Here is a 49,526-nt window from a genome sequence, read left to right as displayed (position 1 = left end):
ACCGACGAAGAGCGTCAAGGCAATTGCACCGGCACCGGCCGCGCCGTATCCTGCGATCGTCCTTCGTCGCATTAGTCTTCCGGTCCGCGTGCGCCGATGCCAAGGATCGGCACCTCGACCGTCACCTCGCCCCCGTCGACAAAAAGTAGGGTCAGCGGAAAGGTTTCACCTTCCGTCATGGGTTGTTGTAGCCGCATCAACATCGCGTGGAGGCCGCCCGGCTCAAGCGCGACGCTCTCGCCCGGGGCGATCGCGATCTCACCTGCCGGGCTCATGGAACTCACACCTTCGGCATTGGTCTTCGTCTCGTGGATCTCGGGCATCATCGCGAGGGGTGTTGAAAGACCAATCAGCGTCACCGGCTCGTCGCCAGTGTTGCGGATCGTCATGTAGGCGGCCCCGGGGCGGTTCATCCCTATGGAGGCGCGGGACCACGCGCTTTCGACGACGACATCCACGGGTCCGGCCAGTGCGGGCACTGAGAGCCCTCCAAAGGTCAAGAGCGCGGCCAGTGTGCCCGTCATAATAATCTTTTTCATCGTTTTGGTCCTGCCTTTTCCATTCAGCTTTGCACGGCGGCAACTTCCGCGGCCACTAATCGCCGCAGTTCTGCCTCCCCGAACAGATCGAGCGACTTGCCGTTTACAAAGAAAGTAGGAGTCTGGCGAACTCCCACGGTTTCGACGTCCGCACGATCCTGATTCAGGATCGCAACGACATCCGGTGCCAGCATTTGCGTGCGCGCGGCCTCTGCATCGAGTCCGGCAGTGGCGGCGATCTGGAGGATCAGACCGGGCTCAGGCGCGCCGTGCGACGCCCATCTCGGCTGATCCCGCAGAACGGCTTCGAGCACCGGCTCGTAAACGCCTTGCATGCGTGCTGCCTCGAGCACGCGGATTGCTTCCTCGGATGCCTCGCCATGAAACGCGGTGTAGCGGATAACGACGCGGACGGCATCTCCATGCTGTGCCATGATGTCCTTCACGATCGGATGGAAGGCGCGGCAAGCCTCGCAGGCCGGGTCAAAGAATTCGACAATCGTGACGGGCGCGTCGGCAGGTCCGAGGATGGGCGAGTAAGAGCGGATCATTGCGTCCGCGAGTTCCGGCGCAACGGGATCTGCTTCGGCCATCGGGCCGGAGCGGGATGCATACCAGGTGGCTCCGCTGAAACCGGCAACGCCGAGGGCGAGAACGGACAGGATTAAGCCGCGTCGATTCATGTTTGTGTTTCCTTCAATGAAAGTGCCGACAGGAACCCGATCAGCGCGAAGGCGGCCAGCGCCATCAGCGGGATCGGAATGCCGAAGGCCAATTGGTTATCATCGGTGCAAGAGGGGCCGGTGGCCGTGCAGGGCTGGATGCGTTCGGGGATCAGGCCCGCGTAGAGGCCCATGTGCCACAGGGCGACCACGCCACCACCAAGCGCCAGAGCGATGCCATAGCGCCCGACGCTGCCGTCTCGCCACCAAAGGCCGAGGCCGAGAATGATCGCGAGCGGGAACATGAAGGCGCGCTGGAACCAGCACAGCACGCAGGGTGTCTGCCCCATCACTTCGCCGATGAAAAGTACAGCAAGCGAGGCGACGAGGGCAACGATCCATGCCAGCCCGAGGGCGGTTTCTGCGGGTATGCGGTTCATGTCGGTCAGATCCTCTCTTCCATATCGGCGAGAATCTCTTCAGCGGACGTGCCATAGGGCCATGAGTCTGCAAAGCCTGCCTCGGGGTCGAATAGAAACAGATGTGACGTGTGGCCCATTGTGTAGCCATCCGGCGCTGTGGCCTCTTCGATGCGTTCAAAGAAGATCGGAAACGTTTCGGATGTAGCGGCGATCTGTTCGGGCGTACCTGTCAGCCCGATGATGTTCGCATCGAACTGCGGAACGAATTCGGCGAGTGCCATGGGCGTGTCCCGTTCGGGGTCGATGGTTATGAAAATCGGCTGGACCCTCGCGGCATTGTCGCCCAGACCGTCCATCACCGCCGCGACCTCAGACAGTGTCGTCGGGCAGACATCGGGGCAGTTGCTGAAGCCGAAAAATACCAACATCCAACGCCCCGAAAAGTCTTCTTCTGTGCGGACCATACCTTGGTGGTCCGTCAATTCGAATGCGGCGAGAAACGCCGGATCGGTGTCGGTTCGGGCGCGGTCAGCGCGATAGTCCGACCAGAGCAAAAGCCATACGAAGGCAAGCGCCGCGGCGCCTGCTAAAACCCAAAGAAACTTCTGTGCCGATGTAAGGGACAAACCTGCGCGCCTGATTTTGATTCTTGATTATTGTCGCGTTTACATCCTCTAGCTACTAGAGGTTCAAGCGCGAAATCACGTTGTGGCTTAAACTCACGCGTCTGTGAATCCGGCACTTGTCTATTGGGGCGGCAAAACCTACAAAGACTGTAACTTTTTCATGGAGGCGAAGATGCTCACGATCGGCACTCTGTCAAAGAAGACGGGCACAAAGGTGCAGACCATTCGGTACTACGAGCAGATCGGGCTCATGCCCGAACCTGGCCGGACTGAAGGCGGACAGAGGCGCTATGACAATGCACAGCTCGACCGACTGTCCTTTATCCGCCATTCGCGACAACTCGGCTTCTCACTTGATGCGATCCGCGAGCTGCTCGACCTCAGCGACCAGCCCAATCGGCCCTGCGAAGAAGCCGACGCGATTGCGCGTCGCCAGCTTAAGCAGGTGGAGCAGCGCATGGCCCGTCTGAAGGCGCTGCGCACCGAACTGAAACGCATGGTTCACGAATGCAGCGGTGGACGTACCGCCGATTGCAAGGTGCTTGAGGTGTTGCGGGATCATTCCGAATGTTTGACCGAACACGACGAGATCGGTGCCTGAGATGCCTGCCGCGCTTGCCTATCCGCTTGCGGCCTTGGCCGAGATCGCCGGGTGTTTCGCGATCTGGAGTTGGTGGCGCCTCGGCGCATCCGCGGCCTGGCTCGTACCCGGTATTGTAGCCTTGGTGGTATTCGGGTGGCTTCTGGCGCAAGTCGAAACGGTTGCTGCGGGCCGCGCCTTTGCCGCCTACGGCGGAGTTTACATTGCGGCTTCTGTACTGTGGATGTGGCTTGCAGAGGGTCACAGACCGGACAGGTGGGATGCGCTTGGCACAGCCGTTTGCTTGCTCGGCGCAGCTATAATACTGGCCGCGCCACGAACCAATTGAACTTTATGGTTTGAACTTGAAACCGTCTCAAATCGCGATCTCATCGCCCCATAAAAAGGGCTATGCTCTACTTTGGTTGAGACGCCTGACTGACAGCTCCCGGCGGTCGTAAATGGAACTGACCATTATTAATCAATCCGGAACTCTGATCTGCCCGAGAGGTTGAAGGATTATAGTCGACCAAGCGGAATGGGAAGTATGACTGCAGGAAAAGGAGCAAGCGAAAGACGCACCCTTTGGATTGTTCTCGGTCTAAACGTGGGTCTTGCCATGGCCTTTTTTGCGATCGGGGCCTTCGGGGATTCCAGTGCCCTGATCGCAAACGGGCTCGACAACCTTTCAGACAGCTTGGTCTACGCAATCAGTCTGTTTGCATTGTCGCGGTCTGCGAAATGGAAACGTGGTGCGGCGAATGTCTCGGGCTGCTTGCTGATCGTGTTCGCCATCGGGATCCTTTATGATGCTTGGCGCCGCTATGTCGGTGGGTCGGATCCCCTTGGCACCGTTATGATCGTCATGGCGCTGAGCGCGGCGGCCATCAACTCAGTTTGTGTCTGGTTGCTCGCTCGGCTCAAAGATCCGGACGTCAACATCCGCGCGGCCAATACTTTCAGCTGGAACGACTTTGCGGCAAACCTCGGAATCGTGGTCGCAGGTGGCCTCGTTGCCTGGCTGGGAACGAACTGGCCCGACCTAGTCGTCGGTGTGATTATCGCCGGGATCGCGGCCTGGGACGGCGTCAATATCCTACGCGACGCACACGGTGAACACCACAAAGCAGTTCACACGGACAAGTAGTTGCGAGAGATCGTTTCTAAAAGAAGGGGTTGAAGCTACAGTAACTATAGAGACTAGTCTGTTCCAAGACGATTCGAGGAGCGACTCCGTTGCAGATAACCAACCCCCTACTTGCACCCACAAAACTACTGGATTTTGATGCCGCGCCTCTTGCGCATCTAATAGAGAGCCGCAGCTGGCGCGACTTATCCGAATACGATCGGATCGGAGCTGCCTATGATTTCGTTCGAAATGAAATCTCGTTCGGATACAATCGAGCTGACGACATCCCCGCATCCGAGGTACTTTCCGACGGCTACGGGCAGTGCAATACGAAAGGCACGCTCTTAATGGCGCTGCTGCGTGGTGTTGGCGTTCGTTGCCGGTTGCATGGGTTTACGATCCACAAAGGCTTGCAGCGCGGTGTTGTCCCAGAGTTGGTGTATCCGCTTGCTCCAGAGGAAATTCTCCATTCGTGGGTAGAGATCGAATTTCAAGGGGCCTGGATCAACCTTGAAGGCTTCATCCTGGATGACGCTTTCTTCGAAGTCCTGCAAAGATCGTTCTCGGACACGGACAGTCTCTGCGGTTATGGCGCGGGCACGGATTGCCTTGGCGCGCCTCCCGTCGCCTGGAACGGAGAAGATACCTACATTCAGAAAACCGGCATCGTGCAAGATTTCGGCGTGTACGATACGCCCGACGCCTTCTATTTGTCCCATGAGCAATCCTTTGGAAGGCTGCGTGGTGCCCTTTACCGTCATATAATACGCCACTGGATGAATGCGCGCGTACGTGGTTTCCGCAGCGGCCGCCTGAAGACTGACCGACGCGCGACACACGCGCATGAGGAGCCTGCCAATGCCGCATGATCACGGGCACGCGAATATCGATCCGAATTCTGGGGATCGACGGGTTGCGATCGCGATCTGGGCGAATGGGCTACTTACTGTTGCGCAAATCGTCGGGGGCATATTGTCGGGCAGTCTAGCACTTATCGCCGATGCGCTGCACAACTTTTCCGATATGGCCTCGCTTGTCATTGCCTTCGCCGCGCGCAAGATCGCGCGCCGCCCGGCCGATGAGCGCATGACTTTCGGCTATGGCCGGGTCGAAATCGTCGCTGCCCTGATCAACTACACCACCCTGATCGTGATCGGCTTCTACCTGATCTACGAAGGTAGCATGCGCATGATTGATCCACCCGAAGTCATGGGGTGGACCGTCGTCATTCTCGGTGGAATTGCGCTTGTGGTCGACACGCTGACCGCAATGCTGACCTATTCGATGCAGAAGGGGAGCGTGAACATCCGCGCGCTGTTTCTCCACAACCTTTCGGACGCGTTGGCTTCAGTGGCCGTCATAGTCGGCGGGACGCTCATTATACTTTATGATATGCGTTGGGTGGATCCGGCCATCACCATCGGCATCGCGCTCTACATCCTGTATCTGTCCTTCACCGAAATAGGGGGCCCAATTCGAACCCTGATGCTTGGGAGCCCACCAGATATTGATGGAAATGACGTGGTCAGAGCGATCCAGAGTGTCGATGGCGTTGTGAACGTGCATCATGTCCACCTGTGGCAAATGCAGGAGAGCACTGCGGCATTGGACTGCCATATTGTTGTCGAACGCGACCGGATGGGTGAGGCCGACAAAATTAAAGAAAACGTCAAATCGGTGCTGCATGAACGTTTCTCAATCGAGCATTCCACGCTTGAATTCGAAGCGACCGACAATGCGCATCAGGAGGCGCAGGTGTTCGGACACCGCTCATGACGATTGCCCAAGGCATACTAGTGGTCGCAGGCCTGCTGTCCGGTCTGGTTTTGATTGGTGCGCTCTTTTGGTCGATCGCCCGCCCGTCCAAGCGCATCTGGCCTCCAAACAGATATGTCGCGTAGCCCTTAAATGGGCTCTGCCTCACCTTGTGTGGCGGAAGGGTAGCATTCTCGCCCGCAACAATTAGGGACCAGCCCGGCCTTACATTGCGCGTTTGAGGGTTTTCAGGCGGTTGATCTGACCTTCCGCCTGGCCGTTGCTCCAAGACATCTCGATTGCGTTTTTGACGGCATTGTAGTCCCGGTTCAAGGTACGGGCAAAGCACACGATGGGCGCCAGGTCGGTTTCGATCGCGTCGTCGATCCATGCAGGGAGCGGGTCTGCTTGGCGGCCACGCATGATGCCGTTGAACCGCATGGTGAGGCTGCGCATCGTTGTGAAGGCGGGAGAGCCGGCCTTGAGAGTGTCGACTTTCCGCGCCTGATCCGAGGTGAGCTTTCCGCGGGGTTTGATACAAAGCGCGGCCGCGATGACCGGGGAGATCGCGTGCGCGGTTTCCGGGTCCCTATCCGGCTTCAAGATCTGGTGCTCCGAGGAGGGGGCCTTCGTTTGCTGTTCGGCTCGGCGCCAGCCCGCCAGCAGCCGCTGTAAATGCGTCAGGCTCCCGTCGTAACCACGCTCTTGGCTGAGACGGAAAAGGGCGCTTCCAGTTCGAATGCCGTCCTTCCAACTTTGGCTCAGGAACTCTTCAAAGTACCACGGCGAAGTCGGTTTCAAAGCTGCCCGCCTGCGGTTGGGCGGCGTCTCAAACTGCAGCAATTTCGCGATGCTGCGACGCGGGAACCCTGTTCGCTGCCCGATCTCGCTGCAGGGTAAGCCCCTGATTTCGGAGCGCATGGATGGTGGTGAAAATCTCGTCCCGAGACGTCCTGTGCGCGAGGCGGGACTTCAGAAGGCTTCCGGCTGCGGTGATCTTGTCGGCGTCGGACAGCAGCGCCCTGCCGGTCACACGGCCGTGAAGGTTCATCTCCTCTTCGATGGCCTTTCGTAGGTTCTGCACGATATAGAATCGATCAGCGACCTGTTCCGCCTGCAGCACACCTTGCCGGACAGCCTGGGCGTAGAGACCGCAGCGATCTCTGCTGATCACTTCCACCTCGGGATGTCGCTTCAGCCAGTTGGTGCAGGTGACGACATCTCGATCCTCTAGAACGTCGATGACCACGCGACGCTCCAGATCGACAATGATCGTGCCGTAGGTCTGCGACTTCCTTCAGCTCCAGTCGTCGATCCCGATGACCGTCGGAAGGGGCTGCGTCAAAGCCCGTGACAGGCCGGCCCGGAAACAAGCGACGGAGGAGATCAGCGCGGGTGTCGGCAAGCTCGTTCAGCGCGAGGCTGCCGCCCGCGATTTCCGCGAGGACCGCCAGAAGGCCCGTCCCAGCCGATGGCTCCAGCACCAGATCGCGCGCGGTGATCTGTGCTGCAGCCATTGCGGCCAGCCCCATAGGCAGCGGCGTCGAGAACTGCTGGAACCGCTCCATCTCCTCGGACCGCCGCGTATGGGTCGGCAAAAGGCCGGACACCTTGGCAAGGATCGGCAGCAGCGCTGCGGGCGAGCCCGCCCGCGCCAACAGCGCGCGGCCGAATTTCCGCAAGAATAGGACCAGCGCCACCTCGCAAACCTCATAGGCCAGCTTCCAGTCCCAGGCGCCGGTCGCGTCAGAGCCGCCAAAGGCGCGCTCCATCTCAAGGCGCAGGCGCAGCGCGTCGATCTGGAAACCTTGCGCCAGATCAGTCTGCAGCGCTTTGGCCACGCTCAAGATCGCAGCGGCCGTATCGAGGGACGGGATGGGGACAACAGGCGCAAGTGCGCGCTCGGTCGCAAAATGGGCGAGATGGGTCATCGGGAAACTCCGGAATGAGGAACAGGGTCAGGCCCGGACACCCTCTTTCGGGCACCCTCAGGCCTGACCTTCCCCGGCCCTCCTCTTCCTCTCAAACCCCATGATTTCCGCAGGTGGCTTGCTTTTGTTCTTGTTATGTTCTATCTTGAAACCAAGCTAAGAAGGGAGGTCACTGATGGAAAGCACCACTTACGCCCTGCCCGCAACTCCGAAGCAGATCGCCTATGCGCGATCACTGGCACTACGCAATCAGACCCTATTGCCGTGGGATGTTCAGCAGGATCGCCGATCGCTCAGCGCCTGGATTGAGGCGCAGGCCAAGCTGAACCCTGCCGCGCAGGACGACCGCCCAACCTCAAAGCAAGTCGCCTTCGCCGAGCGTCTCGCGCGCATCAAACGGCGCTCCGTGCCGGATGAGTGCTTTCGCGACAAGGGGCTCATGTCGAAGTGGATCGACGGGAACAGGTGAACGGAGCCACCTGGTATCAAGGCACCCGCATTTCGTTGCAGTCTCCGCGCGATTGCAACGTAACAGTAACCCGCACATCGGTTCGGTTGCGACGACCGACCGGTTAACGGCACATCCGAAAAAATCCTGCTTCGATGAATTGCTGTGCCTCCGTATGACCTGGGCACATGGTTCGAACCAACTTCGGAGTGCGGTCCGGTTTGATCACGCCTCTCCGAGCGGCAAGTGCACGACGGCTTCCAGTCCGTGGTCTGGCAAGTTGCGTAGCAAGACGGAACCACCATGTGCCTGAATGATGGTCCGGGCAATCGCGAGTCCCAGGCCGACGCCTCCTGTGTCGCGGCTTCGCGAACTTTCAAACCGCATGAAGGGTTCAAACACAGCCTCAAGCTGATCATCGGGTAATCCTGGACCCTTGTCAGCGATGGATATGATAACCGTCCCCGGTTCCTGCGTCAGGGTCACCTTGGCGACGCCACCGTAGCGGACCGCGTTATCGATCAGATTGCGCAGGGCGCGGTTAAGAGCGTGGGGACGGATGGTCGCGAACAGCGGATCGATGGGTGCGAGGGTTGCGCGGTCGCCCCCAACATCGTTCACCAGATCCGTCAGCATCGAGGTGAGGTCGACCGTGGCAGTGGGCTCTGCCTTGGCGACACCGCGCGCGAACTCCAGCGTGGCCTCGACCATCGCCTGCATTTCCTCGACCAATGCCTTCAGCCGGTTACTGTCTTCGGTTTCGTCCAGCATTTCAATCCTGAGCCGCATCGCGGTCAGGGGAGAACGCAGGTCATGGCTCAGGGCCGCAAGCATATGGGTACGCTCGTTCACGAAACGGGTCAGGCGGTCTTTCATCCGGTTGAAGGCCTGCGTGGTATCACGCACCTCGGCCGGGCCCGTTATCGGCAGCGGGTCCGTTTCAAGCCCTCGGCCCAGCCGGTCGGCGCCAACTGAAAGGACGCGCATCGGGCCAACCACCCGACGCGCAGTCCACCATGCAACCAAAGCGACGGCTACCGCCATCAGCAACAGTGGCAACAAGGCTTGCGGTGAAAGCTGCAGGCCAGGCCGATGAAACATCGTCCGCACGTTCAACCATTCGCCCCCCGCCAGACGGATCGACAGTGTCATCTCGACAGGGTCGGTTCGTCCCGCCATCATTGCTTCGTGCATCGGGCGCATTGCTTCAGGCATGCCGTCGGGCGTGGGAAATGGATCAACGGCAAGGGCATGGACATCGGCCCGGACTTCCCGCTCCGGTTCGCCGAGGATCTGCCGGATTTGGCGCAGAACGACATCCGCATCGCTGCTAGTGTGCGGCGCCTCCGGTTCGGCCCCCAGTTCGAACCGGACCAGTGGTGAATCTGCGGCCCGCAAGATGGAAGGGCGCAGATCGGCGGGGGCGTCGTCCAGCAACAATACCACATTCGCCGCACGTCCTGCCGCCTCCAACCCCAGCGCCGCGCGCACGGCCCGGTTGCGCTCGTCCGTTAGCAACAAAAGGCCCAGTCCCTGCGTGACGGCCAATGCCAGCAACAGCATGGCGAGCAACTGACCCCCCAGAGAATGCGGGAAGATCTGGCGTAGAAAGGAAAGCCGCTGTTTCATGGAAGCGCCCTCACATCGGCGGCCAGACTGTAGCCACCCCCCCATACGGTCGCGATCAATGCGGGCTTGGCGGGGTCGGCCTCGATCTTGCGACGCAGGCGACTGATCTGGTTGTCGATGGTTCGATCAAACACTTGCGACGCGCGACCCGAGGTCAGGTCGAGCAGTTGTTCCCGGCTTAGCACAAAGCGCGGGCGTTCCAGAAACGCCGTGAGCAAGCGGAACTCGGCGGTGGTGAGCGCCACTTCGGTGCCGTCGGCTTCCGAAAGGGTCCGGCGGTCGGTATCCAGCACCCACCGATCGAATGCCAGCCGGCGGCCGGCCAGACTGCCGCCCACGACTTCGGCCCGGTCGGACCGGCGCAGGATTGCCTTGATCCGGGCCAGCAACTCGCGCGGGTTGAACGGCTTTGGCAGATAGTCATCGGCGCCGACCTCCAGCCCCACGATGCGGTCAGTTTCATCACCCAAGGCGGTCAGCATCAGGATCGGGATACCGCCCTGCGCGCGCAGGCGGCGACAAACCGACAGACCATCTTCGCCCGGCATCATCACATCGAGCACGATCAGGTCGAACTGTCCGACTTTCATCGCCGCGTCCATAGCCACGGCGTCTGCGGCCGAAGTCGCCCGCATGCCATTCTTTTCAAGATACCTCACCAGCGCATCGCGAATCTCGCGGTGGTCATCGACAATCAGAATGTTGGGCGGATGGGGCGTCATAATGTCTCCTGATGACATCCTTAGCCGAAGCTGCTGACAGAGCGCACAGAAGATTGTCGCGAATCCTCTTTGCGCTGCTGTTTGCGACAGTTTGATACAAAAGACCGTCCCGGCTGACAAACTTATGGGACACCTGCGCCCCAAATTGGGTTCATCACAATCCAATAGAGGAAAAACAGAATGAAACGTTCAACCAAATTCGCCTTCGCCGCTGTTGCTGCCCTCGGCCTTGGCGCCGTCGCGGTGCCGGTAATTGCCCAGCAGACCCAAATGCAGCACGGCGGAATGGGCATGATGGGCGGCCATGACAACTCGATGGGGCGCGCAATGGGCATGATGATGGGTGGGTCCGGGAGCTACGCGATGGCCACGTTTGACACCGACAGCGATGGCACGCTCAGCCCCGAAGAAATGACAGCGGGCATTCAGGCCGAACTCTCGACCTATGATACCGACGCCAACGGCACACTTTCGCTGGAGGAGTTTGCGGTGATGCACGCGGCTCATACCCGACCGATGACTGTGCGCGCCTTCCAGATGCATGATGCGGACGGCGACGCGCAGGTGACGGACACTGAAATGGCGGCAATGGCTGCGATGATGCAAGACCACATGAGTGGACGGCAGGGCGACATGCCGGGCGCGGGACACGGCATGATGGGCAATAACTGACACACTATTTTCCCCGCCAGTCGCGCGACGCCGCGTGTGGCGGGGCAACCCCAACACAGATCAGGAAGGAACGATGATGAACGGATATGGTATGGGTTTGGGAATGGGCTTTGGCTGGCTCTGGATGATCGTCATCCTTGTGCTGGCCGGTCTCGCAATTGCGGCGTTGATCAAATACCTGCGCAAATAGTGGCTACACTACCTTGCAAAGCCCAAGGCATTTTCGATTTGGGAACGTTGGGCGCCCGGATAAAGTTGAGATAAGTGCGACAATTAATCGGAGGTAAGAAATGAACTACGTACGTTTCTTTGCAATGATCGCGACTTCGACGGTCGTGATGTTTGGATTGATGTATCTCAACACCTACGCGCTCGACCACATCTTCTTCTCGCAAACGCGCATGTGGATGGCGATCTATATGGGTGCGGTGATGGCGATCATCATGCTCGCTTTCATGCTGGGTATGTATTCCAACAAGAGGGTCAATCTTGCGATTTTCGCAGGCGCCGTAGTAACCTTCGCCTTGTCACTCTGGCTCGTTCGAAGCCAGGAGACGATCGACGACATCGCTTGGATGCGGGCGATGATCCCGCACCATTCCATCGCCATCCTGACCAGCGAGCGGGCCGATATCTCGGACCCGAGGGTCCAGGCACTGGCAGATGCAATCATCGAAGCGCAGCTCAGCGAAATCGCTGAAATGAAGCGATATATCGCTGACATCGAGGCGAACGGCGAGGCACCTGCAGGCACACCGCGCGCCGAACTAGAATGACGCCGAAGCCGGATGGAAAGTAGATGTCGCTGCTGGAATCAAAGTCATGAATCGAAAGGAACGACAATGGACTACACGATCAACCGCCTGATAGCGGACGCTGAATTTGACGCAGTCGACGCGCGCACTCGCGCGGCATTAACCGACAAGGGATTCGGCATCCTGACCGAGATCGACGTCAAGGCGACGATGAAAAAGAAGCTGGATGTCGAGATGCCTGCCTATCGCATCCTCGGTGCCTGCAATCCAAAAATGGCCCACGAGGCCATTGGAATTGAACCGCGTGTCGGCGCGATGCTGCCCTGCAACGTCATCCTGCGCGAGGTCGAGGGCGGTGTGGAGGTCAGCGCCATTGACCCGGTGGCGTCTATGCAAGCGATAGACAATACCGAACTGCATGCCGTTGCCGGTCAGGTGCGCGATCTCCTGAAGAAGGCGGTCGAGGCGATCTGAGATGCGCTTGCGCACCGGCATCCTGGCGACGATTGCATTCCTCGGGCTGGTCGCTCTCGGGGTGTGGTGGTTTGCGCCGTCGCTGCTGGTTGATGCCCAGCAGCTTCTGGACCGCAAAACGCTTGAGACATTGGTGGCGCGCGCGGGCCTCTGGGGCCCTCTATTGATCATCAGCCTCATGACCGTTGCGGTGGTCGCCAGTCCCATTCCGAGCGCACCGATAGCCCTGGCCGCAGGTGCTGCCTATGGGCATGTCTGGGGCACCGTTCAGGTGGTGATCGGAGCCGAACTGGGGGCGCTGATTGCCTTCGGTCTGGCACGGGTTCTGGGGCATGATGTCTTGCGGCGAGTGTTCGGTGATCGAGTTGATGCCGGACTGCTCGGATCGCAGAACGCGCTGACAGGAACCGTATTTGCCAGCCGCCTGATGCCCTTCGTGTCCTTCGACGTTATCAGCTACGCAGCGGGGCTCAGCCGCCTGCACGCCTGGCGTTTCGCACTGGCGACGCTGGCGGGCATCATTCCGGCGAGTTTTGTCCTCGCGCATTTTGGCGGTGAAGCTGTCAGCGGCGATATTGGTCGGACCACATGGGCGGTGCTGGGGCTCGGTCTGATCACCGGATTGCCCCTTCTCTGGATCGCAACCAGGCAACACTCTGGAAAGAAAACCTGATGGCAGAAGGCTATAAAGAGAACAGCATCACTCTGCCGGGCGCGGTTGCCATGGGCACAGGTGTGATGATCGGTGCGGGCATCTTCGCGCTGACCGGACAGATTGCTGAGCTTGCAGGGCCATTTTTTCCTCTCTCGTTCGTCGCCGGTGCGATCGTGACCGCGTTCAGTGCCTACACTTACATCAAGATGTCGAACGCCTTTCCGTCGGCGGGCGGCATCGGGATGATTCTGAAGAAAGCCTACGGCCCGACAACGGTCGCAGCCGGGGCAGCACTCCTGATGGCACTGTCGATGGTCATCGCCGAAAGTCTCGTCGCACGGACCTTCGGCACCTACACGCTGCGGGCCTTTGGCGGCGACCCGGAAAGTGTCCTCGTCCCGATCATTGGCGTCGGGTTGATCATCGTTGCATATATTATCAATGTATCAGGCAGCCGCTCGGTCGGACTTCTGTCCATCATCATGGCTGTCATCAAAGTCGGCGGCATTGCGCTTTTCGGAGTCGCAGGCCTCTGGGCGAGCGGCTTCAACTTCGAGGCAACCGGTCAGGATACGGGTGCTAGCGGCTTTGTGGCCTCTGTTGCCCTGTCGATCCTCGCGTTCAAGGGCTTTACTACCATCACCAACAGCGGGGCCGAGATCACCGAACCGCACCGCAACGTTGGCCGGGCCATCGTTCTATCCATCGCAATCTGCGTGATCGTCTATCTGCTTGTCGCCTTCGCAGTCGGCTCCAGCCTGACACTCGACCGCATCGTAGCGGCCAAGGACTATGCCTTGGCAGAGGCGGCCAGGCCGGCACTCGGGCAGACCGGCTTCTATCTGACGGCGGCGCTGGCGCTTGTCGCCACCGCCTCGGGCTTGATCGCGAGCGTCTTTGCCGTCACGCGGATGCTGGCCATGCTGACCGAGATGAAGATGATCCCGCACAGCCATTTCGGGATGCCCGGCACGATCAAGGATCACACTCTGGTCTATACCGTCGTGATTGCAGGTGTCCTGACGGTTTTCTTCGACCTTAGCCGCATCGCCTCGCTTGGGGCTTTCTTCTATCTCGTGATGGACATGATCATTCACGCGGGCGTTTACCGAAACCTATGCCACGAGATCGGGGCACGCGGCTGGGTGATGTTGACCGCGATCGCACTGGACGCCGTGGTCCTGACCGCCTTCGCGGCGATGAAATGGCAATCCGACCCGCTGATCGTCATACTTGGCGTCATCGGCATGGCACTGGTGTTCGCGTTCGTGGGCGTCTTTCTCGCTCGCAATCCCATAGGCGAGACCGATCACGATCAGCATAAAAAATAGCTTGATGTTCCAGTGACTGGATGCCTCACGCTGAAACAAATCAAAAGAAAGTCGGCACGATATGGACCACGATCATCAGCACGCAAAGTCAAACATTCCCGAAGGCGCTGAAACGGCAAAGGATCCGGTCTGCGGGATGACGGTCGCGGTCGGGTCCGATACGCGGCACGCAGAGTTCGAGGACAAGACCTTCCATTTCTGCTCTGAAAAATGCCAGACGAAGTTTGAAGGCGATCCGTGGTTCTACGCCTCGGGCCGCGCCGAAGGGCGCAAGAAGGCCGCACCCGCCAACGTGCAATACACCTGCCCGATGCATCCCGAGATCGTCCGCGACGCGCCGGGGCCTTGCCCGATCTGCGGCATGGCGCTGGAGCCGATGCTGCCTTCGGACGAGCCCAGCGAGGAACTAACCGACTTCACGCGCCGGATGTGGATCTCGGCGACCGCAGCGGTCCCGCTCATCGTGCTGACGATGGGCGAGCTCGTTGGCTTGCCTGTGCGGGACTGGATCGGCCATCAGACCGCCAGCTATCTGGAGTTCGTGATCGCAACGCCCATCGTGCTTTGGGCGGCCTTGCCATTCTTCAAACGCGGCTGGGATTCGATGATCAACCGCGCGCCCAATATGTGGACGCTGATCAGCCTCGGCGTGGCGGCGGCCTATCTTTACTCCATCGTGGCGACGTTCCTGCCGGGCGTCTTCCCCGAAGTCTACCGGATGGGCCAAGGTGTCGGCACATATTTCGAGGCGGCGGTCGTGATCATCGCGCTGGTGTTCGTAGGCCAGGTGCTGGAACTGCGAGCGCGGGAACGCACCGGTGACGCGATCCGCGCACTTCTCGACCTCGCCCCAAAGACCGCACGGCGTATTCTGCCAGACGGCACTGAATACGACGCACCATTGGAAAACATCATGGAGGGCGACCGGCTTCGGGTGCGGCCGGGTGATGCGGTTCCGGTCGATGGCGTGGTGGTCGACGGGCGATCCTCATTGGACGAAAGCATGCTGACCGGCGAGTCAATGCCTGTTGAAAAGGGTCCGGGCGATGCGGTGACCGGGGCCACGATCAACAAGAACGGCTCTTTGGTGATCGAGGCGGGCAAGGTCGGCGCTGATACAGAGCTGGCGCAGATCGTGGCCATGGTATCGAACGCGCGCCGCTCGCGTGCGCCGATTCAAGGCATGGCCGACCGTGTCTCGGCGATCTTCGTGCCGACCGTGGTCGGGGTGGCGATCTTCGCTTTTGTGATGTGGATGAACTTCGGGCCCGAACCGGTGCTGGTCTTTGCTATCGCCTCTGCCGTCTCGGTTCTGATCATTGCCTGCCCCTGCGCACTTGGCCTCGCCACCCCGATCTCGATCACCACAGCGGCCGGGCGCGGAGCACAGGCGGGTGTGCTGATCAAGGATGCCGAGGCGCTGGAACGCATGGCAGGCGTCGATACGCTGATCGTCGACAAGACGGGCACCCTGACCATGGGCAAGCCAAAGCTGACCGATACCGTTACCCTTGGCGATGTCACTGAGACTGATATTCTTTCGCTGGCCGCTGCGCTTGAACGTGGCTCGGAACATCCTCTGGCCGAAGCCATTGTCGAAGGGGCCGAAGCGCAAGGCGCTGCACGGCAGGAGGCTGCGGATTTTGAGGCTGTTACCGGCAAGGGCGTGCGCGGCAACGTCGGCGGGCACGCCGTCGCCCTCGGCAATACCGCTATGATGCAAGAGATGGGCCTTGAGACGACACAGGCCGAGGAAAAGGCTGATGCGCTGCGTGCGGAGGGCAAGACGGCGATGTTCGTCGCGGTTGATGGCGCCCTTGCGGGCATCGTGGCGGTAGCCGATCCAATCAAGGACTCAACCGCACAGGCGATCAAGGAACTACACTCCCAAGGGCTGCGTGTGATCATGGCAACCGGCGACAATGAGCGCACAGCGCAAGCGGTAGCAGCGACCTTGGGCATCGACGAAGTGCGCGCGGGCGTCCTGCCGGAAGACAAGAAAAAGTTGATCGACCAGTTGCGCAAGGATGGCCACAAGATCGCGATGGCGGGCGACGGGGTGAATGACGCCCCCGCCTTGGCAGCCGCGGACGTTGGCATCGCCATGGGCACGGGTGCCGATGTCGCGATGGAAAGCGCAGGCATCACCTTGCTCGGTGGAGACCTCATGGGCATCGTCCGGGCACGCAAACTGGCCCGCGCTACACTGCGCAACATCAATCAGAACCTGTTCTTCGCCTTCGCCTACAACGCCGTCGGCGTGCCGATCGCGGCAGGGCTGCTATATCCCGTCACAGGCTTGTTGCTGTCGCCGATGATCGCGGCGGCGGCGATGAGCCTGTCTTCGGTCTCGGTTATTACGAATGCGCTGCGGTTGCGGCGCGTTGATCTATAGACAAACCAAAAAAGGAGATATGCATGATAACGTTCCACATTCCCGACATGAGCTGCGGCCATTGCAAGGCGACGGTCGAAAAAACGATCCACGCCCTCGACCCGGCGGCACGCATCGAGTTCGATATGGCGGCGCGACGCATATCGGTCGAGAGCAGCACTGACGCGGCGCGTGTCAAGACGTCGCTGGCAGAGGCCGGATATCCTGCGGCTTCGGTCTGAGCCGCCCCATGGTGCGTCGTTCGGTCATCTGCCGTCGGACGCGCTACGCTCCGCTTGGACCTGGCGCTCGCGCTCGGGCCAGTGCGATTTGATATAAGCCAGGATGTCCGCGATTTCTTGGGTGCTGAGCACGTCTCCGAAACCCGGCATGGCACTATTGAAGGTCACACCCATCTGCGCCAGCGCCTCCGCGCCACCAAGGGCGATGTAGGCGGTCAGATCGGCGTCGGAATGATGCCAGGTATGGCCGGTGGCGTCATGGGGCGGCGCGGGGAGACGCCCGTCAGACCCCGCGCTTTGCCAGTCCGGCTGACCCTCCAGATTTCGGCCGTGGCAGACGGCGCAGTTCGTGTCGTAAAGGACGCGGCCGCGCGCCACCGCGGCACCGTCGCGCGCAAACAGATGGATCGCGACCCAGGCAGTCCCCAAAAGGACGATCCCTGCCAGAATGAGGATGCCGGGCCTCAAGCCGGTTCGCCGAATGCGCGAACATGGGCTGAACCGGAATTCCGCCCCATCAGTTGATCCCGTTGGCGCGCTGCAACTCGCGCACATAAGCAACGATTGCACCCAGTTCACCATCCGTAAGCCGTTCTTCTACCGGTGGCATGTCGCCGAACGGCCAGTGATGTGCTCGTACCCCGTTCCGCGCCGCCAGAACGAACGCCATGTCCCCGTGGTGGCCAGGCTCATAGATCTGATGAACCAGCGGCGGTGCGACGCCGTCTTGCCCGGCGGCATTCGTGCCATGGCAGGACGCGCAGACCGCGTTGAAATAAGTTTCGCCTTGCTGCGCCATGGCCGAAAGCCCCTCGGGCACGACGACATCCGCCAAAGGCGCTCCTGCGATCTGCGCGCCGTCCGGGGCAGAGGCGGAAACTGGTTCTTCGGTGGTCTGGCCTTGTGTCCAATACCAGCCGGCCACGGCCATGATGACAACAACGAGTGCGCCGATAAGTCCCTTGTTCATGATACGATCTCCAATCTGTCTTCGCCGACCCTTGCGGCGGGAGTGCGGCACTCTTGCCTCCGGCACTTGGCCATCGGGATAAAACGCGCCTGTGAAATTGTTTCGCCACCGGGGGACATTCTCCTCCGATAGCGGGCGTCTCAGGCTGAGACGGCGAACTCTGTCATCATGCCGGTGAACAGATGTGGCATGTGATGACAATGCAGCATCCAGCGTGCTGCCTCGCCCGCATCAAGTGCGACCGTCACCATCGTCATCGGTGGCACATAGACCGTATCGCGGATCGCACCGTCCAGGCTGCGTCCGTTGACGTTCACCACCTGGAACACATGCCCGTGCAGGTGCATCGGATGCCCCATCATCGACATGTTGTGGAACGTCAGATGCACCCGTTCGCCCGTTTTGGCGGTGATCGGCGTGTGGCTGCCCCAAGTCTGCCCGTTGATGGTCCAGAGGTAAGGCTGCATCGCGCCGCCGAGCATGATCATGTGCGAACGGTCCACCGGGCGCGGTGCCAGCGAAGGCGCGCCTTGCGCCCGTGCTGCTCGCAGCAGCCCCTCTTGCGCGAGATCGATATCAAACGCGCTGCTTTCCGTTTCGGCCAGATCGTCGATCCGGCGCACTTCGGCACCTGCAGTGGCGAGAATGATGCCGGTACGCTCCCTCGCTCCTTCGCGCAGGGCGAGGATCGGGAAGGCACCCGCGTCCGGCAAGTCGATTTCCAGATCAAGACGCTGCGCCATGGCAAGACCGAAGCGTGTGCCCGCCACCGGCTCAACACCGTGACCGTCCACCGCCACCAGACGCGCAGAGACCCCGCCTGTGTCGATCCAGAAGGACGTTGCTGCAGCGGCATTGATCACCCGCAACAGAACACGACCCCCACGTTCGACCGCAATCACCTCTGGGTCGGCGAGCGTGCGGTCATTGGCGAGATAGGCGTCGAAGTCAAAGTCGTTGAGGTCCATGACCATTCCGCCTGCGCCCATCCCGCCCATGGTCATTCCGGGCATGGACATGCCGGAATGATCCTTGCCCGACATCCCGCTCAGGTTCTGTGCCGGTGCGTCCATGCTGCTCATGTCATGATGGGCAGCGCCTTGCGTGATCTCGGCCAACACCTCGGCTGCGGGGCGGAACGCGAAGTCGTGCAGGAACATCACGACCTCCTGCCTATCAGCAGTCAGATCCTCGGGCCGCCGCACGATCAGCGGGGCGGCGAGCAGACTCATCTCCTGCACCGGCACATGACTGTGCATCCAGTGCGTGCCGGGCATCGGCGCATAGTCGTAGCTGCGCGTCTCGCCGGGCTGCAAAAGCGTCATCGGCAGGTTCGGCACGCCGTCCTGTGCGTTGGGCGGGATCTGACCGTGCCAGTGGATGATCGTCTCCTCGTCCAGAGCATTGGTCAGATCCACGCGGAATCTTTGACCGGGGTCGAGGAACAGTCCTTGCCTGCCCATTCCATCGGTCAGGCCCATGACGGTGGCGGCGCGACCACGGACGTCGATCACCCGCGTCTGTGCAGTCAAGGTAAGGGGTGTGGTTTGCGCGAAGGCCAAACGCGGTAAGGCGGTGGTGGCAGCCAAGGCTGCGGATGCAGCCAGAAAGCCGCGGCGTGTCAGTTCATGTCTCATTCTGAATAAATCCATCATGCCCCCAAAGGGGCGCATCGGTCAGAAGCCGCAGCACGGCTCCGCGTGTCAACCGTTCATATGGATTTGGGAGGGCGGTCGGCCGGATCGCTGGGGCGCCCGCGTAAAACGAGGGACACCGCAGCCCGATGCGAAATCGGGCGAAATGCGATAGGCACCGCGTCCGATGACGTAAACCAGATTGCAATTGACCCGAGGCAGGCGACTGCACAGGCTCCGGGCATTGCATGATCCGGACCGCCGCAATGCTCCATTGCATCGGAGTGACCACTCACCACAGTTTGTTCATTGTGACAAGACACCGACGTTCTCTGCATCTCGCCAGCCATTGCCGCATGCGGAAGTACGCCGAAAAATGCGACGGCAATCGCAAGCAAGAGAGAAAAGAGATGTCTCGGCATTAACCAATTCTGCATAAAGTCAGCGACTTTCTAGGGCTTGCCGGGGTTTTCCGCAAGACACGATGCCGTTTACAATAATTTGGTGCTGATCCCGTTCAGGCGGTTTGATAGAGCGAATATTCAAACACGCCTTGAGATACGGAGAGATTGTATCTTCCGCCGCATGATTGGCCCAGTTACCCAAGCCGTCGCCCAGCCTCAGTAAAGGTGTATTCGTTAACGATGATCTCCTCCTCGATGACTTCGTCGGAGTTGAGGTCGTCATATTCAACCTGAAGCTGGCGGTAAAGCCACCGGGCAAGGTCGCGCAGCGCCTTGGTCACGATCTCCTCCTCGTCATCCGTTGGTGGCTGCCAGGTTGTGCTATCGCGTGTGACATCCACGGACATGGTATACTCGTGGGCGTGGCGGCCCCGGTGGCTGGCTTCGGCGCAGAGCTGATAGAAGTTCCGCCGCCGGATAGTCTGCAGCCGGTCGGCGATGCCGTGCAGGGTCGCGTCCTGTGGAGCGTAGTTGCGGATGCGTTTCTAGCTGAGGCCTGTGCCGGATCATCAGACTTGCAATTCGGTAGCATTGCAAGCATGGACTATCCGCCATGCTGTGGCGTATCGTAGTCGATAGCGATGCAAATCTATAGCATTGCATATTTTATCTTAATGCCATACTGTGGCATGGCGGAATGACCGCAAATGCAAGATCACAGGTTGGTAGATGTCAGTTACTCGAGCGAAGCAAAGACAGGCCCAAGAGAGGATCAACCAGGCTGCCAGCCTAGCGAAGTCTCTTGCAAAGCCGATCGGCGGCTGGATCGCCACCTTCCAGGAAGCGATCGGAATGAATGCCCCGGCCCTTGCTGAACGCCTCGGGATTTCACGAAACAACATCTATGCCGCGATCCAGAACGAACAGGCCGGAACCATCTCCGTGAACCAACTGGAGAAGATCGCCGAAGCCATGGGCGGCCGCCTTGTCTATACAATCATCCCGCGCGAAGGCCCCGTTGAACAGATCGTTCTGGCCCAAGCCCGTGCGAAGGCACGACGCATTATCCAGCGCACCCGGGCGCATATGGCTCTCGAGGAGCAGACAGAAGGTTTGCGCAGCGAAGCCGAGATGATCGAGGAACTCGCCGCCGACATCATCCGTGAAGGTCGACGGGATTTCTGGCAATGACGCTCGAGCTTCACGAACCTTGCGGCGCCACCCCCCTGACGCCCGACGAGTTGCTTGGCCTCAAGGCCAAGCACATTGCGACGCGCGGCGAGCTGAACGAACTCGAAGGGGAGAACATCATCTCAGGCCTTACCTGGCTCGACCGGCGCCCAAAATCGTTTGACGTCCTGACAGATGCCGCGGTGCGCGAAATCCACAAACGCCTGTTCGGGGAAGTCTGGGACTGGGCAGGCGTTTTCCGTCTGACCGACAAGAACATCGGGGTACCGGTCTGGCACATCTCAACAGAGCTGCGCACCTGCCTCGATGATGCGCGGTACTGGCGCGACCACAAAAGCTTCGAGCCGCTGGAAGCCACGGCGCGCCTGCATCATCGTCTTGTCTGGATCCATCCCTTTGCGAACGGCAATGGACGTTGGGCGCGGATCATGGCGGACGCCTACTTGGCGAAGATCGATCCGGATATCTTCCTCGACTGGTCTGGTGGTGGAACGCTGAACGCCGAAAGTGCGCACCGGTCAGCCTACATCACAGCACTCAGAGCCGCCGATCAGCACGACTTCGAGCCATTGGTGGCACTCGTGCGGTCACTCGCAAGGTAGCCGTCCCCCCCGACAGGCAAGATGGCGTGGCGGTTCACCCGAACCGCCGTCCTCCTTTGGTGAAGGTATATTCGTTGACGATGATCCCCTCCTCGATGGCGTCGTCCGAGGTGAGGTGGTCATACTCGGCGTGAAGCTGGCGGTAGAGCCAGCGGGCAAGGTCGCGCAGCGCCTCGGTCACGATCTCTTCGGCATCCTCGGTGGGGGGCTGCCATGTCGCGCTGTCGCGTGTGACGTCCACGGACATGCTATATTCGTGAGAGTATCGGCCCCGATGGCTCGCCTCGGCGACAAGCTGGTAGAAGTTTCGGCGCTGCACGGCCAACAGCCGGTCGGCGATGCCATGCAGGGTCGAATCCGTCGGGGCATAGTCGCGGATGCGCTTGTTCGCGCCCTTGGCATGGCGGAAATACCCTTCAAAGCACGCGCCATCGCCCTGACTCCAGAAGCCGGAGAACCAGATGCAGGGTTTCTGGCGCGTGCCGCCGCCCATCAACCGAACGGGCGTGGTTTTCAGGCGGATGCCGAGAATTTCGCAGACGCGCTCGAAATCATCATAGACCGCATCCCACCAATCGTCATGCGGCCCGAGTTCACGATACCAACTGCGGGCCAAGTCTTTGGCCGCGTCGGACAGTTCCGGGAACTGGTAGACCGTGGTGCAAATGATCTCAGGCATCGACCTCCTCCCCGATTAGCGCTGCGGCAAGCCATTCATTGGTATTGGTCCAGCCGATTGTCGTGCGTGCACCAAGATCGATGACATGTGCGCCACCGCCGAACGCATCCAATCGGGGTCGTGAACAGGTGTTGGCATACTCAAATCCCCAGAGACCGGTCAGATCGAGGTCTTCGGCAAGCCGCAGCACGAAGGCGATAACGCCTTCGACGTCGCCGCTGTCGTCGTCGTGGATCCAGAGAACGCTGCTCTCAGGCCCGTCTTGTCGTGACAGCTCAAAGCCACTGAACCGAGGATCGTCGGTTAAATCATCCTCGTCGCGCAATTGGACAAAGAGTTCGATCGCACGGATGGCGTTTGCAGATGTGCCCACATCGATGAGGCACGAGAAGTGGGTGAAATAGTCAGCCATAGGGGTCTCCAGATGGAAAGAAGCCCGGCCGAAGGGCCGGGCAAGGTTTGGGGGATGGACTGTATTGGTGCGGTTGGACCCAACGATCAGCCGGACCGGGGTTCCGCAGGTGTTTGCCGCGCCGCATGCTGGCGGAGCATGTCGCGGTAGAAGCGCTTGCGCGCCTCTCGAAAGCTGCGCACCGCCAAGGTGTCCGGATGAAGGGCGCGGATCGCCGCGCGGACGACGGCGCAGGCGGAAGCCGTCGTTGGCACGTCGAGGCGCAGATAGGCGGGGTCGCTCATTTCAGGTGCCCTCCGCCACGACTGAGGTTCTATGCGGATCAACCTGCGCCTCAATCTTCTCAGCCCGGCCCATCCAGGGCTCGGGTCGGATCGTCTTTACCCAGTCTGCAAAGCTGGGGATGAAGCCGAGGTCTTCCTTCACGTGCTGTTCGCCCACCCAACGGGTCGGGATCACGCGCCCTGTCGAAAGGGTCAGCGTCGGGCCAAAAATCGTCTCGGCCATGAAGATGCCCTCGGCATGGTGGCGCAGCGCCCGATGCCGGAAGTCTGCTGTGATCTGCTTGCTGGCATCGAACCAGGTGTGCACGGCCAAGGTATCGTCGACTGTGCCGCCCCATTTCTTCACCGAGGAAAGGGCGTGATGATAGGGATGTGCCATGCTCGCCCCCTCAAAATTCATGATTGTAGAGTTCGGACGAGGTGAAGCGCTCGTTGAACTCCAGATGGATGCAGCGCGCCGCGGCGTCGAAACAGAACTCGCCATAGGCGCCGTCGTTGTTTTCCCATCCTCCGTGGGTGTCGCTGAGAAAATCGTAGGCCATCTGCTCGACGACATCTTCGAGCGAAAGCTGCCGCATCTCGACCTCGGGAGCATCCCATGTCAGCGCGGCGTAGGCGATCTGGGTCCTTGGGAAGTCGACGGCCGTCTCGCCGACCCAGGCCGAAATGCTCTCGATCTGGCCACTGTCCCCGTAACCGTCGAAGACCACAGTGACATGGGTGATGCCCGCCGCGGCAAGACCGTCAAAAAGCCGCTCTTTGTTCGCCGGACGCAGGGCCGTGACCCGAGCATCGCGTTCTGCCTGTCGCGCCAGCATCGCGGCGAAATCGATCCTGGACGGTGCCATCGGCGCGGCGAGGGTAGGTTCAGTCTGGGACATGGGTTTTCTCCTTGATAGGTGGAAGGGTGTGAACCACGGGGCTTTCTCTCGTCCCCTCAAGGTTCAAACCTTCCCCCCTGCCCTCCTCTGCCTCTCGGGCGTCACGCGGCGATCCGCAGGGCGCGGGCCGCGAAGGTGCGCCAGAGCGGATCGACAAGACGCGCCTCAAAGAGATCGGCGCGGTGACGCAGCCGCTGTGCAAGATCGGGCTCGCGCCAGTCGGCGGCGCGAAGAGATTGCGCCCGCAGCTCACTCGCCTCACGCACCACCGCCCGGGCCTCGGAGGCATTGGCGACAGGATGGCACCAGGCCACAGCGCCGTCGCTGGCGGCCCCGGCCAGAACGAGGCGTTCGTCACGGTCGAGGATCGCCAGGATTTGCAGTGCATTATCGGGCGTGAACTGCTCTGCGTGATCGATCGCACCCTGCATGGCCTTGGCCAGAGTGGCGAAACGATCGAGAACCTTTTGGCGGGCCTGCCCCGACATCATGGCGGCAGGCGCTCGGGCTGCCATCGTCAGGGCGAACGGCAAGCCGTGATCTGCAACCGCACTCGGGAAGCTCGGTGTAAAGCCGGTTTGGCGTGTGGTCGGCGGGACTGGGAGGGGAAGGTCAAACATGTGAAAATCTCCGACGGCGCGGGAAGCCTCTCTCCCCACCTCATCCGTCAAAAACCAAACCGCCGCCCTCTTCCTCGAAGGGGCGGCGGATGATGAAAACTTATGTCGGCAATGCGAACCTTTCCGACGTTCGGCATAGAACTTCCAAGGTCGGCTTTGTTTCTAAGCTATAGTTGCCTCGGCGGCATCAGGAAGAAGGCAGCAATATAGCATGACCCAGTCTCTTAACCGGCTAGTGGAACGGCAAATCCTGAAAGCCCTCGCAGAGGGCAAATTACGCGGCCTTGAAGGCGAGGGGAAACCGCTGCCCGACCGCTCGGGCGAGGCGTTTACCGATATGGCGACAGCAGTGGCGGTCCGCATAATGGCCGAAGCAGGCACACTGCCCGAGGAATTCAAGATCAAGAAGCTGCTGGAGGCAGCGAAGCAAAGCTACAGGGAAGCAGAGGGCGATGACGCCAAACGCGTTGCAATGGCCCTGATCGCCGACCTGCAGCAACGCTACAACATAGCCGTAGAAGCAAGACGGCGGTTTATGGGAAGTTAGCCGGAAACGTCCACCCGTCTGCTGCGCAGCATCTGGCGAAATGGGCTCTTCACGGCGATTTCAGTGGGGCGCCGGCGAGGCGCCCCAACTCAGGTCACCCCACCCGGTCGAGGAGCTTCTTCGCGCGCCCTTCCATGTCGAGCCGCGCGTCCTGCTGGGGTTTCTCACGCGCCAGACGCGTGATCCCTTGCACAAAATCGAAGATGCTCTCGGGCGGATGGCCCTCTTCCATCAGCACCTTCTCGATGATCTTGCCCGACTCCGCTTTTGAGAATCCGCGCTTGCGCAGGAAGTCCGCGCGATCCTCGTCGCTGCGTGCCACGATCTGCTGTCGCGCCGCCTTGATGCCATTCATGAAACTCTGCGGCGAGGAATTGGCAAACCGGGTCAGCGCGGGCGCTGCCTCGTGGGCAAACCGGGAAGCTGCGTATTTCGAGTGCCGGATCTTGATCTCCTGAAAGTCCTCGACGCCCCAGAGATTGCGGTTCTGGCAGACCGCGCGCAAATAGAAGCTGGCCATGCCGAGCGTCTTGGCGCCCACCTCGGAATTCCAGCAATAAAAGCCCCGGAAATAGAGATCGGGGGAGCCATCGGGCAGCTTGCCAGCCTCGATCGGGTTGCGATCGTCGACCAGGAACAGGAAGACATCGCGGTCCGAGGCATAAAGCGTGGTGGTATCACGGCTGATTTCGACATCGGGATTGTAGACCCCGGTCGACCAGTCGAGCACGCCCGGCACCTTCCAGCGCGTGTCACCCGTGCCATTGCCGGCGATGCGCTGCACCGCCTCAACCAGCTCATGGTCATGGATCCGGCCATAGTCAGGACCGGTGACGGCACGCAGTTCCGTGCGGCCATCCTCGGTCTCGAAGGTCTTCACCTGCTCGGCGCGGTGATTGGTCAGACCGTATTGCAGGTTGATCCCCGCCAATGGCGCGGGCAGCTGCCGCAGGTAGGAGGCCGGCGCGCCGACGATGCTGGCGAGCTGGCCGAAGGCCCAATGCGTGGGCGCGACCGGCTCCTGCGCTTTCGGCAAGACCAGGTGCAGCCGCTCGGCGCTGTCGCGGGCGGCCTCGACCCGGATATCGGCGGTCTGCACCACCCGGCTGCGGCTGCGCTCGGAGCGACCCTTTACGCTCGCCCAGAGATCGTCGAGCGACAGATACCGCTCGTCATCGGGCCGGTTGAACCATTCGGACGACACCCGCCCGTTCCGCTCACCCCGGCTCACATCCACCTTGTAGCCACCCGTCCGTGCGGGCTGCACAGGGTCCAAAACTTCCACAATGCCCATTGGCTATTCCTCCGTGATAGGCGCTGGAAGCCACTCTCCCAGCCTTCAACCCATCGCGAAAGCAACCAGCCTCGCTCTTACTCTCAAACACAGGCTGAGATGGGAGCGCCGCCTGTCGGCAAGCAGCCCGGCGCAGACACAGTGACACCGGGCGCTGATCTAATTGTTCGGGCGAGACTTCAAGCTGGCCATTGCATCAAGGAAGGCCTGATCCAGCACCGGATCATCCCATTTGCCAGCGACAGCCATCCAACGATCAAGGTCATCCCGGAAACCCGGATCATCGCTCTTCATGTGAAACGTGAATAGGCGATTGACGATTTCCTGCATCAGGCTTGCCATCTGGACGTCGTCGATATGGGCGGCCTCAAACCATGGTATTTTCCGACCCTCCGCATCGATCACGAAGACATCGGAATAATCCCCCGTCCTGGTTATCGGCACCTTGCCTGCGTGCAGGTCTTCGAGGTGTGTATTCCGGATGCAGATCAGCGCCATGATCTTCGCAAGGTTGGCCGCGATGCGGTCTTCGTCAGCGGGTTTCATGGACAAATCCTCATATGATAGCGAAACATCGACCGCTGGCTTTTCTGGCACGAAGCCAAGATCATTCGTTGAGATAAGCCGTCCAGTTTTGCCGCGCATGCACAATACGCAGCACGTCCAGCCAGCTGTCTTCGATCCGATAAAGGATAAGATGGGACCCTGAGCGGTACACCCGCACCGGTGGGCGAATTTCAAGTCGTTCGCGCGCGATTTCAGGGTGTCGAACCAGCAGAGACATATCACTGACAATCGCGCGGATGTAGGTTTCAGCCTGGCCAACAGACCAGATGCTCAGGGTGTAATCCCAGATCGCGTCCAGATCGCTTAGTGCTGCGGGGGACAGTCGGTATTCAGTGACCTTTGGTGTCGGCATTCTGATCTCGCTTGCGGGCAAGGAATGCTTCGACATCCAAATGCCGCGCGGGACCACTGGCGATGCCCTCATCGACGAGCTGTTGCAGCTCCGCAATGGCGCGGTGGCGGTCCTGGTCCCGGCGAATTAGATCGCGCACGTAGTCACTGGCGTTGCTGTAGCGCCCATCCTTGGTTTGCGCCTCGACCCAGGTCTTCATCGGATCGGGCAATGAGACATTCATCGTGGCCATGGTCTTGATCTCCTTTCTCATGAAGATGGCATAGATTGCCAAAGTTTGTCAATAAGTGCGCCAGCGCCAGACTGGACCTAACCGGCTACGGCGCTCCCCGAACCCGGCGGGTTGTCCCGCCGGGCCCGAGGGGGAGACCCCGTTCCTCAGAACGGGATCTCGTCGTCGCGGTCGACCAACTCGGGGTCTTGGCCCTCGGCCGATTTCAGACGGCTGAGGAAGTCGACCTTCTCGGCGATGATCTCGCAGCCGTAGCGGTCATTGCCCATGCTGTCGATCCACTTGCTGTAGTGGATACGGCCGTGGACGAGGACCTTCATGCCCTTTTCGCAATGCTCCGCGACCGTCTTGCCGAGACCGTTGAAGCAGGTGATGCGGTGCCATTCCGTGTCCATGACCCGGTAGCCGTTGTCGTCGCGCAGCACGCGACCTTCCGAGAGGCGGGGGCGCGAGGTGGCGAGGCTGAAGTTGGTGATCTGGGTGCCGCCCTGGGTGGTGCGGGCTTCGGGGTTCTGACCGATGTTGCCGGCGAGGATGACGATGTTCTGCATGATAAGCTCCTGTGTTTCCTGTCTTCGGGACCGTCCCTTCGACAAGACCCTGAAAAAGCCCGTCGGGTGACGCGTGCACGGTGGACAGCATGGACGCCGGAAACCCCCAGAGGACCGGGGTGGAGCGGGCAGCCCCAAAGGGGCAACACGGCCCGGGCTGGCGCGGGGTTGCGCGCAGGAGACCGAACGGGATTAGGGGATTGTCAGTCGAAGGAAGGACCCAGAGGACAGAGAGGCGCAGAGAGCACATGCCGGACCCTGTCATCTTGCCAGTCGGACCTATCTGAACCTAATCCCTGCACCACTCTGGCGGCGACTGCTGATAATCAACCCCCGCCAACCGTGGCCACGTCTAACCGGAGTTGTGGGCTATGCCGACGCTGGCATCGATACCGGAGCATTCAAGACACGAGGCTCTGCATGGCTGATTGCGGTCTCGCGGCGCTGTCACTCAAGGATCTGGAGAAATGCAGAAGGGCGTCGGCTCGGCTATCTCCACCTGTGAGGATCGGCAGAAGGCGGAAGCCCGCGCCAAGGTGGAAGCCTTCGCTCGGGATCTGGGCTATTTCCTTGCCGAACTCGTCGGCACAGATACGAAAACCAAGCGTGTGCCTGCCCCGGTGAAGTACCGTCACACTGAGAACCCTGCGCTCACCTGATCCGGTCACGGGCGCAAACCGCAGTGGTTCGTGAAGGCGCTGGCTGTTGGAAAATCGAAGGACGATCTGGCGGCATGAAGGCGCTACGCGGCCGGATCATTTTGGATTTGACGGCTCGACTGCGGGAAACTCGAACGCTGTCTCGTCGGGTTTTGGCCCCATCACACGAGTAGGCAGATTGGGAGCAGGCGCATAGCCGCGGTGGTGCCCTTTGACCAGAACAACTTTGCCGCTGCGGTAGTGCCGCTCATGCTCGGCAACCCAGTGACGCATGGGTCCGTTGCGCGCGTCTTGGGTTTGACATTCGAATTCAAGGCGAGCGGTCCTTTCCGCCATGTGCGCGGCGGCCTTCGGGCCAATCCGGATCGTCAGATGTGATTTCTGGGCACCAAGGATCCAGGACTTGCCAAACTTCCGGGCAGTCTTCGTGTTCTTGCTGGTGAATGTCTCGGTTTCCGTGGGGATGATTCCGCCCAGATCCGGCGAGTCAAGCATGGCAAAGAGCGCGTATGGAATGAAGAGATCGTAGCCAGTTTCAACCTGATGCACCGTGCGTCGACCGTTGATCATTTCCATCGTATCTCCGCTCCGCACGCGGAAATCGACCACGGAACGGCTCAGCTCGACTTCGACGTTATCATAGTTCAGCTCTCCTGCCGGCGTTCGCTTGACGAGCAAGGCGCAGATCGGGTCGACGACACGCGAATTCTCACGGCGATGGAACATCGTGATGCGCAAATGGTGCTCGTTACGATCATCAAGCAGATAGCCGCGCAAGCCGGTGCCTGACGGCTTGTCGTCATACCTAGTCACAGAAGAAGCCCGTTCGAAGCGTGCGACGCCCAGCTCTCGATCGTCGAACTCTACCCAAACGACGTCAGCAGGTAGTTTTACCTCACCAAGGATCGCCATGGCCGGTAGACCGGTTTCGGCTGCCTGTTTGGCGACAGCGTCATGTAGAGAATCGGCGTAGGCTGCTGCTAAATGATCGAGAAGGTACACTTTGGCCTGCTGCAGTGCGTCGAGCGCATGCTCGCGAAAGAGTTTCAGGTCTTCGGACGGCGTGAAGTGCCAAACCAAGTCGTCAGCGGGAGCCGATTTACCCGCCAGTGATGATCCATATAACGAAATCAATGATTTATAGAGCATACTGTGGCACCTCAACCCGACACAGAACAGCTTGCGGCGTAGCACGTCCATGTTCAAGCGGCTTTCGTAGGGCCATCGAGTGCCGTGACGTGTGCTCCAATCGCGTCAGGATAGCTATGCCGACCATTGTTGGCTCATTTTGACAGTCGGCCGGGGCCGTTGACAGTTGAAAGGGTCGGATCGGTGACCCTGCCCCGACGCCGAGCCCTTTTCGAAACCGTGGGCCTAAGCCCACGGGTCGATCTCAACCAGCACCTGAACTTCGTCGCCGTCGATTTCATCGGCGGGAATGGCGCCATAGGTTCCATCCCCGGCTTGGAAGACGACGATCGAGACCATGAGGGTGGCGGCGAGGGAGGCTGCGAAGGCGTGTGCATCTTTGCGGGACATCTGTTTGGCTCCTGTCTTGGAGGCGGGGGACCATCCCCCGCGCGACAGGACCTCGCAGGCCCGAAGACTGGCTGACATCACCGGGTGCGTTCGGCTCGCCCGAATCCACCCGGCGGCACGGGCTCGCCCGTAGTCCGACCCCTCGCGGGTTGATCTCGAAGACAGGATTCGGGCCAAGGAAGGGAATGGCGAGCGGGGGATGGTGCCCTGACGACTGGAGCCTGTTGTCCCGCTGATGCTTGGAAATGCCGCCAGCTTTCCGGCCAGGCTCTTGGTTGAAGACGTCCTTGCTTGGGGATGGCTCCCTTGGTGCCCCGCGACTTCGCGGGGCAAGGTTGTGATGGATGAGAGGCCCGCGCTTTGGCGGGCCCCTCGGTTTCAGTTGGGCTCAGGCTGCCACATCCGTGCCCCCTGCCCTATCGCTGTTTTCATCGCCGACGATTTCAAGCCGCGCGTTGCGGTATCCTTCCTTGGCGATCCAAAGCTCGGCGGCGGTGACGGAGGCGGCCAGATGCAGCAGCTCGGAGTTGCCGCCGAAGTCGAGAAGCACGCGGACCTGCCCGGGCTTCGGCTCCTCGGCCACCTCAAAGACGAGGGCGCTGTCAGCCGAATGGCTGCGCATGATGGTCACGAGAATGACCCCGTCCGAGGAGAAGTTGCCTTCATGCAGCGTGAAGGAGGCCGGTGCCGTCCAGGTCGCGTAAGGCCGGGGTGGCTCCTTTTTCACAAGGCGGCCGACACCGTTCGACCGCTCCCAGGCCGCCAGCTTCTTTGTGAAGCGTGCCGGTGGCTTGGGACTGCCGTCGGTGTAGCGAATGAGCGCCCCGAGGGGCGCGGTGTCGATGATGGTTGTTGCAGACATGATTCCTCATTCTGAATGCGAGTAACTGCACTCATCTTATTGATATTGTTACACTATAGGGTGATTGAGGGCGGAATATCCGCCCCCCGCTGGATCACGCTATTCCGCGGCCAGCATCGACGCGCCTTCAGCAGGCAGGGCATCCGTCAGAAATGCGGGAAGGTCAGCTTCACTGACGCTATCAGCCGCTTCGACATCCACCCCTTGCCCTTCGGCACAGCCCTCACCGTCCAGCGCCACGAAATCGTTCCGGCGCAGGACCTCGGGCAACCAGCCGCTGCCTTTCAGCAAGCGCGCGGCCTCACTGGCCATCTCGCCTTTTTTCAGGTGATCGAGGAGCTGGGCAGTCCCCTCCCCTTTGGCCTCGCGCACGGCCTCGAGGATGCGGGCCTTGGGCACGCGGTTGAGATAGGTGTCGACCGTCGGCTCCCAGCCCGCCTCGACCATATCGAGACCTGTCGCGCGCGCCACGAGATCGGCATGCGCCATCCGCCGGGTCAGACCGCCAGCAGAGATGCCTGCTCCGTATGGGTTCACCTTCTCATGCAGCGCGTTGACGCCGAAGCTGAGGCAATGCGCCAGCAGAGCCAGACGGCTGCCCTGGTCGAGGACCGTCAGATAGTCCCAGAGCGCTGCATCGTCGCCAAGCGGCAGATCGGCTTCCCATTCCGCATGACGCTCGTCGACCAGCTTGGCCACCACGCTGTCCTTCAGATCGGGCGCCTGCGCCGACATGTAGACGTGACGCACTGAGGCTTCGAGACAGCTTCCCGAAGCAGAGGAGGTGCGGAAGGTGTCCGTGACGAGCTTCAGCAGCAGCAGCGTCAGCGCCACATCCGGCGAGCGCCCGATCACTTCACGCAGCGCCAGCGTCCGGTGGGCCGTCAACTCCATGACCAACCGCTCGGGCAGTGGCTTCAGCGCTCCGTCATCCTCATCCTCCGGCAGGTCGCCACCAATCGGCTGGCCACCCGACGTGATGACGGTTCCGCCATGAGCGGCACTGCCATGGCCATCGGTGAGATCACGATAATCCCCCTGCCCCGACACCGCAGGATCAGTACCATCCTGGACCGCGGTTTCGTCAACGGGCTCATCCTCTGGACGCACATAGCCGCGATAGACTGCCAGCGCGCCGTTGCGGTCGAGCGTGACGAACGCCCCTGCCCGCCCGATCTCCTCCGCGTCGAAGATCAATGGCCGGGACTCGATCTTTTCCATCTCCGTTTCCAACACGCCAAACCGCGCGTCGATCTCGTCGGGGATGTCATCCTGTCCCGCGTATTCCTCTTCGAGCTCACGATACTCGGCGAGCAGCTTGGCATGAGCCCCACCTTCGTCATCCGTCATTGGTGCCGGATCGCCGGACAGGGTCCGCAGGCCGTGGCTGTAGCCGTAGGGCAGGTCAAGCGCGACCTCGATCCACTTCCAGCCCTCAACCGCAACCGTCTCAGCCTCGGCCTGGAGTTTTTCCTTCACCAGCCGATCGAGCAGGGTAGGGTCCTCGAGCCAACCGCCGTCATCGCCCTGGAAGAGGTCGTGCAGCATCGTGCCGCCCGCCGCTTCGTAGGCATCAACACCCACAAAGACCGCACGCCGGTCGGACGCCCGAACCGAGGTCTCGGTGAGCATGCGCCGGATCTGGAATGGCTCCTTGTTCCAGGATGAATTGATCACATCCCAGACCTGAACCTGACGCGCGTGATCGGGGTTCACGGTGAAGGCCATGAGCTGCTCCAGCGTCATGCCATCCTCGGCATAGATCTCAAGCAGGGCAGGGGCGACAGAGGCAAGTTTCAGGCGCTGCTTCACGATTTGCGGCGTCACGAAGAAGGCGGCAGCAATCTCTGCATCGCTCTGACCCTTGTCACGCAGGGACACAAACCCGCGGAACTGGTCGAGCGGGTGCAGGGCGACGCGCTGCATGTTTTCTGCAAGGGAATCGTCCTCGGCCAGGATGTCGGACGCAGCATCGCGCACGATGCAGGGAATGGGCGTGGTCTTTGCCAAACGCTTCTGCTTCACCAGCAGGGACAATGCTTGGAACCGACGGCCACCGGCCGGGATTTCGAACTTGCCGGTCTCGGTGCCATCGTCAGCCAAGACGGGCCGCACGCTCAGGCTCTGCAACAGACCGCGGCGGGCGATGTCTTCGGCCAGTTCCTCGACGGACACGCCAGCCTTGATGCGCCGCACGTTGGACTGGCTCAGCACCAGCTTGTCGAAAGGGATATCCCGGGACGGGGACAGGGTGATTTTCTGGACAGCTTTGGTCATCAGATCTTCTCCACGACGGGGGCCGGAAGCCACTCTCCCGATCTCACTTCCCGTCACCCTCAAACCAACACTCCTTTCCCTCTCGTTGACGGTGTGGTTGCCAAGAGTCGACTTAACAGCTGTTAAGTCATGCCAACTCAGCCCCGACCCCGTCTGAACTTAACAGCTGTTAAGCCGCACTTCGCCGACCGATCAGAGCCATAACCATCGGCCCGCAAGAGAATTCGCCCGCCGCAGCCTTGGACGTCAGCGCCCGCAAGTACCCACCCGGTGATCTAATGTCGGCAAAGCGTTCCAACATAGCCACAACGACGATCGAGGCCTGCTCTGGGCCCATACAGCGCTGCGCTTCTTCCCAAGCGGAAACACTGATCCCCATGGCTGGCCGTACGTGGCAGGCCGCGTCGAAGAGCTGGTGCCAGTGTCGGATATCACCCTGATAGAAGGTCTTGAGCGACGGACAGCTTGCGATCACTAAGTGGAGTGGGATCTTCGGCACCCGCCTCATGTCCGGTTCTTCAACCTCGGCCTCAGGCTCACATGGATCAGCTTCTGGCGCGCCGGCCGCTGCCCCGCCTTTCTCTAAGGCAGGTTCAAGATCTATAGATTCTTTATTTGAATTATGATGGTGGCGCTCAAAATGGGCATCATTGGTGTCCATTTCTTCTGTATCAGGGCCATCAATCACGTTACGTGCCTGATCGAGAAGGCTCTCCAATTCTGTCCGATAGGCAGATAGATCCGCGAGCGAAAGCTTGCGGCGAAGAGCTCGGGCTGTGAGAACCGCCGTGTCGCTTAGCTGATCCCATAGGCCGAGCCCGGGCTGAATCTCTTCACCGAACTCCGCCAGAGCGGCCAGGTCGCGACGCATGAGGCTTACCACCTCTCTAAGCCGCCGCACTCGGTCTTCGGCCTCACGCACAGCCTCTGCGGCCCGTGCAATCTCCTCTGCCCGGCAATAGAGCGGGGAGAGGTCGAAGCCGAAGGCCACTCGGTCTTCGCCACGCTTGCGTACATAGCGCTTCCCGTTGGGGCTATCGCGCCGCATGAGCAAGCTTGACTCTACTAGTCGGGCAAGGTGACGACGCATCGTCGAGCAAGGCATGCCGTTCAGCCGCTCGCAGATCGCCTTGTTGGATGGAAAGACAACCATTTCCGTGTTTCCGCCAAGCGCATCATCCGGAAAGAAACTGAGAAGCCCCTGAAGCACGGTCAAATCGCGCTCAGAGACCCCAAAGGCGGCCTGCGCCTTTGACAGCTCGCGCAGAAGCTCCCACTTGTTGACAGGCTTGCCCGGGACAGATGCCTCGGGCCGCTCGATCACGCGCAGATGGGCGTGCGAGATCGGCCGCATAAACGGCGAAATTGGTGTGTACTCCATGAAAATATTCACGAAGGCAAAATTTGAGTGGCCCGCGAATCGCTTTGCGCTTGCGGGAGAGGGGCCAGATCGCTACATTCAGAGGTGCGAAAACTGAAGTTTTGTAGCGGGCTGGTCCCGTTCGAAACCTAATAAAGGTCTCGTGAAGCTAGCTTCTCGGGGCCTTTTTCATTCTTGCCTGTATCGTGCCTCCTTTTTGTTGGTTGCTCTTCCTCAGTCTTCTGATCGCTTCCAGCGCTCATGAAGCTCGGTAAGCAGCTGGGGGGCGTTGCCCTCAAGCCAGCTGACAAATTCAGTGTCCTCGGACTTCAACTCGAGCTTGAGTTGCTTGCCACGGCGTCCGGTCGTGACGGTTGCAGCACCGACCCCCGGAATGACCATTTCGGGCTGGCTGCGCGCGCGAGTCGAGGAAGTGGAGTGCTCGGTCCTCCCCGCCGCAGAAAGGACCGCCAAAAATGCCCGGTCGGACTTCTCATCTATTCCACCCGAATGGATCGACTTGGTTTCATTGGCCAAGGCTGCGAGTCGCTCGTGGTCCACATCTGCAGCCCCAATACACTTCTTGAGTTCCTCCCATCGGGGTCGGCCGATCCCAGGTGCCGCACCGATGGCCAGGACAAGATCTTCTCCTACGGCGCGGACAACGCTTAGCAACTGCGAAACCCCGGCCTCGGTCAGATTGAGAACCTCGGCAACACCCTTGTTGGTGCGTTCTGACTCGCCCAGGTGGTCTCCATCAAGCAAGGCAGCGGCTACGAGCGCGCGTTCGATAAAGCTCAGATCTCGCCGCTCCTGGTTTTCCAGCAACTGATCGCGAAGCGCCTGATCGCCCTCCATTTCCGTGACAATTGCGCGGACCTTGATCCCAAGTTCTCTGCAAGCCTCAAGGCGACGGCGGCCATAGATCAGGCTGTAGCGATCATTCTCAAGTGGGCGCACTAGGATCGGAACACGTTGGCCGTTCTTGAAAATCGAAGCCCTCAGACCCTCGATCTCGATCTGAAGTCGGTCATCTAGCCGACCTGCAGTCTCTATATGACCGGGGTCGATTTCGAAAACACCACCTCGGAGCCTGCGCCCCTCAAGTGCGTCGGGCGCGTTGCGCAGGGTCTGCAAGGGCAGACCAAGTTTAGGCTTTCTTGCCATTGCGTCCCCACGTGTTCTGAATGATCGCAGCGATCTCGTCGTTGACGCCGTTCATGGAATCGATCGCGCGATCGAAAGTCTGGCGCGTGAATTCCTTCTTGTCGGCCTCATAGAGCGTCTGCTTTGTGAGCCCCGCATCCGAAATCGCAGTCGATTCGACCATGTGATTGGTCAGAACGGACCTGCCGAAAAGCCCCCGGATGAAGGCAATGACCTCAGTTTGCGGTGCGTCGCCCACCTTGTAGCGGGTTGGCAGGAAACGCAGCCAGTCAAAGCGAAGGTTTGCGCCGGCGTCCCGGATGACGCCAAGCAGATCAGCGGTCATGCGCAAAAACTGCGACATAGACATGAGATCGAGCATCTGTGGGTGAACGGTGACAAGCACCCCGGAGGACGCCGACAAGGCAGACATGGTCAGGAAGCCAAGCTGCGGCGGACAGTCGATGACGACGACGTCATAGTCTGCTTCAACACTATCGAGCGCATCACGCACACGGGCAAAGAACGCGCGGGCGCCGCCTCGCTGGATGGCAGCCGGCGTCTCATGTTCGAATTCCATGAGCTCTAGGTTCCCGGGGATAAGGTCGAGGCCTCGGATGTAGGTTTTACGGATTACTTCCGAGATCGGGACCGGTTCATCATAGCGAACTGCGTCATACAGCGTTCCACCCTCCATCAGGTCCAGCTCAGGCTGGATGCCATGCAGCGCGGAAAAGGATGCTTGGGGGTCCAGATCGATCGCAAGGACACGATATCCCTTGAGAGCCAAGCGCTGCGCAAGGTGAGCTGATGTTGTCGTTTTCCCCGAGCCGCCTTTGAAGTTCACAACGGAGACAATCTGAAGCTCGTCACCGGCACGACGCCCCGGCACGTAGGTCCCAGGCTTCTTCGCGTTTGACTCTAGGGCGTGGCGGATCTCCCAAATATCATCGAGTGTATACCGACGGTGGCTGCCCGCGGTGGTTTCGACGTCAGCGATCTTTCCTTCTCGATGAAGCTTGCGAAGGTAGGTATGATCGACGCCAAGCAACTCTGCCGCCTCGCCGCTAGTCAGGCTGCGCATGACTTTCTTGGCGTCGGGAGGGAAGTGGGCCGCACGTTGCGCATGAAGGTTTGACGCGAGAAGTTCTGCGTAGTGCCCGATGGCAATGTCCAGGTCCTGCTCAGCTTCGCTCATCTCTGCCTCGATTCGTGGGCGCGTTTTTTATGTGATCGCGCGTTATTTATCGAGACTATTGCCCGAGCTATCAGATTCGTGCAAGCTCTTTCTAGATATGGTGTGGTTCAACCACACAGACACAAGCGCAGGCACTACTCAATTCAGTCAAGCAACCCAAGTTTCTCAGCGCGTTCCAGTAGCATTTTCACCGATGACGGCTGCCACTTGGACCTTCCGCGCGGTGTCCGCTCACGCATAGTCTCCAGCCGATCACAGATGGCCTGTAGCGTCATGTCGGGTTTGGCGCCCTTGATGCCTGCGACAATGGCGGGCAGGCGATCGTCCGTTTCGCGGCGTCCGGCACGCCTTAGCACTGTTTCTGCTAAGAAGCCGTCGCGCACATAGGCCTTCACGGCACGCAGCAGGCGGCTTTGCGTCCAGCGACGCGCCTCTGGCAAGGGGCCGTTGATGATGCGCAGCACATCCTCCCAAGCCATATCAGGGCGCAGCCGGCGTACATGCGGCACCCAGTCTTGCGCGGTCTCGTTTAGTCGTTCCATATATCCGTCCTGCCGCGCCAGCCGCACCTTGCGCTGTGCGGCAGGGTCTCGCGCGCGCAGGCCCGGATTGCCGCCCACGCGTCCTTTGGTCCTTGCGCTCGCCAAGCCGGCCTTCGTGCGTTCCCGGATCAGGGCGCGCTCAAACTCGGCCGCAGCACCCAAGACTTGCAGCGTGAACTTGCCCTGCGGCGAGGCCGTGTCGATCGGGTCTTGAATGGAACGGAAGAACGCGCCCTTCGCCTCAAGCCGCTCGATCACCTCCAAGAGATGCGACAGTGATCGCGCCAGCCGGTCGATGCGCACGACAACCAGCGTGTCGCCTTTCGCCACGCGCTCCAACACGCGGGCAAGCACCGGCCGCGAACGATTGCCGCCAGAGGCGTGCTCTTCATGGATCTCGACGCATCCTGCAGTTTGCAGTGCCTCAGACTGGGGCAGGGGGGTTTGATCCTCGGTTGAAACGCGCGCGTAGCCTATCAATGGCATCAAAACAGGCCTTTTGCAGTTTCATATAGCGGCACTAAACGACCGTTTGTAAACAGATGCAATGGCGCGCTCTGTGGCGTTGTTCATCATAAAGCCGTTGGTTTCCATACGCTGAGCGCGATCAGAGAAATCTCGCAGACCACCGAGCGCGCGTGCTATATAAGGTGTGCAGGCGCACTCTGACAAAACACTTGGGTAAAATGCAAAAGTGCCGTATTTTGCACATATGAAGCCTCAAGTATCCACGCAGTATGATATTTTTGACGACCCTCTAGTGGATGAGGAGGGGCTCGAAGAGGCGTCTGAGGACGACCTGTGGTTCCTGCCCGGTCCGATGGAAGTGGAGCCGGATTATCTGCCGCCCGGACCGAGGGCAGAGCTGCGTGAAACCGCAGTCCTCGACGATTGGCGGAAGGCAGAGGCAGGCAATGCCGCCCATCTCGCCCGCGTGGCTGGCCGGATTGGCGCACTGGATGACCGTCTGCACCGTGGTCCGGAGGGCTGGCGGCACAGGCTCGCGCTGATGGAGGCGGCAGACCTCAGCTGGTTTGCAGGCGACCGAATTGGCCCGGATCGGCTGGCGCTTTGGATATCCATGCGCTTGTCCGGGGTGCAGGACGACACCGCAGCGCTCGCACGTGTCGGATGGGCGGTGCGGCGTCTGACAGGCGGTCCCGGCCCAGAGGTGGACCTATCCGCTTTCCTCGATCGCCGTGACCCCGAAAACATGGCGGATGAAGCCGAGCCCTTTGCGGATCGCGCGGGCGGTTGGCTTGACCTGATGGCGCAAGCCGCCGACCTGCACCCGATCACACGCGCCTGCATGGGGTTTCACATCTGGAGCCTTGCGGGCCTCGGGCAACAGGGCGACCGGATGGAAGCCGCGGTTACTGCCGCACGCATTGCCGCCAGCGAAGGCCCGAGTTCGAATGGGGGGGCCATCTTTGCGCCTCTGGCTACACGCGGGGCAGGGGGGCTGAGCGCCAGTGGCCCATCGGCTGAGCGCTTAGAGCGTTGGCTCGAGGGAATGGAAACAGCATGCCTGACAGCAATGCGACACCTCGACGATATCCAGACATGGTCAGCTCGGGCGGAAAACATGATGGCCCCGCTCTCTGGGAAGACACCACCAGCATTGCGTGCCGTGCTGACCGAATGGCCCGTCGTCTCCGCCCCAATGGCCGAGACCCTGACCGGTGCCAGCCGGGCCGCCGTCCAGCGAAACCTCGCCTGGATGGAAACGCGAGGCCTGATCCGCGAGGTGACTGGGCAGGGACGATATCGGATGTGGCGCACCACGACCTAAGAGATGAGCGTCATCGCTCGGTATCCTGACGGGTGCGTGCCAGTCGGCCAAAGTTCCGGTAGGAGGAGGCAAAGCCCGCCGGAACCTTGGCAATCGAGGTGCTCGAAGTTGGAGATACTCCTCGCCAGTGCGCAAGGTCGCTGTGGCCGGCGCTTCCATGCGGTTGTGCCTTCACCATCTATGATTACTGGTGAAGGCGGCGAGCAAGACGCCCGGTATTTTGGACACTGCGCGGCCCTGTTTGTCGTTGCTGCTTTGCCTGCCCCCGTCACCGTGCAAGTCAAAGTTCACCATACTGGCGTTCGCGGCTCAGGCGAAGCGGGCGATATGGCCTTCCTCCATCGCCAGCTTCGACAGGATCTGACTCTGCAGCAACCGTGGTCTCGGGAACAGGCCGGGTCAGGCTGGGCGGCGCGCCGATCTTTTCGTAGTAGCGGATGGTAAATTGCGGATCACAAGGATCGTGTGTGTTCACGAAAATATGTCCTTGAACCTCTAGCCACTAGAAGTCTTATCTAATCAAAGTGAACAGATACCGTTCTTGCCATAGATTGCTGGTGGGAACCGAAAGGGTAAGACATGCTGACAAGACGACACTTCATTCAAACAACAACGGCGCTATTCTCCGCGTCTGTTTCCAGCCCCCTGTTGGCCGATACCTGGCCCGCCGAGGCACAGAAAGCTGAATGGGACGCGCAAGTCACGCCGCCCGGATTCGATCCGGCCACGTCAAACCCTTGGGGCCTACACCCGCGCTTTTTGCCCCAGCGCGTGGTCGCGAAACCCGGACTCGTGCCAGGAGACATCCATGTCGATGCAGTCGCGCGGTATCTCTATCATATCGAGGAGAGCGGGACCGCAATGCGCTACGGTGTGGCCATTGCCCGGGGCAACCTATATGAGCCGGGGGTCTACACGATCAAACGCAAGGTGAGGTGGCCGCATTGGACGCCGACCCAGAAGATGATCGAGCGGGATCCGGAAAACGCACGATGGGCCGACGGGATGGAACCCGGCCCCGAAAACGCTTTGGGATCACGAGCCATCTATCTGTACGTCGGAGACCGCGACACTTATCTTCGAATACACGGCACGCCCTATCCGCGAAGTATCGGCGGTCGAGCCAGTTCGGGTTGCGTGCGGATGGTCATGGCTCACATTAACGAACTTTATCCCAACGTTGAGATCGAATCGACGGCACATTTGTACTCAGCGGAGGACAGTGTCACCGCGCGAAGTTGAGTGTGGTGCGTAGGTCTGAGGCGCGTTGATGCAACGTGTGGCGCGTCCTCAAGCTTCGCGTGCCACGCAGATCGGATTACCATTCGCCGTGCGCAACGGCAGCAGCGTCGTTTCGACCGGCCCGCTGTGTTCGTACCAATAGCAGCCGTCTTCCGGCATGAGGCGCGCCGTTGCAACATCCTGATCCGGAGCGGCCATCGCAACCACGGCTTCGGGAACGTTGCCCGTCTGGTCTGCCGTGTCGTTCGGCCCTGTCGGCTGGATGGCGCATCCTGTCGTGAGCAAAAGCGCCACCGCAACCATCATTTTTTGCTTCAGCATCAAAACCTGCATCGAGTTTCCTTTCCTTTCTGTTTTTCTTAGTATCGGCTCTTTATGCCTCACGCCGTGATTGAGGCTGTCGTCGGATCGTCTAGCAAGAAAACAAACGGAAATACCACCGAACTTTTCTCTTGAAGCTCTAGCTACTGTAGGGGCTATGTCATGACAAAGCACCCGAATCCAGAGGTCCGTTCATGCCGTCCGACACCCACCGCCACGATCACGATCACGCCGAAGATGCCCAGGCAAGCGGCGGCAGTTGCTGTGGTAGCGCCGGAACGTGCGGCGACATCGCACCGACGACGCCCGCCCCAACCGGCGGGCGCAGTTTTCAGGTGTCCGGCCTCGATTGCGCCGAGGAGGTCGCGATCTTGAATAAGGTAATCGGCCCACAGATCGGCGGGGCCGAGCATCTCGCGTTCGATGTGATCAACGGGAGGATGACCATTCTCGACAGCGCAAAGAGTGTATCGGACGACGAAGTTGCGGAACTTGTCGCGAGCACCGGCATGACCGCGAAGCCGTGGAATGCCGAGAACGCGTCGGTCGACCAAGCGGCCCATCTTGCACGACAGCGGCTGTTTACAGCTCTCAGCGGCGGCTTCTGGGCGGCGGGTTTTCTCTGGCACATCGTCGAGACAGGTATGGGCGGGGCGCTCGGCCTCTTCGCGGGGCACGGCGAAGCGCCGATGCCGCTGGCCGAGGCAGGGCTTTTTGCAGTTGCTATCCTATTCGGCGTTTGGCTTGTGGCACCGAAGGCATGGTCGTCCGCACGTCGGCTGTCGCCCGACATGAACCTGCTGATGGTTGTCGCAGTCGCCGGAGCCATCGGGCTCGGTGAATTCTTCGAGGCAGCGACAGTGGCTTTTTTCTTTTCGCTGTCCCTCTTTCTCGAAAGCTGGAGCGTTGGGCGCGCGCGGAACGCGGTGTCGGCGCTCCTGGATCTTGCGCCACCCACCGCGCGCGTGATCCGCGATGACGGAAGCGAGACCGACATGCCGGCGGCGCAAGTCGCCGTAGGCTCAAGCTTTATTGTACGCGGTGGCGACCGTATCCCGCTCGACGGCCTGGTGACGGGTGGCGCGGGCGCGGTCGACCAGGCGCCGATCACCGGCGAAAGTGCTTTGATACCCAAAGAGGCCGGAGACGAGGTCTATGCGGGCACGATCAACGGCGAAGGTACACTAACGGTGCGCGCCACGAAGGCCGCCTCGGATACCGTCTTGGCCAAGATCATCCGCATGGTCGGCGACGCTCATGCCCGCCGCGCGCCCGTGGAACAGTGGGTGGCAAAGTTCGCCCGCATCTACACGCCTATCGTCATGGCTCTCGCCGTCGCAATTGCGCTACTGCCGCCGCTTATCTTCGGCGGAGCCTGGGATTACTGGTTCTACAATGCCCTCGTGCTGCTGGTGATCGCTTGCCCATGTGCTCTGGTCATCTCGACCCCTGTCTCCATCGTCGCAGCGCTCACCGCTTCGGCGCGGGCGGGCGTCCTCATCAAGGGCGGTGCCTATGTAGAGGCGCCGGGCAGGACGACGGCGCTGGCCATGGACAAGACCGGCACAATCACCATGGGCCAGCCGGAAGTGGCGGCGGTGCACCCGCTGGGCGGGGCTTCAGCGCAAGATCTGATGACCCTCGCCGCAGGACTGGAGGCACGTTCGTCGCACCCTTTGGCGCGTGCCATTCTCGCGCGGGCGGAGGCCGACGGCGTCAAGGTGTCCGCCGCAGAGGATACCCGCACCATTCCCGGCAGGGGACTTGAAGGACGCACTGACGGACGGTCGATCTGGCTGGGGTCGGACCGGTTTGCCGAGGAGAAGGGTTTCGGCGACGCCATTCCGAAGGATCTGCGGGAGCGGATCGAAGGCGCCGGCAGCACCCTTGTCGCTGTCGGCGATGAATCCGGTGTGACGGGCATTCTTGAACTGCGCGATCGCATCCGCCCTGATGCCAAGGGCATCGTGGCGCAACTTCACGCGCAGGGCGTGAAGACCATCGTCATGCTGACCGGTGACAACGAGCGAACAGCGCGCGCCGTTGCCGCCGAGGTCGGTATCGACGAGGTGCGCGCTGAGCTTCTGCCCGAAGACAAGGTGACAGCCATCGAAGAACTGGTCAAAACTCATGACATGGTTGCCATGATCGGCGACGGGGTGAACGATGCTCCCGCAATGGCGCGCGCGCATTATGCCATCGCGATGGGTGCGGTTGGTTCTGACGCGGCAATCGAGACGGCGGACATTGCCCTCATGACCGACGACCTCGGCAAGGTGCCTTGGCTGATCGGTCATTCGCGCCGGACAATGTCGATTATCCATCAGAACATCGGTATTTCCTTGGCGACCAAGGGAGTTTTCGTTGTCGCTACCGCGTTCGGAATGGCATCGATGTGGGGCGCTATTGCAGCCGACGTGGGTGTGTCATTGCTGGTGGTGGCGAACGCCCTGCGCCTGCTCAACAGCCAAGAGGCCAAGGCACCGCCGTCCGGTGGCGAGCAGGTTGGGTCACAGATGGCAAAGGCCGCGCTTGCCCACGGACATTGATCACGCAGCATTTGCAAGGTAACATAATGTCCATATCAGACCTCACGAAAGAGGCATCGAGCAGTGAAAACCATCCGATTTCCCCGCCGCGCCGTCCTGTTGGGTGGCTTAGCGGCCTTTTTGTCGGGCTGTGCCGGCAAGTTCCGCAGCTATGACGGACCCGAAGTGACGCGACTTCGGCTCTACAAGGGACAGCGTTTGCTTGTTCTCGACGGATCCGATCGCGTGCTGCAAACCTATCCGATCGGGCTGGGCTTCGCTCCTCAGGGTCACAAGCAATTCGAGGGAGACGGTCGGACCCCGGAGGGCACCTACATAGTCGATAAGCGCAACCCTGAAAGTACGTATCATCTTTCAGTTGGCATCTCTTATCCAAATGAGGCCGACATCGCCTTTGCCGCAGCGCAGGGCCTTTCCCCCGGCGGCGACATCTTCATCCATGGTGGTCCACGCCCCGGCATCGACCCGACGGACATCCGCGACTGGACAGCTGGCTGCATCGCAGTCACAGATCGGCAGATCGAGGACATCTATGCAATGGTGAAGGACGGAACGCCTATCCACATCTTTGCATGACGGTCTTTCTCATGCGGCGGTAGTTAGCCGTCGCATTGGCCGCCAGAGCCCAGCTCCACGAAGCCAAGATGAGCGCCAGCAACATCCCGTCCCCGAAAAGCGCATATGGCGTAGGCGGCTGCGCTGAGGGAAGATCAGCGTCGATGATGCCCCTTTCCCCTGTATCGAGCCGCGCAATGATCTCTCCGTTCGCGTCGATGACCGCAGAGATGCCCGTATTCGCGGCTCGGATGACAGGAAGGCCTTCCTCTACGGCGCGCATACGTGCGGAAGCCAGATGCTGCTCGGGTCCGATGCTGGTTCCAAACCAGGAATCGTTCGTCGCGTTAAAAATCCAGTCGGGTCGGAACATGTCGTCGACCACATGGCCCGGGAAAATGATCTCATAGCAGATCGCCACGGCGACCAGCGGCATACCCGGAAGCGCAAGGGTGCGCGGACCCGGTCCGGGCGTAAAATCGCCCAGCCCCGCCGTCAGCCGCTCGATCGGCAACCAGCCGCGGAATGGCACGTATTCGCCAAAGGGCACGAGATGGTGTTTCGCGTATCCGGTCAGGATCTCACTGTTATCGTCAAAAGCCTGGACGGTGTTGAAATATCGGGTGCCATCCTCACTCGGTACACGGTCTGGCACTCCGGTGAGCAGCACGCTGCCGTCCGGAAGCGCAGCCGCGATACGGGATCGCGCCTGGGCATCCTCATCGAGGAAACCGGGAAAGGCGGTTTCCGGCCAGAGAAGAACGTCGAAATCGCCGGGCTGGGTTGAAAGCTCGATATAGCGCGCGAAGGTCGCCTCGCGGTTCTCGGGCGCCCATTTCTCCGCTTGGGGTACGTTGCCCTGAACGATGCGCAGGTCGACATCCGGTGGCTGTGGTGCATCCGACTGGAGGCGAAGCGTGCCGATGGCCCACATCGTCACGATGCCGGCCAGCGGCATGAGCGAGATGATCAATCGTTGTCGCCTGACCGCCATGAGAGCCGCGCCGGGGAGTGCCGCTACGAACACGGTGAGAAAGCTTAGCCCATAACTTCCCACCCAGGCGGCGTGCTGGCGAAGGGCGGCGTAATCAACAAGAGCGTAGCCGGCGAGGTTCCACGGAAAACCTGTCAGAACGTGACCGCGCAACCACTCGGCCACGGTCCAGGAGGTCGCGAACAGGAGGCAGGCCAGGAGACTGCCCATGGCTCTGCGCCGCGCGATTTCGACGAAGAGCACGGCGGCAATGGCCGGGAAAATCGCAAGACCTGCGGACAATCCCGCGACGGCCGGGATCGCCAGCGCCCCGAAACGCTCGGCCTCGACGTAGAAACTTTCCGCGATCCACGAAATCCCGAAACCGAACTGGCCGAGACCAAACGCCCAGCCGACGAGAAAGGCACGCCCGAAGGAGAGGTCGCGAAGACCGACAAACAACGCAGAATAGGCACCGGGAGCAAGCAGGAGAATCGAGAAAGGCGGGAAGGTTAGGACGGTCAGCGCCCCGGCGGCGAAACCAAGCGTCATCCGCGAGAGCAGAGGTTTGCGCAGAGCGAAGCAGTTCAGAATTACCGGCTTCACGACTTGATCGGACGCCGCGCACTGATCCAGGGTGCGGCCAGCAAGAGCCCCACGCCACTGACGACAAATACATCGGCCATGTTGAAGGCAGGCCAATGCGTTGAGTTGATGTAGAAATCCAGGAAGTCCGTTACAGCCCGATATCGCACACGGTCAATAACATTGCCCAAGGCTCCACCGATGATCGCTCCGAAAGCGAGCGTTTCAACCGCATTTTCGGCGCGAAACAGCATAACCCCCAGCCAGCCGCAGATGGCAAGAGCGAGAGCTATGAGGCTCCACCATGGTGCGCCGCCAAGTAGTCCGAAAGTGACGCCATCATTGCGATAAAAGACAAGGTTAAAACCTGGAAACACGGCGATTCCAGTGCTTAAGGAGGCCGCATTCGCCACAACAATGGCTTTTGTGATCTGATCGATTACGAAAGCGGTAAGCGCCGCAAAAATACCGATCACCGGAGATAGTTTATGCACTGGCATTGCGTCACCCCAACCAAACATCGAGAAAAAGCATCAAAACGAGCCCGACGGCCAAGCCGAGCGTTGCCTTGTTCTGATGGCCGCTGCGATGGGTTTCGGGGATGATTTCGTGGCTGATGACATAGAGCATGGCGCCTGCGGCAAAGGCCAAGCCCCATGGCAGCAGCGGTTCCGACAGTGTGATGATGCCCGCCCCGAGCAAACCGCCAATCGGCTCGACCATGCCCGTTAGCGCGGCGATGCCCCATGCGCGCAGCTTCGGATATCCTTCGCCCAACAGGGATACCGCGACGGCCAGCCCTTCAGGCGCATTCTGAAGCCCGATGCCGATAGCGAGTGGCAGACCGCCCTCCATACCTCCGGAACCGAAGCCAACTCCGACCGCGAGGCCTTCGGGGAAGTTGTGGATCGTGATCGCGATGATGAACAGCCAGACCCGCCGTAAGGACGCCGCTTCGGGCCCTTCGCGTCCCGTTCTGAAATGCTCGTGCGGCAGCCTTTCATTCATCAATGCAACGGCCCCCATGCCCAAAAGGATGGAGACGCAAACGATGGCCGCAGGCATCGCGCCGTTTTCGAACATCGGCTCCGCCGCATCCAATGCCGGGATGATCAGAGAAAAGAACGAGGCTGAGAGCATGACGCCGGCAGCGAAGCCGAGCGACAGATCGCGCGTCGCCCGCGACGGGATGCGCCCGAACAGCACGGGAATTGCTCCGACTGCCGTTAGCGATCCGGCGGCAAGGCTTCCGAGAAAGCCGAGCATTATCGGAGACAGGTTTTCCATAAGCGGGCCAGATTATCCTTCGGCGTAGCTTGAAAAGACTTCGGTCGACCCGTTCTCGCGGATGAGGAAGACATCATAAGCTTCACGGTTTTCTTCCGGCCCCATGCCGGGCGAGCCATAGGGCATTCCCGGAACGGCGAGGCCGACAGCGTCCGGGCGTTCCTCAAGAAGGCGGCGGATATCAGCGGCCGGGACATGGCCTTCAATCACGTAGCCCTCTATGAGCGCGGTATGGCAGGAGACCATGCGCTGCGGCACGCCGTTGTCGAGCTTGAAACGAACCAGCGACCCGCCAAACATGTTCTCGCCCGTCGGCGCGAATCCGTTTTCCTCGAGATGGTTCATCCAGGACAGGCAGCAGCCGCATCCGTTGGTCTTGCGGACGTCTATCGCTGTTGCCTCTGCGAGGGCCTGGGCCGCCGGGAACAGGGCGAGCGCGATGGTCAGAGCTTGGGTCATGCGTTTCATGGGTCAGAGCCTTTCGGTTGTCGTCTGGGCAATTTCGCTGTCAAGGTTTTCAGTCAGAAGCGCGCGCGCCTCGGTCAGACGCAACAGCGCGGCGGTATCATCCACCTCTTTCTCTGCGGCTTCTGCGAGCCGGTCGTCAGAGAGAGGGTCAGTCGGACGCCCATCTACGAGGACTTCGTAGTGCAGGTTGGGACCTGTCGCTGTGCCGGTTGCGCCAACGCGGCCGATCACATCTCCCGCCGCCACGCGTTGGCCCTGTGTTAGGCCCTCCGGCACGGCGCTGAGATGCGCGTAGCGCGTCATGGTCTCGGAGCCGTGAGAGATTTCGACCACGCGTCCATAGCCGCCTCGCCAGCCGATGAAGCTAACCCGGCCCGGTGCCGTCGTCCGTACCGGCGTCCCGCTTGCCGCGGCAAAATCGACGCCGGTGTGCATCCGGACGTTTCCGTAGACCGGATGTGTGCGGCGCCCGAACACCGAGCTAAGGCGCGCGCCCTCGACCGGCTGTGCAAAGACGCGAAGCGCCTCGCCATCGACGTAGATCGTCGCCTGACCGCTGCCGTCGTCCGGCCAAACGATCTCGTAAAGCGAATCGCCGATTTCCAGTGCGGCGAAGGCGAGGTCCGGCTGTCCGATCCTGTCATCGCCGACGCGCGTCTCGCGCCAGAGAAGCCTTAGTGTCTCGCCTCCAGCCATCTCACGGCGGAAATCCACGGTTCCACCCAGCATTTGCGCAAGGTCCACGGCAAATCGGGCGGGGATGCCGGCATTGTCGAGTGCCGCGAAGATCGAGGTGTCGATCACGGCCTCCCCAGCAAGGGTTACGATCTCCGGATCCGGCGCCACGACCTGCGTGGACACCTGCTCGCCAAAAAGCACCTCGATCCGCACCCCGTCCTCGACGGCGAGCGAGACGGTGCGGGGGCTGCCATCCATAGTCGAAACAACAGTGACCGAATTCCCCGGCCGCAACCGTCGCAGATCGTATTCCGCGCCAAGTGCAAGGGCGACTTCCGCCCGGTCGGCTCCCGCAAGACCGGCTTCGGAAAGCAAGGAGTCGAGCGTTTCACCAGAAGAGATGTCGCGAGACCAAGTCAACAGGGGCGGTTCGATCGCCTGCATCGGCCTGTCAACAACAGCGACCTGCAGCAGGGGCAAGGGGCCGAGGCGGGGTGTATCTTCCGCCCACGCCGTAGCTGGCAGCGACAACGGAATGTCCAGCCTCCGGGGAGCTTCAGGACGCTGGGGCATCCAGCTACCTGCCTGGGCAAGTTCTGGCGGCACGGGTTCTTTCGACAGAACATCGAGGAAGGCGATAGCCGCCCCCGAAACGGTCCCCGCAAGCGCGACACCTGCCGCAAAAGTTCTGAGCCTCATGTCGCCCCCTCCGTTTCTTCTTCCAACGCGCGGCGGATCTTCGGTACCGCGAATTCCCTCGGTTCATGATAGTCAATCATGGTGACGAACCGTCCAGCAGCACCGAACAGGAAGACGCTGGCCGTGTGGTTCATCGTGTAGTCGCCGCCTTCCGTGGGCACCCGCTCGTAGGCAGCGCGGAAGCCGTCCGCGATGCGCGCAATCTGCCCCTCCGGTCCCGTCCAGCCGCGGATCGCTGGGTGGAAATAACTGACATATTCTGCCATCGCCTCGACGGTATCGCGCTCGGGATCGACCGTGATGAAAACCACGTTTAGCTGTTTGGCTTCGTCTCCTAAATCGTCGAGCCAACCTGAAATGTCCGAGAGCGTGGTCGGGCAGACATCGGGGCAGTAAGTGAAACCGAAGAACGCCATCGTCGGTCGCCCGATCAGGGTTTCCGGCCCGACCTCGTTGCCTTCATGGTCAGTCAGGCGGAAATCCATCTCGGTCAGAGCCATAGGCCGCTGCCCGATAGGTTCGGGCGCACCGGGTCCGTCGACCCGCCACCAACCGACGAAGAGCGTCAAGGCAATTGCACCGGCACCGGCCGCGCCGTATCCTGCGATCGTCCTTCGTCGCATTAGTC

59 protein-coding genes and 3 pseudogenes are annotated in these 49,526 nt (G+C 60.7%); 23 read left to right on the top strand and 39 right to left on the bottom strand.

Annotated elements, in window-relative coordinates:
• Nucleotides 1–71 precede the first annotated feature (71 nt).
• The 4 genes from OE750_RS17600 to OE750_RS17585 are packed head-to-tail and all read right to left on the bottom strand — an operon-like array spanning nt 72 to nt 2,249.
• Nucleotides 72–539 (bottom strand): copper chaperone PCu(A)C, encoded by a 468-nt coding sequence (locus OE750_RS17600; protein WP_263765610.1) that lies wholly within the window; start codon nt 537–539, stop codon nt 72–74.
• 23 nt (nt 540–562) lie between these two features.
• The gene (locus OE750_RS17595; protein ID WP_263765609.1) at nt 563–1,222 is read right to left on the bottom strand and encodes a DsbA family protein; all 660 of its coding nucleotides are present in this window, start codon (nt 1,220–1,222) and stop codon (nt 563–565) included.
• Entirely contained in the window at nt 1,219–1,641 is a 423-nt protein-coding gene (locus OE750_RS17590; protein ID WP_263765608.1) for a disulfide bond formation protein B, read from the bottom strand. Before OE750_RS17590 ends, OE750_RS17595 begins: the two co-directional genes overlap by 4 nt.
• 5 nt (nt 1,642–1,646) lie before the next feature.
• On the bottom strand, nt 1,647–2,249 hold the full coding sequence (locus OE750_RS17585; RefSeq protein ID WP_263765607.1) for an SCO family protein: 603 nt from the start codon (nt 2,247–2,249) through the stop codon (nt 1,647–1,649).
• A gap of 172 nt (nt 2,250–2,421) precedes the next feature.
• Here OE750_RS17585 and OE750_RS17580 point away from each other — a divergent pair, with 172 nt between their 5' ends.
• The 6 genes from OE750_RS17580 to OE750_RS17555 all read left to right on the top strand — a co-directional run bounded on the left by OE750_RS17580 (nt 2,422) and on the right by OE750_RS17555 (nt 5,859).
• Complete coding sequence (locus OE750_RS17580) at nt 2,422–2,850, top strand: MerR family transcriptional regulator (protein ID WP_039965742.1); 429 nt, start codon at nt 2,422–2,424, stop codon at nt 2,848–2,850.
• Between the two features lies 1 nt (nt 2,851).
• Complete coding sequence (locus tag OE750_RS17575) at nt 2,852–3,178, top strand: YnfA family protein (RefSeq protein ID WP_009807984.1); 327 nt, start codon at nt 2,852–2,854, stop codon at nt 3,176–3,178.
• 189 nt (nt 3,179–3,367) lie between these two features.
• Nucleotides 3,368–3,976 carry a cation transporter gene (locus OE750_RS17570; RefSeq protein WP_412176242.1) on the top strand — a complete coding sequence of 203 codons (609 nt, stop codon included), beginning with the start codon at nt 3,368–3,370 and terminating at the stop codon, nt 3,974–3,976.
• Nucleotides 3,977–4,071: 95 nt separating this feature from the next.
• Nucleotides 4,072–4,827, top strand: coding sequence for a transglutaminase-like domain-containing protein (locus tag OE750_RS17565; RefSeq protein ID WP_027240784.1), 756 nt, complete (start codon nt 4,072–4,074; stop codon nt 4,825–4,827).
• Nucleotides 4,817–5,734, top strand: coding sequence for a cation diffusion facilitator family transporter (locus OE750_RS17560; protein ID WP_263765605.1), 918 nt, complete (start codon nt 4,817–4,819; stop codon nt 5,732–5,734). The genes OE750_RS17565 and OE750_RS17560 overlap by 11 nt, the downstream gene beginning before the upstream one ends.
• On the top strand, nt 5,731–5,859 hold the full coding sequence (locus tag OE750_RS17555; protein WP_263765604.1) for a hypothetical protein: 129 nt from the start codon (nt 5,731–5,733) through the stop codon (nt 5,857–5,859). Before OE750_RS17560 ends, OE750_RS17555 begins: the two co-directional genes overlap by 4 nt.
• Before the next feature lie 79 nt (nt 5,860–5,938).
• Here OE750_RS17555 and OE750_RS17550 read toward each other — a convergent pair.
• Together OE750_RS17550 and OE750_RS17545 are read right to left on the bottom strand one after the other, a co-directional pair.
• Nucleotides 5,939–7,037, bottom strand: a pseudogene (locus OE750_RS17550) (ISL3 family transposase); the annotation flags it as partial.
• Nucleotides 7,027–7,644 (bottom strand): annotated as a pseudogene (locus OE750_RS17545) (methylase); the annotation flags it as partial. The pseudogenes OE750_RS17545 and OE750_RS17550, both read right to left, overlap by 11 nt.
• A 175-nt stretch (nt 7,645–7,819) precedes the next feature.
• Here OE750_RS17545 and OE750_RS17540 point away from each other — a divergent pair.
• Nucleotides 7,820–8,113: a hypothetical protein gene (locus tag OE750_RS17540; RefSeq protein WP_263765603.1), complete on the top strand. Its 294-nt coding sequence runs from the start codon at nt 7,820–7,822 to the stop codon at nt 8,111–8,113.
• 204 nt (nt 8,114–8,317) lie between these two features.
• Here the strand turns inward: OE750_RS17540 and OE750_RS17535 are convergent, their stop codons facing one another.
• A complete protein-coding gene (locus OE750_RS17535; RefSeq protein ID WP_263765602.1) occupies nt 8,318–9,721 on the bottom strand; it encodes an ATP-binding protein in 1,404 nt (467 codons plus the stop codon).
• Nucleotides 9,718–10,443 carry a response regulator gene (locus OE750_RS17530; RefSeq protein ID WP_263765601.1) on the bottom strand — a complete coding sequence of 242 codons (726 nt, stop codon included), beginning with the start codon at nt 10,441–10,443 and terminating at the stop codon, nt 9,718–9,720. Before OE750_RS17530 ends, OE750_RS17535 begins: the two co-directional genes overlap by 4 nt.
• Before the next feature lie 180 nt (nt 10,444–10,623).
• On the opposite strand from OE750_RS17530, the gene OE750_RS17525 reads away from it, so the two are divergent.
• The 7 genes from OE750_RS17525 (at nt 10,624) to OE750_RS17495 (ending at nt 16,946) form a co-directional block, all read left to right on the top strand.
• The gene (locus tag OE750_RS17525) at nt 10,624–11,115 is read left to right on the top strand and encodes a calcium-binding protein (protein WP_263765600.1); all 492 of its coding nucleotides are present in this window, start codon (nt 10,624–10,626) and stop codon (nt 11,113–11,115) included.
• Between the two features lie 290 nt (nt 11,116–11,405).
• Entirely contained in the window at nt 11,406–11,891 is a 486-nt protein-coding gene (locus OE750_RS17520) for a DUF305 domain-containing protein (protein WP_263765599.1), read from the top strand.
• A 66-nt stretch (nt 11,892–11,957) separates the two neighbouring features.
• Complete coding sequence (locus OE750_RS17515; protein ID WP_263765598.1) at nt 11,958–12,344, top strand: DUF302 domain-containing protein; 387 nt, start codon at nt 11,958–11,960, stop codon at nt 12,342–12,344.
• A gap of 1 nt (nt 12,345) precedes the next feature.
• Nucleotides 12,346–13,017 (top strand): TVP38/TMEM64 family protein, encoded by a 672-nt coding sequence (locus OE750_RS17510; protein WP_263765597.1) that lies wholly within the window; start codon nt 12,346–12,348, stop codon nt 13,015–13,017.
• A complete protein-coding gene (locus OE750_RS17505; RefSeq protein ID WP_263765596.1) occupies nt 13,017–14,330 on the top strand; it encodes an APC family permease in 1,314 nt (437 codons plus the stop codon). Before OE750_RS17510 ends, OE750_RS17505 begins: the two co-directional genes overlap by 1 nt.
• Before the next feature lie 61 nt (nt 14,331–14,391).
• Entirely contained in the window at nt 14,392–16,725 is a 2,334-nt protein-coding gene (locus OE750_RS17500) for a heavy metal translocating P-type ATPase (RefSeq protein ID WP_263765595.1), read from the top strand.
• Between the two features lie 23 nt (nt 16,726–16,748).
• The gene (locus tag OE750_RS17495; protein WP_207013790.1) at nt 16,749–16,946 is read left to right on the top strand and encodes a heavy-metal-associated domain-containing protein; all 198 of its coding nucleotides are present in this window, start codon (nt 16,749–16,751) and stop codon (nt 16,944–16,946) included.
• A 24-nt stretch (nt 16,947–16,970) separates the two neighbouring features.
• Here the strand turns inward: OE750_RS17495 and OE750_RS17490 are convergent, their stop codons facing one another.
• From OE750_RS17490 to OE750_RS17475, 4 genes and pseudogenes are all read right to left on the bottom strand, one after another.
• The gene (locus OE750_RS17490; protein ID WP_412176241.1) at nt 16,971–17,414 is read right to left on the bottom strand and encodes a c-type cytochrome; all 444 of its coding nucleotides are present in this window, start codon (nt 17,412–17,414) and stop codon (nt 16,971–16,973) included.
• 49 nt (nt 17,415–17,463) lie between these two features.
• Nucleotides 17,464–17,916 (bottom strand): c-type cytochrome, encoded by a 453-nt coding sequence (locus OE750_RS17485; protein WP_263765594.1) that lies wholly within the window; start codon nt 17,914–17,916, stop codon nt 17,464–17,466.
• Between the two features lie 140 nt (nt 17,917–18,056).
• On the bottom strand, nt 18,057–19,553 hold the full coding sequence (locus OE750_RS17480; protein ID WP_263765593.1) for a multicopper oxidase family protein: 1,497 nt from the start codon (nt 19,551–19,553) through the stop codon (nt 18,057–18,059).
• A gap of 595 nt (nt 19,554–20,148) precedes the next feature.
• Nucleotides 20,149–20,496, bottom strand: a pseudogene (locus OE750_RS17475) (antitoxin of toxin-antitoxin stability system); the annotation flags it as partial.
• Nucleotides 20,497–20,683: 187 nt separating this feature from the next.
• Here OE750_RS17475 and OE750_RS17470 point away from each other — a divergent pair.
• Together OE750_RS17470 and OE750_RS17465 are read left to right on the top strand one after the other, a co-directional pair.
• Nucleotides 20,684–21,145 (top strand): helix-turn-helix domain-containing protein, encoded by a 462-nt coding sequence (locus OE750_RS17470; RefSeq protein WP_263765592.1) that lies wholly within the window; start codon nt 20,684–20,686, stop codon nt 21,143–21,145.
• Entirely contained in the window at nt 21,142–21,747 is a 606-nt protein-coding gene (locus OE750_RS17465; RefSeq protein WP_263765591.1) for a mobile mystery protein B, read from the top strand. The genes OE750_RS17470 and OE750_RS17465 overlap by 4 nt, the downstream gene beginning before the upstream one ends.
• Before the next feature lie 34 nt (nt 21,748–21,781).
• Here OE750_RS17465 and OE750_RS17460 read toward each other — a convergent pair whose 3' ends face one another.
• The 6 genes from OE750_RS17460 to OE750_RS17435 form a co-directional block, all read right to left on the bottom strand.
• Nucleotides 21,782–22,426 carry an antitoxin of toxin-antitoxin stability system gene (locus tag OE750_RS17460; RefSeq protein ID WP_263765590.1) on the bottom strand — a complete coding sequence of 215 codons (645 nt, stop codon included), beginning with the start codon at nt 22,424–22,426 and terminating at the stop codon, nt 21,782–21,784.
• Nucleotides 22,419–22,838, bottom strand: coding sequence for a hypothetical protein (locus OE750_RS17455; RefSeq protein ID WP_263765589.1), 420 nt, complete (start codon nt 22,836–22,838; stop codon nt 22,419–22,421). The genes OE750_RS17460 and OE750_RS17455 overlap by 8 nt, the downstream gene beginning before the upstream one ends.
• Nucleotides 22,839–22,924: 86 nt before the next feature.
• Entirely contained in the window at nt 22,925–23,122 is a 198-nt protein-coding gene (locus OE750_RS17450) for a hypothetical protein (protein WP_263765588.1), read from the bottom strand.
• A gap of 1 nt (nt 23,123) precedes the next feature.
• Complete coding sequence (locus tag OE750_RS17445; protein ID WP_263765587.1) at nt 23,124–23,501, bottom strand: DUF6915 family protein; 378 nt, start codon at nt 23,499–23,501, stop codon at nt 23,124–23,126.
• 10 nt (nt 23,502–23,511) lie between these two features.
• Complete coding sequence (locus tag OE750_RS17440; protein WP_263765586.1) at nt 23,512–24,003, bottom strand: DUF6878 family protein; 492 nt, start codon at nt 24,001–24,003, stop codon at nt 23,512–23,514.
• Between the two features lie 101 nt (nt 24,004–24,104).
• Complete coding sequence (locus OE750_RS17435; RefSeq protein WP_263765585.1) at nt 24,105–24,623, bottom strand: DNA repair protein RadC; 519 nt, start codon at nt 24,621–24,623, stop codon at nt 24,105–24,107.
• A 211-nt stretch (nt 24,624–24,834) separates the two neighbouring features.
• On the opposite strand from OE750_RS17435, the gene OE750_RS17430 reads away from it, so the two are divergent.
• Nucleotides 24,835–25,170 carry a DnaJ family domain-containing protein gene (locus OE750_RS17430; protein WP_047998252.1) on the top strand — a complete coding sequence of 112 codons (336 nt, stop codon included), beginning with the start codon at nt 24,835–24,837 and terminating at the stop codon, nt 25,168–25,170.
• A gap of 94 nt (nt 25,171–25,264) precedes the next feature.
• Here the strand turns inward: OE750_RS17430 and OE750_RS17425 are convergent, their stop codons facing one another.
• From OE750_RS17425 to OE750_RS17405, 5 genes are all read right to left on the bottom strand, one after another.
• Entirely contained in the window at nt 25,265–26,464 is a 1,200-nt protein-coding gene (locus tag OE750_RS17425) for a DUF932 domain-containing protein (protein WP_263765584.1), read from the bottom strand.
• A gap of 159 nt (nt 26,465–26,623) precedes the next feature.
• A complete protein-coding gene (locus OE750_RS17420; protein ID WP_263765583.1) occupies nt 26,624–27,010 on the bottom strand; it encodes a hypothetical protein in 387 nt (128 codons plus the stop codon).
• A 61-nt stretch (nt 27,011–27,071) separates the two neighbouring features.
• Complete coding sequence (locus OE750_RS17415; RefSeq protein WP_263765582.1) at nt 27,072–27,383, bottom strand: type II toxin-antitoxin system RelE/ParE family toxin; 312 nt, start codon at nt 27,381–27,383, stop codon at nt 27,072–27,074.
• On the bottom strand, nt 27,361–27,636 hold the full coding sequence (locus OE750_RS17410) for a type II toxin-antitoxin system ParD family antitoxin (protein ID WP_412176240.1): 276 nt from the start codon (nt 27,634–27,636) through the stop codon (nt 27,361–27,363). The genes OE750_RS17415 and OE750_RS17410 overlap by 23 nt, the downstream gene beginning before the upstream one ends.
• Before the next feature lie 125 nt (nt 27,637–27,761).
• Nucleotides 27,762–28,166 carry a single-stranded DNA-binding protein gene (locus OE750_RS17405; RefSeq protein ID WP_263765581.1) on the bottom strand — a complete coding sequence of 135 codons (405 nt, stop codon included), beginning with the start codon at nt 28,164–28,166 and terminating at the stop codon, nt 27,762–27,764.
• Nucleotides 28,167–28,633: 467 nt separating this feature from the next.
• On the opposite strand from OE750_RS17405, the gene OE750_RS18175 reads away from it, so the two are divergent.
• Together OE750_RS18175 and OE750_RS18220 are read left to right on the top strand one after the other, a co-directional pair.
• The gene (locus OE750_RS18175; protein WP_318528005.1) at nt 28,634–28,825 is read left to right on the top strand and encodes an H-NS family nucleoid-associated regulatory protein; all 192 of its coding nucleotides are present in this window, start codon (nt 28,634–28,636) and stop codon (nt 28,823–28,825) included.
• Between the two features lie 30 nt (nt 28,826–28,855).
• The gene (locus OE750_RS18220) at nt 28,856–28,903 is read left to right on the top strand and encodes a hypothetical protein (protein ID WP_412176243.1); all 48 of its coding nucleotides are present in this window, start codon (nt 28,856–28,858) and stop codon (nt 28,901–28,903) included.
• 18 nt (nt 28,904–28,921) lie between these two features.
• Here OE750_RS18220 and OE750_RS17395 read toward each other — a convergent pair whose 3' ends face one another.
• The 8 genes from OE750_RS17395 to OE750_RS17360 all read right to left on the bottom strand — a co-directional run bounded on the left by OE750_RS17395 (nt 28,922) and on the right by OE750_RS17360 (nt 38,235).
• A complete protein-coding gene (locus OE750_RS17395) occupies nt 28,922–29,974 on the bottom strand; it encodes a hypothetical protein (RefSeq protein WP_263765580.1) in 1,053 nt (350 codons plus the stop codon).
• 225 nt (nt 29,975–30,199) lie between these two features.
• Nucleotides 30,200–30,364, bottom strand: a complete 165-nt coding sequence (locus tag OE750_RS17390; protein WP_198362932.1) for a hypothetical protein — start codon at nt 30,362–30,364, stop codon at nt 30,200–30,202.
• Nucleotides 30,365–30,752: 388 nt separating this feature from the next.
• A complete protein-coding gene (locus tag OE750_RS17385) occupies nt 30,753–31,226 on the bottom strand; it encodes a hypothetical protein (RefSeq protein WP_263765579.1) in 474 nt (157 codons plus the stop codon).
• Between the two features lie 99 nt (nt 31,227–31,325).
• Nucleotides 31,326–33,503 carry a ParB/RepB/Spo0J family partition protein gene (locus tag OE750_RS17380; RefSeq protein ID WP_263765578.1) on the bottom strand — a complete coding sequence of 726 codons (2,178 nt, stop codon included), beginning with the start codon at nt 33,501–33,503 and terminating at the stop codon, nt 31,326–31,328.
• A gap of 169 nt (nt 33,504–33,672) precedes the next feature.
• Complete coding sequence (repC, locus tag OE750_RS17375; protein WP_263765577.1) at nt 33,673–34,884, bottom strand: plasmid replication protein RepC; 1,212 nt, start codon at nt 34,882–34,884, stop codon at nt 33,673–33,675.
• Between the two features lie 213 nt (nt 34,885–35,097).
• On the bottom strand, nt 35,098–36,030 hold the full coding sequence (gene repB, locus OE750_RS17370) for a plasmid partitioning protein RepB (protein ID WP_263765576.1): 933 nt from the start codon (nt 36,028–36,030) through the stop codon (nt 35,098–35,100).
• Complete coding sequence (gene repA / locus OE750_RS17365; protein ID WP_263765575.1) at nt 36,014–37,207, bottom strand: plasmid partitioning protein RepA; 1,194 nt, start codon at nt 37,205–37,207, stop codon at nt 36,014–36,016. The genes repB and repA overlap by 17 nt, the downstream gene beginning before the upstream one ends.
• A gap of 143 nt (nt 37,208–37,350) precedes the next feature.
• Nucleotides 37,351–38,235, bottom strand: a complete 885-nt coding sequence (locus OE750_RS17360; protein ID WP_263765611.1) for a recombinase family protein — start codon at nt 38,233–38,235, stop codon at nt 37,351–37,353.
• 226 nt (nt 38,236–38,461) lie between these two features.
• On the opposite strand from OE750_RS17360, the gene OE750_RS17355 reads away from it, so the two are divergent.
• Nucleotides 38,462–39,541 (top strand): hypothetical protein, encoded by a 1,080-nt coding sequence (locus OE750_RS17355; RefSeq protein ID WP_263765574.1) that lies wholly within the window; start codon nt 38,462–38,464, stop codon nt 39,539–39,541.
• Between the two features lie 280 nt (nt 39,542–39,821).
• Here OE750_RS17355 and OE750_RS17350 read toward each other — a convergent pair whose 3' ends face one another.
• A complete protein-coding gene (locus OE750_RS17350) occupies nt 39,822–40,016 on the bottom strand; it encodes a hypothetical protein (protein ID WP_263765573.1) in 195 nt (64 codons plus the stop codon).
• A 104-nt stretch (nt 40,017–40,120) separates the two neighbouring features.
• Between OE750_RS17350 and OE750_RS17345 the strand changes: the two genes are divergently transcribed.
• Nucleotides 40,121–40,783, top strand: coding sequence for a L,D-transpeptidase (locus OE750_RS17345; RefSeq protein ID WP_263765572.1), 663 nt, complete (start codon nt 40,121–40,123; stop codon nt 40,781–40,783).
• 48 nt (nt 40,784–40,831) lie between these two features.
• Here OE750_RS17345 and OE750_RS17340 read toward each other — a convergent pair whose 3' ends face one another.
• Nucleotides 40,832–41,116: a hypothetical protein gene (locus OE750_RS17340; protein WP_027238624.1), complete on the bottom strand. Its 285-nt coding sequence runs from the start codon at nt 41,114–41,116 to the stop codon at nt 40,832–40,834.
• 182 nt (nt 41,117–41,298) lie between these two features.
• Between OE750_RS17340 and OE750_RS17335 the strand changes: the two genes are divergently transcribed.
• Nucleotides 41,299–43,653: a heavy metal translocating P-type ATPase gene (locus OE750_RS17335; protein WP_263765571.1), complete on the top strand. Its 2,355-nt coding sequence runs from the start codon at nt 41,299–41,301 to the stop codon at nt 43,651–43,653.
• 63 nt (nt 43,654–43,716) lie between these two features.
• Entirely contained in the window at nt 43,717–44,229 is a 513-nt protein-coding gene (locus tag OE750_RS17330; protein WP_009807972.1) for a L,D-transpeptidase family protein, read from the top strand.
• Here OE750_RS17330 and lnt read toward each other — a convergent pair.
• Genes lnt through OE750_RS17300 form a run of 6 tightly spaced genes read right to left on the bottom strand, consistent with a single transcriptional unit; the run spans nt 44,210 to nt 49,521 of the window.
• Nucleotides 44,210–45,733, bottom strand: a complete 1,524-nt coding sequence (lnt, locus tag OE750_RS17325; RefSeq protein ID WP_263765570.1) for an apolipoprotein N-acyltransferase — start codon at nt 45,731–45,733, stop codon at nt 44,210–44,212. The two genes, OE750_RS17330 and lnt, sit on opposite strands and share 20 nt — an antisense overlap.
• A 50-nt stretch (nt 45,734–45,783) precedes the next feature.
• Nucleotides 45,784–46,287, bottom strand: a complete 504-nt coding sequence (lspA, locus tag OE750_RS17320; RefSeq protein ID WP_206601931.1) for a signal peptidase II — start codon at nt 46,285–46,287, stop codon at nt 45,784–45,786.
• A complete protein-coding gene (locus OE750_RS17315) occupies nt 46,271–47,053 on the bottom strand; it encodes a ZIP family metal transporter (protein WP_027238629.1) in 783 nt (260 codons plus the stop codon). The genes lspA and OE750_RS17315 overlap by 17 nt, the downstream gene beginning before the upstream one ends.
• A gap of 12 nt (nt 47,054–47,065) precedes the next feature.
• Nucleotides 47,066–47,521, bottom strand: a complete 456-nt coding sequence (locus OE750_RS17310) for a DUF411 domain-containing protein (protein ID WP_165198130.1) — start codon at nt 47,519–47,521, stop codon at nt 47,066–47,068.
• 3 nt (nt 47,522–47,524) lie between these two features.
• On the bottom strand, nt 47,525–48,898 hold the full coding sequence (locus tag OE750_RS17305; RefSeq protein WP_263765569.1) for a M23 family metallopeptidase: 1,374 nt from the start codon (nt 48,896–48,898) through the stop codon (nt 47,525–47,527).
• Entirely contained in the window at nt 48,895–49,521 is a 627-nt protein-coding gene (locus tag OE750_RS17300; protein ID WP_050525820.1) for an SCO family protein, read from the bottom strand. The genes OE750_RS17305 and OE750_RS17300 overlap by 4 nt, the downstream gene beginning before the upstream one ends.
• Nucleotides 49,522–49,526: the final 5 nt, after the last annotated feature.

This window comes from Lentibacter sp. XHP0401, from assembly GCF_025751535.1.
Taxonomy (GTDB): domain Bacteria; phylum Pseudomonadota; class Alphaproteobacteria; order Rhodobacterales; family Rhodobacteraceae; genus Lentibacter.
This window is presented reverse-complemented; position numbering and strand designations above follow the sequence as displayed.

Excerpts from the sequence above, each read along its gene's own strand:
- OE750_RS17600 (WP_263765610.1), bottom strand. The coding sequence starts at position 539 with ATGAAAAAGATTATTATGACGGGCACACTGGCCGCGCTCTTGACCTTT.
- OE750_RS17595 (WP_263765609.1), bottom strand. The coding sequence starts at position 1,222 with ATGAATCGACGCGGCTTAATCCTGTCCGTTCTCGCCCTCGGCGTTGCC.
- OE750_RS17590 (WP_263765608.1), bottom strand. The coding sequence starts at position 1,641 with ATGAACCGCATACCCGCAGAAACCGCCCTCGGGCTGGCATGGATCGTT.
- OE750_RS17580 (WP_039965742.1), top strand. The coding sequence starts at position 2,422 with ATGCTCACGATCGGCACTCTGTCAAAGAAGACGGGCACAAAGGTGCAG.
- OE750_RS17575 (WP_009807984.1), top strand. The coding sequence starts at position 2,852 with ATGCCTGCCGCGCTTGCCTATCCGCTTGCGGCCTTGGCCGAGATCGCC.
- OE750_RS17570 (WP_412176242.1), top strand. The coding sequence starts at position 3,368 with ATGGGAAGTATGACTGCAGGAAAAGGAGCAAGCGAAAGACGCACCCTT.
- OE750_RS17560 (WP_263765605.1), top strand. The coding sequence starts at position 4,817 with ATGCCGCATGATCACGGGCACGCGAATATCGATCCGAATTCTGGGGAT.
- OE750_RS17555 (WP_263765604.1), top strand. The coding sequence starts at position 5,731 with ATGACGATTGCCCAAGGCATACTAGTGGTCGCAGGCCTGCTGTCCGGT.
- OE750_RS17540 (WP_263765603.1), top strand. The coding sequence starts at position 7,820 with ATGGAAAGCACCACTTACGCCCTGCCCGCAACTCCGAAGCAGATCGCC.
- OE750_RS17535 (WP_263765602.1), bottom strand. The coding sequence starts at position 9,721 with ATGAAACAGCGGCTTTCCTTTCTACGCCAGATCTTCCCGCATTCTCTG.
- OE750_RS17530 (WP_263765601.1), bottom strand. The coding sequence starts at position 10,443 with ATGACGCCCCATCCGCCCAACATTCTGATTGTCGATGACCACCGCGAG.
- OE750_RS17525 (WP_263765600.1), top strand. The coding sequence starts at position 10,624 with ATGAAACGTTCAACCAAATTCGCCTTCGCCGCTGTTGCTGCCCTCGGC.
- OE750_RS17520 (WP_263765599.1), top strand. The coding sequence starts at position 11,406 with ATGAACTACGTACGTTTCTTTGCAATGATCGCGACTTCGACGGTCGTG.
- OE750_RS17515 (WP_263765598.1), top strand. The coding sequence starts at position 11,958 with ATGGACTACACGATCAACCGCCTGATAGCGGACGCTGAATTTGACGCA.
- OE750_RS17510 (WP_263765597.1), top strand. The coding sequence starts at position 12,346 with ATGCGCTTGCGCACCGGCATCCTGGCGACGATTGCATTCCTCGGGCTG.
- OE750_RS17505 (WP_263765596.1), top strand. The coding sequence starts at position 13,017 with ATGGCAGAAGGCTATAAAGAGAACAGCATCACTCTGCCGGGCGCGGTT.
- OE750_RS17500 (WP_263765595.1), top strand. The coding sequence starts at position 14,392 with ATGGACCACGATCATCAGCACGCAAAGTCAAACATTCCCGAAGGCGCT.
- OE750_RS17495 (WP_207013790.1), top strand. The coding sequence starts at position 16,749 with ATGATAACGTTCCACATTCCCGACATGAGCTGCGGCCATTGCAAGGCG.
- OE750_RS17485 (WP_263765594.1), bottom strand. The coding sequence starts at position 17,916 with ATGAACAAGGGACTTATCGGCGCACTCGTTGTTGTCATCATGGCCGTG.
- OE750_RS17480 (WP_263765593.1), bottom strand. The coding sequence starts at position 19,553 with ATGAGACATGAACTGACACGCCGCGGCTTTCTGGCTGCATCCGCAGCC.
- OE750_RS17470 (WP_263765592.1), top strand. The coding sequence starts at position 20,684 with ATGTCAGTTACTCGAGCGAAGCAAAGACAGGCCCAAGAGAGGATCAAC.
- OE750_RS17465 (WP_263765591.1), top strand. The coding sequence starts at position 21,142 with ATGACGCTCGAGCTTCACGAACCTTGCGGCGCCACCCCCCTGACGCCC.
- OE750_RS17460 (WP_263765590.1), bottom strand. The coding sequence starts at position 22,426 with ATGCCTGAGATCATTTGCACCACGGTCTACCAGTTCCCGGAACTGTCC.
- OE750_RS17455 (WP_263765589.1), bottom strand. The coding sequence starts at position 22,838 with ATGGCTGACTATTTCACCCACTTCTCGTGCCTCATCGATGTGGGCACA.
- OE750_RS17450 (WP_263765588.1), bottom strand. The coding sequence starts at position 23,122 with ATGAGCGACCCCGCCTATCTGCGCCTCGACGTGCCAACGACGGCTTCC.
- OE750_RS17445 (WP_263765587.1), bottom strand. The coding sequence starts at position 23,501 with ATGGCACATCCCTATCATCACGCCCTTTCCTCGGTGAAGAAATGGGGC.
- OE750_RS17440 (WP_263765586.1), bottom strand. The coding sequence starts at position 24,003 with ATGTCCCAGACTGAACCTACCCTCGCCGCGCCGATGGCACCGTCCAGG.
- OE750_RS17435 (WP_263765585.1), bottom strand. The coding sequence starts at position 24,623 with ATGTTTGACCTTCCCCTCCCAGTCCCGCCGACCACACGCCAAACCGGC.
- OE750_RS17430 (WP_047998252.1), top strand. The coding sequence starts at position 24,835 with ATGACCCAGTCTCTTAACCGGCTAGTGGAACGGCAAATCCTGAAAGCC.
- OE750_RS17425 (WP_263765584.1), bottom strand. The coding sequence starts at position 26,464 with ATGGGCATTGTGGAAGTTTTGGACCCTGTGCAGCCCGCACGGACGGGT.
- OE750_RS17420 (WP_263765583.1), bottom strand. The coding sequence starts at position 27,010 with ATGAAACCCGCTGACGAAGACCGCATCGCGGCCAACCTTGCGAAGATC.
- OE750_RS17415 (WP_263765582.1), bottom strand. The coding sequence starts at position 27,383 with ATGCCGACACCAAAGGTCACTGAATACCGACTGTCCCCCGCAGCACTA.
- OE750_RS17410 (WP_412176240.1), bottom strand. The coding sequence starts at position 27,636 with ATGAGAAAGGAGATCAAGACCATGGCCACGATGAATGTCTCATTGCCC.
- OE750_RS17405 (WP_263765581.1), bottom strand. The coding sequence starts at position 28,166 with ATGCAGAACATCGTCATCCTCGCCGGCAACATCGGTCAGAACCCCGAA.
- OE750_RS18175 (WP_318528005.1), top strand. The coding sequence starts at position 28,634 with ATGCAGAAGGGCGTCGGCTCGGCTATCTCCACCTGTGAGGATCGGCAG.
- OE750_RS17395 (WP_263765580.1), bottom strand. The coding sequence starts at position 29,974 with ATGCTCTATAAATCATTGATTTCGTTATATGGATCATCACTGGCGGGT.
- OE750_RS17390 (WP_198362932.1), bottom strand. The coding sequence starts at position 30,364 with ATGTCCCGCAAAGATGCACACGCCTTCGCAGCCTCCCTCGCCGCCACC.
- OE750_RS17385 (WP_263765579.1), bottom strand. The coding sequence starts at position 31,226 with ATGTCTGCAACAACCATCATCGACACCGCGCCCCTCGGGGCGCTCATT.
- OE750_RS17380 (WP_263765578.1), bottom strand. The coding sequence starts at position 33,503 with ATGACCAAAGCTGTCCAGAAAATCACCCTGTCCCCGTCCCGGGATATC.
- repC (WP_263765577.1), bottom strand. The coding sequence starts at position 34,884 with ATGGAGTACACACCAATTTCGCCGTTTATGCGGCCGATCTCGCACGCC.
- repB (WP_263765576.1), bottom strand. The coding sequence starts at position 36,030 with ATGGCAAGAAAGCCTAAACTTGGTCTGCCCTTGCAGACCCTGCGCAAC.
- repA (WP_263765575.1), bottom strand. The coding sequence starts at position 37,207 with ATGAGCGAAGCTGAGCAGGACCTGGACATTGCCATCGGGCACTACGCA.
- OE750_RS17360 (WP_263765611.1), bottom strand. The coding sequence starts at position 38,235 with ATGCCATTGATAGGCTACGCGCGCGTTTCAACCGAGGATCAAACCCCC.
- OE750_RS17355 (WP_263765574.1), top strand. The coding sequence starts at position 38,462 with ATGAAGCCTCAAGTATCCACGCAGTATGATATTTTTGACGACCCTCTA.
- OE750_RS17345 (WP_263765572.1), top strand. The coding sequence starts at position 40,121 with ATGCTGACAAGACGACACTTCATTCAAACAACAACGGCGCTATTCTCC.
- OE750_RS17340 (WP_027238624.1), bottom strand. The coding sequence starts at position 41,116 with ATGCAGGTTTTGATGCTGAAGCAAAAAATGATGGTTGCGGTGGCGCTT.
- OE750_RS17335 (WP_263765571.1), top strand. The coding sequence starts at position 41,299 with ATGCCGTCCGACACCCACCGCCACGATCACGATCACGCCGAAGATGCC.
- lnt (WP_263765570.1), bottom strand. The coding sequence starts at position 45,733 with ATGACGCTTGGTTTCGCCGCCGGGGCGCTGACCGTCCTAACCTTCCCG.
- lspA (WP_206601931.1), bottom strand. The coding sequence starts at position 46,287 with ATGTTTGGTTGGGGTGACGCAATGCCAGTGCATAAACTATCTCCGGTG.
- OE750_RS17315 (WP_027238629.1), bottom strand. The coding sequence starts at position 47,053 with ATGGAAAACCTGTCTCCGATAATGCTCGGCTTTCTCGGAAGCCTTGCC.
- OE750_RS17310 (WP_165198130.1), bottom strand. The coding sequence starts at position 47,521 with ATGAAACGCATGACCCAAGCTCTGACCATCGCGCTCGCCCTGTTCCCG.
- OE750_RS17305 (WP_263765569.1), bottom strand. The coding sequence starts at position 48,898 with ATGAGGCTCAGAACTTTTGCGGCAGGTGTCGCGCTTGCGGGGACCGTT.
- OE750_RS17300 (WP_050525820.1), bottom strand. The coding sequence starts at position 49,521 with ATGCGACGAAGGACGATCGCAGGATACGGCGCGGCCGGTGCCGGTGCA.